Source organism: Acidovorax sp. SUPP2825 (assembly GCF_030158995.1).
In the GTDB taxonomy this organism is placed as follows: domain Bacteria; phylum Pseudomonadota; class Gammaproteobacteria; order Burkholderiales; family Burkholderiaceae_C; genus Paracidovorax.
This window is the reverse complement of the sequence record NZ_BQXK01000006.1, coordinates 108,983-163,638: the sequence shown is the minus strand read 5'-3', so window position 1 is coordinate 163,638 and position 54,656 is coordinate 108,983. Positions and strand designations below refer to the sequence as shown.

Here is a 54,656-nt window from a genome sequence, read left to right as displayed (position 1 = left end):
ACCGGGGGGTATGCAGAGATATCCAGACTGTGCGCAAACCCCCCCGGACCGGTCGCTTACTGCGGCGCGGGTGCGGGCACCGGCGGCACGGCCGGGCGTTCGCCGCGCGGGCCGCCGTGGCGTCCGTCCTTGCCGCGTTCACCATCGCGTGGGCCGCCCATGCCAGGGTGGCGGTGCATGCGGCGGCTTTCCTGGTCGAAGGTCTTTTGCTGCGCCGGGGTCAGCGTGGCGTAGAACGCCTTGGTGGCTTCATCGCGGCGGTCGGCCTCCGCGCTGTGCTGGGCGCGCATGGCCCGCATGCGGTCGATGCGCTCGGGCGTGGTCAGCTGGTCGAGGCCCTTGGGATCGAGCCGCGCGCCGCGCTCCTGCGGCTGCATCGCGGCCTTGAAGGTGTCCCAGGCGGGCTGCTGGGCCGGGGTGAGCTGCAGCTTTTGCTGCAGGGCGTTGGCGCGCTGCTCCATGTGCGCCTTGCGCTGCTCGGGGCTGGGCATGCGGTGGCGCGGGCCGTCCTGCGACGGGCCGGCGGCGGGCGGCGCGGACGGGGCGGGGGGAGGGGTCTGCGCAAAGGCGGGTGCGGCCAGGGCGGCCAGCAGGGCGGTGGCGGCGGCGGCGCCGGCGATGCGTCGTTGGAAGAAGATGGACATGGTGGTTCCTTTCTTGCCCCAGGGGGCGAGTGGGTCCGCCGCAACGACCGTTGCAGCGGTTGAGGGCCAGTGTCTTCCCCCTGTGTAACGCCGGCGTGAGGCGTTCGTGTGGCTGTGTAAAGTTGTGACAAGGGTTGGTTGCCCTGTCCGTGCAACGGGGGATGGGAATGGCCCCATGCCGTCGTATTGATTGCCTGTGCAGCTATTGAATCCATAGCAAACGGGGCGCCATGCCAGCGAAGGCCGCGACAGGCCGCGGGTCCGGCGCCGACCGCACCCCCGACAATGGCACCCCGCTGCACCGCGCCGCGCCCCCGGGCGTGCGCCCCAGGGTGTGCCAATGAACGTCAGAGCTGAAGGATTTCCGTGTTCAAGAACATGATCGTGTACCGCATCGCGCCGCAGTGGCAGGTGGACCTGCCGCAGGTGGAGGAGGCGCTGGCCAAGACGCCGTTCGTGGAGTGCGGCGCCACGCAGGAAAAATCGCTGGGCTGGGTGCCGCCGCGGGGCGACGCGCACGGCCCCATGGCCGAATCCGTGGGCGGGCAGTGGGTGCTGCGCTTCATGGTCGAGTCCAAGATGCTGCCCGGCTCGGTGCTCAACCGCAAGGTCAAGGAAAAGGCCGCGCGCATCGAGCAGGAAACCGGCCGCAAGCCCGGCAAGAAGGAAGCCAAGGAGCTCAAGGACGAGGCCAAGCTCGACCTGCTGCCCATGGCCTTCACCAAGCAGGGGTCGATGTGGGTGTGGATCGACCCGCAGGCCCACTGGCTGGTGCTGGACACCAGCAGCCAGGGCCGCGCCGACGAGGTCGTCACGCTGCTGGTCGAGGCGCTGCCCGGCCTGTCGGTGGCGCTGCTCGATACGCAGACCTCGCCCCAGGCCGCCATGTCGCACTGGCTCAGCACGCAGGAGCCGCCCGTGGGCTTCAGCGTGGACCGCGAGTGCGAGCTCAAGAGCGCCGACGAGGCCAAGGCCGTGGTGCGCTATGCCCGCCATCCGCTCGACATTGACGAGGTGCGCGAGCACATCGCCGCCGGCAAGCTGCCCACCAAGCTCGCGATGACCTGGGACGACCGCGTGTCGTTCCTGCTGAGCGAAGGCCTGCAGGTGCGCAAGATATCGTTCCTGGACACCGTGTTCGAGGGCACCAAGGCCGATGACGGCGGCTTCGACACCGACGTGGCCATCGCCACGGGCGAGCTCAGCAAGTTGATTCCCGACCTGATCGAGGCGCTGGGCGGCGAAGGCCGCACCGAACTGGGCGGCACGCCCCCGGCAGCGCCGGCGGCCGACCCTGCCGCCCCTGTGCCTTCGAGCGGCCCTGCTGCCGTGGCGGCCAACGGTGCCGAAGACGACGACGCACCGTTCTAACCCGCGGGCTTGCAGCGCGGTGCCGCGCGGGCGCGAACCCGCATCGCCGTGGGGCCATCGTTTGGCGATGCGCCCCGCTGCGTGCACGATGGCTGTCGCGGCAGGGCCGGCCTGGACCGATGGCCGACCGGCGCATTCCCCACGTCCCGTGAGAACCGTTGCCTGGAGGTATCCGATGACCGTCATCACCCGTTCCGTTGTCAGCACCGCCGTCGCCCTGGCGGCCCTGTGCGCCGGCCCCGCGCAGGCGCACCACGGCTGATCCTGGGCGGAAGAAGCCCAGTCCGAGCTGGCCGGCACCGTGCAGCGCGTGCAGATCTCGCCGCCCCATCCCACGCTGGAGGTCAAGACCGCCGAAGGCGCCGTCTGGCGCGTGGAGCTGGGCAATCCGTCGCAGACCGAGCGCTCCGGTTTCACCGCGGCCTCCGCCAAGCCGGGCGATGCCATCACCGCCATCGGCAACCGTGACCGGGACACTTCCCAGCGGCGCATGAAGGCCGTGCAGATCCAGGTCGGCGGCAAGACCTACGACCTCTACCCCGAACGCATCCAGAACCCCAAACGCTAGAAGGCCCCATGGATTTCGCCGGGCTCGCGCCCCTGCTGGACACCCTGGCCGCGTCCGGCACGGCCTACCTGGTGGTCAACGCCCTGCACATCGCCGTACTGGGCCTGGGCGTGGGCGCCGCCGTGCTGCTGGACCTGCGCCTGTGGGGCGCCGTCGGCCGGCGCATTCCCCTGGCGCTGCTGGGTCCGTTCCTGTCGCGCGCGGCGGCGGCGGGGATCGCGCTGGCCCTGGTCACCGGGCTGTGGCTGTTCGCCACCCGGCCGGCCGACTACCTGGCCAATCCGGCGTTCCTGGTGAAGGTGGCGGTCATCGGGCTGGCGCTGCTGAATGCGCTGGCGCTGCATGCCGGCGGGCACTGGGCGCGCGCCCTGCGCGAAGGGCAGGCCGGCGGCTGGGTGCGCATGCAGGCCGCGGTGTCGCTCGCGCTGTGGCTGGGGGCCGTGCTGGCGGGGCGCTGGATCGGATTTCTCTGAGAACGCCGGGCGATTGAGCGCCAACGCGATCTCCAGAAAGACATTGAACAGGTTCTCAGGGTCCATGCGGCTACCATCCCGGCCATGGCGCTCAACTGGGTCTGGATCGGGTTCTTCACCGTGGCGTTCGCCACCGCCGTCGTGCGCTGGCTGCTGGGCGCGGACGGCATCTTCCAGGCCCTGCTGGCCGCGCTGTTCGATGCGGCCCGCTCGGGCTTCGAGATCTCGCTGGGCCTGGCCGGCGTGATGGCGCTGTGGCTGGGCCTGCTGCGCGTGGGCGAGCGCGCCGGCATGATCGAACTGCTCGCCCGCGCCGCCGCGCCGCTGCTGCGCCGGCTGTTCCCCGGGGTGCCCGACGGCCACCCGGCGCAGGGCGCGATGACCATGAACCTCTCGGCCAACCTGCTGGGCCTGGACAACGCCGCCACGCCGCTCGGCCTCACGGCCATGCGCGAGTTGCAGACCCTCAACCCCGGCCCGCCCGACACCGCCAGCAACGCGCAGATCATGTTCGTGGTGATGAACACCGCCGGCCTCACGCTCATTCCCACCTCGGTCATCGCCATCCGCCAGAGCCTGGCCCTGAAGCAGGGGTTGGGCGCGGGCTTCAACGCGGCGGACATCTTTTTGCCGACGCTGCTGGTCACCTTTGCGTCGCTGCTGGCGGGTGTGCTGGCCGTGGCCGTGTGCCAGCGCCTGCCCCTGTGGCGTGAGCGCTTTCTGCTGCCCGTGCTGGCCGTGGCCGGGCTGCTGGCAGCGGCCGTCACCGCGCTGGCCCGGTTGCCGGCCGAGCAGGCTGCGCGCATCGCCGGCACCACGGGGGCCGCGGTCATCCTGGGCGTGGTCATGCTCTTCGTGCTGGCGGGCGCCGTGCGGCGCGTGAACGTCTACGACGCCTTCATCGAAGGCGCCAAGGAAGGCTTCGGCGTGGCGGTGCAGATCGTGCCCTACCTCATCGCCATCCTCGCTGCCATCGGCGTCTTCCGCGCAGCCGGCTGCATGGATGCGCTGCTGGGCGCCATCGGCGCGGGCGTGGCGGCGATGGGCTGGGACACCGCGTTCCTGCCGGCCCTGCCCGTGGGGCTGATGAAGGTGCTTTCAGGCGCCGGCGCGCGGGGCCTGATGATCGATGTCATGCAGACGCACGGCGTCGATTCCTTCGCCGGCCGCCTGGCCGCCATCGTGCAGGGATCGACGGAAACCACCTTCTACGTGCTGGCGGTGTACTTCGGCAGCGTGGGCATCCGGCACGCGCGGCATGCGCTGGCGTGCGCGTTGGTGGCGGATGCGGTGGGGCTGGCGGCGGCGATCGGGGTGGGGTACGCGATGCTGCGGTGAGGGGGTTGACCCCGGCTGGTCAGGCCCAGACGACCACGGGCACCGGCCGATCAATCACCTGCGCGATCTTGCGATCGCGAGTCAGCCGTACTGTTTTTGCTCATGCGCCTGTTGAAGCCTTTGTGCATCCCACACGCCTGCCTTTGCTGCCAGGAGGAGCATGCCCAGGGTAATGGGTCGGGTGCGCTTGCTTTTCTTGAAAGGGGAAAGCAGCCAGAGACCTTCTGCGCCGAAATAGTCGGATGGCCGGTAATCGCCTGGGGCCACATGGAACCTGGAAGCAAAATTTTCCATGAAATGAAAGGCGTCATCGCCGGTCAGGCCCAGGTCTTTGACCAGATCGGTATGGGGCGTGTAATCGATTTGCTTTCCCAGCTTCCTTAATCCCACGGAATCGATAGACGATGCCAGCTGAACCAGGTCTTTCCATAAGTCGGAAGGGGCGGCGGCTACCATAGGCGGTCTTCTTTCTTCGCGAGGGCGTTGTACTTCGTGATCGACTGGTTGATGATCTGGAAAACATCGTATGCCAGCACGGTCCAGCCGACGCCAGGAACCAGGTGCCCCACGAAGGCACCGAGGCTCCTGGTGAAAGTCAGTCTGAGCGTTCTCAAGCTGGCCCCCGTGAGGGTCGGCAAAGCAAAGGGCATTCGCTGCTGCAGCATTTTTCTCGATACCACCGAAGCGATCGATGTTCCTCTGGTCGCTCCTGCGAATTTACCGCGTGTCGGCAGGAATGGCTGCCCTGAAAGGATGGCCGCTGCAGCGGCGATATCGACCCCGCCCAGTTGATCCAGTGTCTGGTCGATGGCTATCCACAGGAATAATTCTTCCGGAGAAAGGTCGGCGAGGTCATGGTATTGATAGGTATTTGACAGGATGACTCCCTTTGTTATTGATCGTGCAGGATTGAAGCATTAACCCATCCGATTATTTCGCTCTCTATTGTTGATTTTGTTTTCAGAAGAGAAAATTGATGACCGACGCTCCGCAACGTCCCGACCTGCCCGACCACCTCTCCATCGACCCGCGCAGCCCGCACCATGTCGCCGCCGTGTTCGAGCACGACATCGGCATACGCTTCAATGGCAAGGAGCGCTTCGACGTGGAGGAGTACTGCGTGAGCGGGGGCTGGGTGAAGGTGCCCGCGGGCAAGACGGTGGACCGCAAGGGCCGGCCGCTGATGATCACGCTCAAGGGCGCGGTGGAAGCGTTCTACAAATAAAAAATCCGCCGAGAAGGCGGATTGTCTGGACCGGCGGTCCCGGCGTCACTCGCATTGAAAACGTACCTGTAGCACTGCCGGCTTGCCCGACTTGCGCGATACAACCGTACAGCGCTTCACCGCGTCATCCACGCGCTGCGCCATTCGCACCACGCCGCCAGCATAGTCGCAGGAAAGGAACTTGCCCTGTGAGTAATCTCCTTCGAAAGTCCATACGGCGGTAGAGCCGCCTTTGCCGGGCTTATCTGACTGTGGCATCAACGCGGCTTCACGAATGAGAGGACCATCGAAGACGTTGTAGCCGGTCAGCCTCAGGGGATTCGCGTCCAGCACGATTTCCGCGCCTGCGGGCAGGCTGGATGCAGAAGCCCGTGGCTCGTTGAGCTGTACTGTAGGGGGACATTCCAGCATGGTAGAAGCAGCTACAGCTGTATTTGGCATACCTGTTACCGCGAAAATGACCACGGCAAAAGCCGTGGACCAGCCGGGTGAGCGGCGTAGGAGGCAGGCTGGCGTCATAGAAATCCCATCGTTGTCGTCGTCATTCGATTACGGAATACGCCGCGGCGTTATTGCTGGCGTCAGTGAAGACTCCATTTTTGCTTTGGGGCTTGGGAGTCAAGTAGCGTTTTGACACCTTGGGCTTTTTCACATCGCTCAACCATTGATCCATGATCCAGATGCCACCAGCATCCTGGGAGATGAAGAACGCCGCATGATTGCCCGTGGGCAGGCTGCCGTAGTGGCCCTTGCTGTTGAATGTGGCGATGGCTGTGCCTTGCTTGATATTGGCATTACCAAATACCGTTTCACCTTTCTTCCAAATGCTGGTGTGGGGCACGTTCGCATAATACTGAAGTAGCGCCACGCAATGCTTGCTGCCAACCTTGTCGGTGTTCTGAAGCGACAAGACACTTTGGTAGATATAAGGCATCGTTTTTGTCATCACATAAAAGAGAGGATCTTAAAAGGGATCCTGTAGCTTTCCGCAGCTATTTCCAACGGTTGCAATCAAACCCGCTCGAAGATGGCCGCGATGCCCTGCCCGCCGCCGATGCACATCGTGACCAGCGCGTAGCGCCCGCCGGTGCGGTGCAGCTCGGCGACGGCCTTGGTCGTGATGATCGCGCCAGTGGCGCCCACGGGGTGGCCCAGGGAGATGCCCGAGCCGTTGGGGTTGACCTTGGCGGGGTCCAGGCCGAGTTCCTGGATGACGGCGCAGGCCTGGGCGGCGAAGGCCTCGTTGGCCTCGATGACGTCCATGTCCTCGATCTTCAGGCCCGTGCGCTGCAGCACCTGGCGCGTGGCGGGCACGGGGCCGATGCCCATGTAGGCCGGGTCCACGCCCGCGTGCGCGTAGCCGACCAGGCGGGCGAGCGGCCGGGCGTTCAGCGCGGCCATGCGGTCGCCGGCCACCAGCACCACGGCGGCCGCGCCGTCGTTGATGCCCGAGGCATTGCCGGCGGTGACGCTGCCGCCGTCCTTCTTGAACGCGGGCTTCATGCCGGCCAGCACGTCGAGCGTGGTGTTGCCGCGCACATGCTCGTCGGTGTCGAACAGCACGGTGCCCTTGCGCGTGGCGATCTCGACCGGAACGATCTGCGCCTTGAAGTGCCCGGCGGCGATGGCCGCGGCGGCGCGGTGCTGGCTGGCGGCGGCCAGTTCGTCCTGCATGTCGCGGCTGATGCGGTAGCGCTCGGCCACGTTCTCGGCGGTGATGCCCATGTGCATCTTCTGCCAGGGGTCGTGCAGGATGCCCAGCATGTAGTCGATGCTCTTGGCGTCGCCCATGCGCTGGCCGTAGCGCGCGGCGGTGTCGAAGTAGGGGCCGCGGCTCATGGATTCGCTGCCGCCGCCGACGGCCACGTCGCAGTCGCCCAGCACGATGGCCTGCGCAGCCGACACGATGGCCTGCAGGCCGGAGCCGCACAGGCGGTTGACGTTGAAGGCCGGCGTCTCGATGGGGCAGCCCGCATCGATGGCGGCCACGCGGGCTAGGTAGGCGTCCTTGGTGTCGGTGGGAATGACGTTGCCCATGACCACGTGGCCCACCGTGTCGGGTGCGAGGCCGCTGCGTTCGATGGCGGCGCGCGTGACCGTGGTGGCCAGCTGGCTGTTGGGCACGTCCTTGAGCGTGCCGCCGAAGGTGCCGATGGCGGTGCGGGCGGTGCCGACGATGAAGACGTCGCGGTGGTTCATGGCAGGGGTCTCCTCAAGGAATGAATGGATGGACGAACAGGTGCTGAAAATCAGGTGCCGCGCGGTGCGGATCGGACGGAATGGTAGGGCCGGGCGGCGGGCAGGGCAGGCGCGTGGGCGTCAGCCGCCGCTGCCGTGTCGTGCCCTGCCGCGCAGGTTTGCCTATCGCCCTTCGAAGCGCGGCTTTTCCTTGGCGTAGAAGGCGGCGATGCCTGCGGCCAGGTCGGCCGTGCGCGCGCAGTCGCCGAAGGCGCGGGTTTCCGCCTCCAGTTGCGCGGGCAGGTCGCGGTCGAACGAGGCGCGCATCAGCCGGCGCATGTGGCCCAGCGCGACTGTGGGGCCGGCCGCCAGGCGCTCGGCGAGTGCGTCCACCGCCGCATCGAGCTGGTCGGCGGGCACCACCCGGTTGACCAGGCCCAGGCGCTCGGCATCGGCGCTGGTGAGCGTGTCGCCGAGCAGGGCGATCTCCAGCGCGAGGCGCAGGCCCACCTGGCGCGGCAGGGCCCACGAGGCGCCCACGTCGCAGCTGGTGCCCAGGTTGATGTAGGCCAGGTTGAAGCGCGTGCCCTCGGCGGCGAGGATGAAGTCGGCCAGCAGCATCAGGCTCATGCCGGCCCCGGCGGCCACGCCGTGCACCTTGGCGATGACGGGCGCGTCGATGTTCGCGAGCAGCGTGGCGGCCTCGTTGAGCGGGCCCAGCAGGTCGGCGGCGCCCTGGACGGGGTCTTCGCGCAGGGTGGCCAGATCGCCCCCCGCCATGAAGCCCTTGCCCGCGCCGCACAGCACCACGGCCCGTATGCCCGGATCGGCCGCGATGCTGCGCGCGGCCGCGCACAGGGCCTGGGCCATGGGCACGTCGATGGCGTTGAGCGCGGCGGGGCGGTGGAACTGCAGCGTGGCAATGGCCCCCTCGCGGCGAAAGACCAGGGGCGGGCTGGCGGCGTCGGGTGCGGGTGGCTGCGGCATCGTTGTCTCCTGTGTTTTGCTATTGAAAATGAGCTGTCACCGTTTTTGATGCAGCCATTTGCAAGGATTTTTTGCCTGGAGGGCAATGAATGCTAGGGCATGCTGCTATCTTTTTTGATGCGGATGGGCGGCTTCGGCAGCGCTTTCGGGCGCTGCGGCCAGATCGTCCAGGATCGGGCAGTCCGGCCGCTCGTCCCCCTGGCAGCAGCCCACCAGCGACTGCAGCGTGCGCTGCATGGCCTGCATGGCGGCGATGCGCTGGGCCAGATCGTCGATGTGGGCTTGGGCGATCTGCTTGACGTGGGCGCTGGCGCGGCGCTTGTCCTGCCACAGGCCGAGCAGGGTGGCGATCTCCTGCATCGAGAACCCCAGGTCGCGGCTGCGGCGGATGAAGCGCAGGGTGTGCACGTCGGCCTCGGTGTACTGGCGGTAGCCGCTGCCGGTGCGCGCCACGCCGGCCAGCAGGCCCAGGGCCTCGTAGTGGCGCACCATGCGCGGCGAGACCCCTGCCCGCTCGGCCGCGGTGCCGATGGGCACCGGGCCGCCCTGCGGTGCGGCCGTGGCGCTCATGCGGCGACCGTGTAGCCCTCTTCGGTGATCGCGGCGGCCAGCGCGTCGCGCGCCCGGTCGCTCTCGACCACCACCTTGCCCTGGGCCAGATCCACCTGCACGGTGGCCTCGGGATCGACCTGGCGGACGGCGTGGACGACGGCGCGTTCGCAGTGGCCGCAGGTCATGCCGGTGACTTGGAGATGGTGTTGCATGGGGTGCTCCGTTCAGTGGGTGGAGGAAAAAGGGAGAAGGGTGCCAGCATCATGAACCCTGACATGGTGGCAGAGTCAAGCGGCCCCGTGCTTTCCGCGGGGCGCTTGACCTTGCCATCGCGTCAAGGTTTAAGGTGCCCACCATGAACCCGACCTTCACCGCCCCGCCATCCCCTTCCGATTCCGCCCCGGGCACGCTCGACCTGGGCATCGGCGGCATGACCTGCGCGAACTGCTCGGGCCGCGTGGAGCGCGCACTGCGCAAGGTGCCGGGCGTGCAGGAGGCCACGGTCAACCTGGCGACCGAGCGGGCCCATGTGGTCTATGCGGCCAGTGCTGCCGATGTGGCTGGTGTGGCCGGTGGGGGCGCGGCGATGGAGGCGCAACTGCGCCGGGCGGTGCGCAACGCGGGCTACGAGCCCCGCGCCCCGGAGGTGCAGGACGCCGAGGCGCGTGGCCAGTCGCCCTGGGCGGGCTTCGGGCCGGTGGCCCTGGGGCTGGCGCTGTCGGCGCCGCTGGTGCTGCCGATGCTGCTGGGCCTGTTCCCGGAGCGCTTCGGCGCGCTGCTCGGCCCGCACGGCATGCTGCCGGCATGGCTGCAGTGGCTGCTGGCGACGCCCGTGCAGTTCTGGCTGGGCGCGCGCTTTTACAAGGCGGGGTGGCACGCCCTCAAGGCGCGCGCCGGCAACATGGACCTGCTGGTGGCGATCGGCACCAGCGCGGGCTACGGGCTATCGCTCTGGCTGTGGCTGACCGCGCCCGCCGGCCATGCCCCGCACCTGTACTTCGAGGCCTCGGCCGTGGTGATCACGCTGGTGCTGCTGGGCAAGTGGCTGGAGGCGCGGGCCAAGCGCCAGACCACGGCGGCCATCCGGGCGCTGCACGCCCTGCGGCCCGACGTGGCGCACCTGGTGGGTGCCGATGGCGAGGTGGACGTGCCCGTGGCCGAGGTGATGGCCGGCGACCGGATCGCGGTGCGCCCGGGCGAGCGCATCCCCGTGGACGGCACGGTTCTGGAGGGACACACGCAGGTCGATGAATCCATGCTGACCGGCGAGCCGCTGCCGGTGCCGCGCACCGCGGGCGAGGCGCTCACGGGCGGCTCGATCAACGGCGACGGGCGGGTGGTGGTGCAGGTGTCGGCCGTGGGGGCCGAGACGGTGCTGGCCCGCATCATCCGGCTGGTGGAAGACGCGCAGGCCGGCAAGGCGCCGATCCAGCGGCTGGTGGACCGGGTGTCGGCGGTGTTCGTGCCGGTGGTGCTGGGCATCGCGCTGGCCACGCTGCTGGGCTGGCTCTGGGTGGGCGCCGGCGGCGAGGCGGCGGTGATCCACGCCGTGGCGGTGCTGGTGATCGCCTGCCCCTGCGCTTTGGGCCTGGCGACGCCGGCGGCCATCATGGCGGGCACGGGCGTGGCGGCCCGGCACGGCATCCTGATCCGGGACGCCGAGGCGCTGGAGCGCGCGCACCGCGTGGGCACGGTCGCCTTCGACAAGACGGGCACGCTGACGGTGGGCCAGCCCCGGCTGACCGCCTTCGAGGTGGCGCCCGGGCAGGACGGGGACGCGTTGCTCGCGGCGGTGGCCGGCGTGCAGGGCGGCAGCGAACACCCGCTGGCCCGCGCCGTGGTGCAGGAGGCCCGCCGCCGCGGCTTGCAGCCACCCGCGCCGCAGGCCGTGAGCGCCGTGCCGGGCCGGGGCACCGAGGGCACGGCGGCCGGGCGCCATTTCCGCGTGGGCAGCCTGCGCTGGATGGAGGAGCTGGGCGTGCCGCTGGGCGCCCTGGCCGGACCCGCCGCCGCGCTGCAATCGGCTGGCGCCACCGTGTCGGCGGTGGCCGAGGCACCGCCGGGCGAAGTGCAGCCGGGCCAGGGTACGGCCGGCCCGGCGTGGGTGCTGCGGGCGCTGCTGGCCTTCGGCGACGAGCCCAAGCCTGGCGCGCGCGAGGCCCTGGCGGCGCTGCGGGCGCGCGGCCTGCGCGTGGTGATGGTGTCGGGCGACCACCGGGGCGCGGCCGAGGCCATGGCGCGCCGCCTGGGGCTGGACCCGGATGCCGGCGAGGTGATGGCCGAGGTGCTGCCCGGCGACAAGGCGGCGTGCGTGGCGCGCCTGCGGTCCGAGGCCGCGGCGGGGCCGGGCGCTCACCGACCGGCAGGCCACGCGGTGGCCATGGTGGGCGACGGCGTGAACGACGCGCCGGCCCTGGCCGCCGCCGACTTGGGGCTGGCCATGGGCAACGGCACCGATGTGGCCATGCAGGCCGCGGGCATCACCCTGATGCGCGGCGACCCCCGGCTGGTGGCCGCGGCGCTGGACATTTCGCACCGCACGGTCGCCAAGATCCGGCAGAACCTGTTCTGGGCGTTTGCCTACAACGTGGCCGGCATTCCCCTGGCCGCACTGGGCTACCTGAGCCCCGTGGTGGCGGGCGCGGCCATGGCTCTCAGCTCGGTGAGTGTGATGGCGAACGCTTTGCTATTGAAGCGCTGGCGCGTTTGATAGTTACATTCGGTTAAAAGTCGGCAGGTCTGGCACACTGCAACGTTTGGTTGCATATGGTGGGCATCCTTTTGCTGGTCACCGAAGAGATTAGAGGACGACAACTATGAATTTCTTTTCGCTCATGCGGGGTTTTTCCATCCGGGTACGCATGCTGGGTGCGATCGGCGTGGTGCTGGGATTGCTGGGATTGCTGGGGGGCGCAGGCATGCTGGGCATGTTCCGCATCCACGCGATGAGCGAGGAATTCATGGCGAATTCCTTCTCCGAGGTGGGCTACATGGCCGAGCTGCGCGGCGAGATGGGGGCCATCCGCCAGTTCGAGAAGGACATGATCATCCAGTACGAGAAGCCCGAAGGCGTCAAGCAGGCGCACACGGCCTGGCTGGCCAGCCTGGACCGCGCCAAGAAGGTCGCGGCCCGTTTCCTCGAAGGCCCCGAAGACCCGGACAACGCCCTGGTGCGCGACATCGTCAAGCGGCTGGACAGCTACCGTGAGCAGTTCGCGCACGTGGCGCGGCAGCTGGAGGCCGGCGGCTACGACACGGCCACCATCGCCAACCGCATGAGCGGCAAGGCCGTGGCCGAGTTCGCCGAGGCCGACAAGCTCATGGTCCAGCTCGATACCAGCCTGCGCAACGAGGTGGCCGAGGTGGCCGCCCGGCAAAAGCAGGTGTCCGGCGAAACCCAGTGGCTGTTCGTGCTGGCGGTGCTCATCACCATCGTGGTGGTGGTGCCGCTGACCTTGCTCAACATGGTGTCCATCTGCCGTCCGCTGGCCGAGGCCCGGCGCATGGCGCAGGCCATCGCCGGCGGCGACCTCTCGCAGCGCGTGCAGGTGGAGGGCCGCGACGAAGTGGCCGACCTGCAGCGCGCGCTGGACGACATGCAGCAGGGCCTGGGGGCGCTGGTCTCGCAGGTGCGCGATGCGAGCGGCAGCATCGCCACCGCCAGCGCCGAGATCGCCACCGGCAACCAGGACCTGTCCGGCCGCACCGAGCAGACGGCCAGCAACGCCCAGGAGGCCGTGGCCTCGCTGGCGGAGCTCACCACCACGGTGCAGCAGACGGCATCGTCCTCGCAGGTGGCCAACCAGTTGGCGTCGTCCGCCTCGGGCATCGCCACGCGCGGCGGCAGCGTGGTGCAGCAGGCCGTGGCCAGCATGCACGAGATCTCCAGCTCCAGCCGCAAGATCAGCGACATCATCGGCGTGATCGACGGCATCGCCTTCCAGACCAACATCCTGGCGCTGAACGCGGCCGTGGAAGCGGCTCGGGCCGGCGAACAGGGCCGCGGCTTCGCAGTGGTGGCTGGCGAGGTGCGAAGCCTGGCCCAGCGCTCGGCCGAAGCGGCCAAGGAAATCAAGGCGCTGATCAGCTCCAGCGTGACCGCGGTGGACGGCGGCGTGCGCCATGTCGAGGACGCCGGCGCGGCCATGAAGGAAATCGTGGACAGCGTGCAGCGCGTGTCGGACATCATCGGCGAGATCAATTCCGCCTCGGCCGAGCAGACCACCGGCATCGGCCAGGTCAACGGCTCGGTGGGCGAGATCGACCGCATGACGCAGCAGAACGCCGCGCTGGTGGAGCAATCCGCCGCCGCCGCCGAATCCCTGCGCGAGCAGGCCGCGCGCCTGTCGCAGGTGGTGCAGCAGTTCCACCTGGCCGACGGGCAGGCCTACGCCTCGGTGCACGCTGGTGCGGCGCTGCAGGGCCTGCCTGCCTCCAGCGGCCTGGTGCGGCCGCAGCTCACCGGGGGTTGACCCGGCGGGAGGGCTGGTCCTCCCGGCCCCTCCTGTTCCCCAGCCTCCCCGGCCAGCGCCGTGCCGGCGCGGCCGGGGGGCTTCTCAGGTCAACGCCCTGGGGGGCTCGCCGCCGGGCGAGGGCTCACCGGCACGGCCCTTGCGCGGCCCGAACCACGCCACATACAGCGCCGGCAGCACCACCAGCGTCAGCAGCGTCGCCGTCACCAGCCCGCCGATCACCACGATGGCCAGGGGCCGCTGCGTTTCCGAGCCGATCTCGTGCGACAGGGCCATGGGCAGGAGGCCCAGCATGGCGAGCATGGCGGTCATCAGCACCGTGCGCAGGCGCTGCATGGAGCCCTGGCGCACGGCATCGACCACGGCCATGCCGCCCGACTGCAGCTGCTGGAACACCGAGAGCATCACCACGCCGTTGAGCACCGCCTGGCCCGACAGCGCGATGAAGCCGATGGCGGCCGACACCGACAGCGGGATGCCGAACACCCACAGCGCGATGAACCCGCCGATGAGCGCCAGCGGCACGTTGATGAGGATCAGCGAGGCCATCTTGAACGACTTGAAGGCGTCGAACAGCAGCACGAAGATCAGCAGCAGCGAGATGGGCACCACCACCGACAGGCGCTTCATCGCGCGCTCCTGGTTCTCGAACTCGCCCGACCAGTTGACCTGGTAGTTGGACGGGATCTTGACGTTCTTTTCCACGCGGGCCTTCATGTCGGCCACCACCGAGCCCATGTCGCGGCCCGCGATGAAGATGCCGATGGCCGTGGTGCGGCGCCCGGCCTCGCGGGCGATGTTCATGGCGCCCGTGCCCTCGCGGATGTGCACCACGTCGCCCAGCTGCACGTAGCCGCCGTCGGGCGTGGCGATGGGGGTGCGCGGCAGGTTGGAGATCACGCGCTCGTCCTTGGGCAGGCGCACGGCCACGGCGAACTTGCGCTCGCCCTCCCACAGGCTGGTGGCGGCCTTGCCGGCCAGGGCGGCCTCGATCACGTCCTGGATGTCGCCCACGTTCAGACCGTAGCGCGCGGCGCGGTCGCGGTCGATGTCCAGCAGCAGCTGCGGCACCTGGCCGTCGCGGTCGATCTCGGCACGGGCCACGCCCTGCACCTGCTTGATCTCGCGTGCGATCTCATCGGTGATGCGCTTCATCTCCACCAGGTCGTCGCCCGCGAGCTTGATGACGATCTGGCCCTTGATCTGCGAGATCGACTCCAGCACGTTGTCGCGGATGGGCTGCGAGAACGCGGGGTCGATGCCGGGGATGGCCGACAGCGCGCGGCCCATCTCCTCGGTGATCTTCTCGCGCGTCATGCCGGGGCGCCATTGGTCCTCGGGCTTCACGTCCACGAAGATCTCGGCCATGGAGATGGTCTTGGGGTCGGTGCCGTCCTCGGGCTGGCCGGCCTTGGAGACCGTGGTGCGCACCTCGGGCACGCTCAGCAGGGCCTTGCGGGCCATGCGCAGCACGCGCGCCGCCTCGTCGGTGGAGACGTTGGGCGAGAGGGTGAAGTTGACCCAGGTGGTGCCCTCGTCCAGCTCGGGCAGGAACTCCGAGCCCAGGCGCGATGCGGCCAACAGCGCCAGGCCGAACACGGCCAGCGCGATCACCACCACCGTGCGGCGGCGGGCCAGGGCCCAGTCCAGCACCGGGGCGTAGGCGCGCTTGGCGAGGGTGACCACGCGGTTGTCGCCATGCGGCAGCTTCCTGCGCAGCATCCAGTAGGCCAGCAGCGGCACCAGGGTGAGCGAGAAGATCAGCGAGCCGACGAGCGCGGCCGAGACCGACAGCGCCATGGGCTGGAAGATGCGGCCTTCGTGGCGCTGCAGCGCGAAGATGGGGATGTGCGCCGCGATGATGATGAGCATCGAAAACAGCGTGGGCCGGCCCACTTCGCCGGCGGCCTCGATGATGGTGTCGCGCCGGTCGCGGTCGTCCATGTCCTCGCCGCGCTCGGCCAGGCGGTGCATGATGTTCTCGATCACGATCACCGCGCCGTCCACGATGATGCCGAAGTCCATGGCGCCCAGGCTCAGCAGGTTGGCCGGCACGCCCATGATCTTGAGGCCCATGAAGGTCGAGAGCAGGGCCAGCGGAATGACCACCACCACGGCCAGGCTGGCGCGCAGGTTGGACAGGAAGATGTACAGCACCAGCGCCACCAGCAGCGCGCCTTCCACGAGGTTGTGGAACACGGTGGTGAGCGTCTTGTCCATGAGCCAGGTGCGGTCGTAGAACGGCACGATCTGCACGCCCGGCGGCAGGCCGCGCGCGTTCAGTTCGGCGATGCGGTCCTTCACGCCCTTGAGCACCACGCTCGGGTTCTCGCCCTTGCGCATCACGACGATGCCGGTGACCACGTCGTCGTCCAGGTCCTGGCCGACCACGCCCAGGCGCGGCACGGCGCCGATCTTGACCTGGCCGATGTCGCGGATCAGCACGGGCGTGCCGTTGCGCGAGGCCACCACGATGCGGCCGATGTCGTCGGCCGAGCGCAGCAGGCCCAGCCCGCGGATGGTGTATTGCTGCGCGCCCTGCGCGACGTAGCTGCCGCCGGCGTTGGCGTTGCCCCGGCCCAGCGCGTCCAGCAGGTTCTGGAACGTGACCTTGTACGCGCGCAGCCGGTCCATGTCGGGCTGCACCTCGTACTGCTTGATCGAGCCGCCCATGGCCACGACGTCGGCCACGCCGGGCACCTGGCGCAGCGCGCGCTCCACCGTCCAGTCCTCCACGGTGCGGATGTCGGTGGTCGACAGGCCGTCGCCCTTGAGGCGGTAGCGCATGATCTCGCCCACCGGCGTGGCGTTGGGCGCGATCTCGGCCTGCACGCCGGGCGGCAGGTCGATGCTGGACAGCCGCTCGGCCACCTGCTGGCGCACGATGTTGGTGTTGGCCGCGTCGTCGTAAGTGACCACGCTGAACGACAGGCCGAACTGCGTGTGCGAGAACACGCGGATCGAATTGGGCAGGCCGGCCAGGGCCGTCTCGATGGGCAGGGTGACCTGCTTTTCGACTTCCTCGGGCGCGCGGCCCGGGTACAGGGCGATCACCGTCACCTGCGTGTCCGTCACGTCGGGAAAGGCCTCGACGGACAGGTTCTTGAACGAGATGAATCCCGCCAGGGCGAACAGCACCGTGCCCAGCACGATGAACAGCGGCTGGTGCAGCGCGTAGTGGATGAGGCGCCTCATGGCTTGGCCGTCCCTTCCGCCTTGCCGCCCGCCTGGCTGGCGGGCGCGCCGGGTACCGGTGCGGGCGCATCTTCCTCGGCGGCCTGGAACTGGCGGGCCAGCAGCAGCACGTTCTCGGCCACCACCTTCTCGCCGGCTTCCAGCCCCCGGGAGACGACCACCTCGCGCGGGCCTTCGTAGCCCAGCACCACCTTGCGCGGCTCGAACACGCCGGGCTCGCGCTGCACGTACACGGTGTGCTGCGTGCCGTTCAGGGTCACGGCGGCGGCGGGGATGACGACCCCGCCCTCGCGGCTTTCCTGCACGTGCACGGTGGCCAGCATCTCGGCCTTCAGGCGCCGATCGGCATTGGGCACCACGCCGCGCACCTTGAGCGTGCGCGTGCCGGGGTCGATCGCGTCGGCCGCGGCGGTCACGCGGCCGGTGAAGGTGGCCTCGGGGTAGGCGGGCACCTGCAGGGTGAAGCTGTCGCCGGGGCGCAGCGAGGCCAGGTCGCCCTCGCGCGCGTCGATCTGCACCCACAGCGAGGCGGGGTCGGTCACCACGAACAGCGCCGGGTTGCCGGGGCCGGACTGGTCGGGCCGCACCTCCTGGCCGGGATTGAGGTTGCGCTCCACCACCACGCCCGCCATGCCGGCCGTGAGTGCGAGCTGCTGGTTCACGGCATTGCCGCCGCCGTAGAGGCTGGTGCGCGCGGCGGCGCGGGCCACTTCGGCCTGGGCGCGGGCGGCGTCGGCCTCGGCCTGCTCCAGGTCCTTGCGGGCCACGATGCCGGCTTCGAACAGTTCACGCTGGCGGCGCAGGCCCTGCTGGGCGAACGACTGGTCGGCGCGGGCCTTGGCCGTGTCCGCCTGGGCCTGGCCGAAGTCGGGCGAGGCCAGCAGCGCCAGCGGCGCGCCCGCCTTGACCGACTGGCCCAGGTCGGCGCGGATGGCCGTGACGCGGCCGGCGAACGCGGGGTACACGCGCTGGGTGCGCTCCTCGTTCCACACCAGGCGTGCGGGCAGGTCCACGGCGATCTCCTTGCTGGCGCGCGCGGGGGCCACGGTCAGCAGCGCCAGTTGCGGGTGGCCGGGCGGAAAGCGCAGCTGCCCCGACTGGGCGATGGGGGGTGCGGCTTCCGGCGCCGTGGCGGGTTCGGCGGCCTTGCTGCAGCCTTGCAGCAGCGCGCCACCGCCCAGGGCGAGGACGAGCAGGCCGCAGGCGGTCAGGCGCGGGAGGGAGAGGGCAGGGTGCACCATGGTGGACTTCGCGATACGAGAGGTGGAAGGGGAACGGCGGGGCATGGATTGGCGTGGCTGGACTTGGGGCGGGGGCGTTCAGGGCAGGCTGCCCAGCAGGGCTTGCGGCTGCGTGCGCAGCAGCCAGGCGCCCTGGGCCTTGGCATAGTCGGCACGGGCCGAGAGCGCCTCCAGCGCCGTGGCCCGCAGGGTGCGCTGGGCATCCAGCAGGTCGGTCAGCGGCATGGCGCCCTTGCGGTAGGCCAGCTCGGCGCTCTGCGCCACCTGGCGGGCGCGCGGCAGCACGCCTTCGTCGTAGCTGGCGGCGCGGCGCGCGGCGCTCAGCGCGGCCTGCTGCAGGTGCTGCAGGTCCAGCAGGGCCAGGCGGCGCGTGTTGTCCAGCGCGTCCTGCGCGCGGGTCAGCTCGGCCTGGGCGCGGCCGATCTCGCCCTGGAACTGGTAGCCCCATTGCAGCGGGATCTGCACCCGCACTTCCAGCAGGCGGTTCGAGGTGCCGGGGTAGTGGTCCACCGAGGCGCCCACCGTCCAGTCGGACTTGCGCAGGGCGCTGGCGTTGTCCAGCGCCGCCTGGGCGGACTGCACGCGGGCGATGGCGGCGCGCACGTCGGCCCGGGCCTCGGCCCAGGCGCCCAGATCGCCGCCGCCGTCCAGCGGGCCGCTGCCGGGGGCCGCGCCCGAGGCTGCGGCCGGGGGCAGGGCGGGCCAGTCGGTGCCGCCGGCCTGCACCGCCAGGCTGCTGGCCGTGACCTGCGCCAGCGCCAGCGCGGCCTGCTCCTGCAGTTGCGTGGCGGCTTGCGTGTCGGCGCGGGCGCGCTCGGCCTCGATGCGGGTGCGCGACGCGTCCTGCGCGGACAGGTCGCCCGCCTTCACGCGGCGGTCGGCCAGGCGGGCCAGCTCGGCCACGCTGCGCTCGATCTCGGCGGTTTCGCGCACGCGCTCCTGCGCGGCCAGCAGGTCGTAGTAGGCGGCCAGTGCGGCCTGCAACTGCTGGGTCTGCGTGTCTTCCACATCCGCCTGGGCCGCATCGGCGGCGCGCTGGGCGGCCTGCGTGCGCAGCTCGCGCTTGTTGCCGCGCTCCCAGGTCCAGTCGATGCCCACCGACTTGTCGATGCGCTTGCGCGTGAGCACGTTGCCGGGCCCCAGGCCGTGCTGCAGGTCCATGGAGGTGGCTTTGGAGCTGAACACCGGCAAGGGGGCATGGTCGGCGCTCAGCACGTCGGCGCGCGCCGCGGCCAGGGCCTGGCGGGACTGGATCACGTCGCTGTTGTCGCGGGCGGCGGCCAGGGCCTGCGCCAGCGTCCACTGCGGCGCCAGGGGGGCAGCGGCAGGGGCTGTGGCGACCGGTGCTGCGGGGCTGTCGGAGGCGCGGGTCTGGCTCCAGCCCGGCAGTGCGCAGGCCAGGGCGCAAAGGAGGATGCAGGGGTGTCGTATGCTCATGCCGCGTTTATCGGCGGGGGTGCCTGACCGCTACCTGACCTCGGGACTGCGGAAACTGCGTACCCCTTGCCCCGACGCACCGCACAGCCGCCCAACAACCCAGCCCCAACCCATGCGAATCCTGGTCGTGGAAGACGATGACGTGCTGCGCGGCGTGATGCTGCGCAGCCTGACCGATGCGGGCCACCGCGTGGATGCCGCCGCCAGCGTGGCCGAGGCGCACCACTTCTGGAGCGTGCAGCCCTTCGATGCCGTGCTGCTGGACCTGAACCTGCCGCAGGGCGGCCCGCCGGGCAGTGCCCTCACCAGTGCAACGGCCAGCGGCCTCACGGTGCTGCGCGCGGCTCGGGCCCGGGGCGACCGCACGCCGGTGCTGGTGCTCACCGCGCGCGACCGCACCGAGGAGCGCATCGCCGGCCTGGATGCCGGCGCCGACGACTACCTGGGCAAGCCCTTCGATCTGGCCGAGGTGGAGGCCCGCCTGCGCGCCCTGGCCCGGCGCACGCTGGGCGCGGACGACCGCGCCGCCGTCGGCGCCCTGGTGCTGGACCGCCGGGCGCGCCGCTTCACTTTGCACGGCGCGCCGGCCGAACTGCCCGCGCGCGAATTCGAGGTGCTGTGGGAGCTGATGACGCCGCCCGGGCGCGTGGTGAGCAAGCGCACCCTGTCGGACAAGCTCTCCGACTTCGACGAGGCCCTGGGCGACAACGCGCTGGAGGCCTTCATCTCCCGCCTGCGCAAGAAGCTGCAGGGCAGCGGCGCGGGCATCCGCACGCTGCGCGGCCTGGGCTACATGGTGGAGCCCGAGGCGGGCGGGCCCGGCGCACCATGACCGCCACCAACCCCCCCTCGCCCCCGCCGGCGCCGGCGCAGCGCGAGCCGCGCTCGCTGCAGGCGCGGCTGCTGCGCCACGTTCTGGTGCCGCTGGGCCTGACGTGGCTGGTGGGCACGGCCGGCTCGGTGCTGCTGGCCAATGCCTTCACCCAGCGCGCGTTCGATCGCTCGCTGCTCGACGATGCCTACGCGGTGGCCGCCAATGTGCGCGCCAAGGGCGACGCGCTCGATTTCGCGCTCACCTCGCGCGAGGTCAAGGCCGTGCTGTTCGACCAGGTGGAGACGGTGTACTTCGCGGTGCTGCGGCCCGATGGCTCCATGCTGGCGGGCAACGCCGGCGGCATGCCGGTGCCGCCGCCGCGCGGCGACGAGGCCTACCGGTTCTCCGACATCCAGTTCCGTGGCCGGGCGCTGCGCGCGGTGCGGCTCGATGTGCGCGAGCCCCTGCCGTTCGAGGTCGTCACCGCGCAGACCGTGCACAGCCGCAGCGCCATGCTGCGCAGCGTGCTGCTGTACTCGGGCGTGTCGCAACTGCTGCTGCTGGTGGCGCTGGCCGTGTGGCTGCGCCGCGCCATCCAGCGCGACCTGCAGCCCCTGGCCGCGTTCCAGCAGGCGCTGGACCGGCGCGACGCGCGCGACCTGGCGCCCGTGCCCGTGGAGGCCTCCACCCGCGACGTGCAGCACCTGGGCGCCGCGGTGAACGACCTGCTGGCGCGCGTGGCGCAGGGGGTGCGCGCGCAGCGCGAGTTCGCCGGCAACGTGGCGCACGAACTGCGCACCCCGCTGGCGGGCATCCGCGCCCTGGCGGGCTACGGCCTGGCCCACAGGGACCCCGCCGTGTGGCGCGAGCAACTGGCCGGCATTGCCGACAGCGAGGCCCGCGCCAGCCATCTGGTGGACCAGCTGCTCGCGCTGGCCCTGGCCGACGAGGCCCGCGGCGCCATGCCGCGCCAGCCCGTGGCCCTGGACGAGCTGGCGCGCGACGCCGTGCTGCGCTTCCTGCCCCGCGCCGATGCGGCGGGCGTGGACCTGGGCGCCACCGGCCTGGAGCAGCCCGTGGTCGTGCAGGGCCAGCCGCTGCTCATCGAAGGGGTGCTGGGCAACCTGATCGACAACGCCCTGCGCTACGGCCGCCCAGGCGCCGGCACGCGGCCCCGCGTGACCGTGGAAATCTCGCGCGAGGCCACGGCCGATGGCCGCGAAGCCACCGTGCTGGCCGTGGTCGACAACGGCCCGGGCCTGTCGGCCGCGCAGCGCACCAATCTGCTGCAGCGCTGGGCCCAGGGCCGCGAGGGCGAGCGCCTGGGGCAGGGCGCGGGCCTGGGGCTCGCCATCGTGGCGCGCTACGCCGAACTGCTGGGCGTGCGCCTGGCGCTTGAGCCTGGGCCGCAGGGCGAAGGCCTTTGCGTGCGACTGGTGTTCGCTGGGTGAGTGCAGTGCCCGCGTCGGCGGGGAACGAAAGACATCGCGTTGGAACATTTGGCGGTTTCCAACAGCATCTGGTGGAACACGAGGGCCACGCCGTCTTTCATGGTGACGCTCCAGTTCATCATGGCTTTGAGTTCCTCGCGCGATTTTGGTGAGTGCAGCGGCTGTGCCGGGATGCGCGCAGCCTCCACCCCTACAGATCAGGGAAACTTGACCACTTTCAGATGCGACATCAGTTGCCTGAACAGCGCGGGTGACAAGCGCCCGGACACCATGTAGTAGTGCTCGGGATCGGGGGTAAAGATGTACAGAAGATCCCGGCTGGGCTCTATGTCCTGGATGCGGATCGCGGTGATGGGGCCCTTGGAAAACTTCTCGTAGCGCACTGAATTCGCAACGCCCTCGACCTTGCGGGCCCGGTCGATCACGGGGTCGCCCAAATTGGCCTGCCCCAGCAATTCGTAGAACGCCAGCGGTGTCTGGATGCCATGCTTTTCCAGCACGCCGAGCTTCTGGTAAAGCTCTTGCAGTTTGGTGAACTCCTTCAGTTGAATTAGGGGGCCGTCAAGCAAGCCATTTTCAGTGGGCGCGAAAGCGATGAAAGGGTCGCCCGCCGGCGGTACGAAGAACTTGCCCACCAGATGCTGGGGAACTTTCAGTTCCAGCCACCCGTACTGCAAGGCCACGCATCCGGAGCAACGCTGGTAGGGTGGCCAATCGCGGTCTTCCAGCATGCCCTTCTCGCTGGCGAAGGCGGGGCCGGCCAGCGATGCATGCAGCAGTGCGCAGAAAAGAAGCGGCTTCAGGCGCATGGCATGAACATCAGGGCCGCGATGCCCGTGGATGCCATTTCAAAAGGGGAGCGGAAATTGCCAATGGCTTTTCTGGCACAAGCCAAGTTGAATTTGTTCTCGATGTTCCGGTAGCCCATGGCTGCCAATTGGGTGGCAAGCCATAGCACGGAAGGGGGCCCTCCTGCGGGGCGGGGAACGAAAGACATCGCGTTGGAACATTTGGCGGTTGCCAACAGCATCTGGTGGAAAACCAGGGCCACGCCGTCGTTGACGGTGCCGTCCCAGTTCAATTGGACATTAGCGAACCGGAAGAACGATTCGATCATCGCCCTGAGTTCATCCTGCGATTTTTCAGCAGCGTCGCCCTTGGGAACGGCGTTGGACATGGAAAACCTTCCTTTGAATGCGTTTGAATTCTGTCAAGCGGAACGAAATATAAATAGGTTTGGATGCACGCAGTCTTCAAAATTGCAAGATGACGTAACTAAATATCAAGCTTCGCACCCATCATTCGAAGACGGGCCGGAAGAAGCTGCGCTCGTAGCTCAGGATGCAGCGAGTTTCCTGCGCGTAGCGGAAGGCGGCGAGGCATTCCGGGTCCTGCATCGACTGCGCGCGGTAGGTCTCGTACGCCGCCAGCGAGGGAAAGGTGAACAGCGCCAGCGCAATGTTGTTCGCGCCTTCGGACGGCAGGAAATAGCCGTGGTGCTGGCCGCCGAATTTCTCCACCAGCGGGATCCAGAGCTTGCCGTAGTGCTCGAATTCGGCGAGCTGGTGGGGGTCGATGACGTAGCGCAGGTAGCAGGTAACCATGGGGAGGTGCCGTGAAAAAGGGGGGACGAAAAAAAGCCCGCCGGGCCTTCGGAGCCGTGGCGGGCCGTGCCAGCGGGCACTTTACGCTGCGGCGCGCGTCAGGCGGCCTTTTCCGCCAGCGTGGGGTAGTCGGTGTAGCCCTTCTCGCCGCCGCCGTAGAACGTGCTTTGGTCCCAGGCGTTCAGTGGTGCGTTCTGGCGCAGGCGCTCGACCAGGTCGGGGTTGGAGATGAAGGGTTTGCCGAAGGCGACGATGTCGGCATCGCCGCTGGCCACCGCCTGGGTGGCGAGGGCGCCGTCGTAGGCGTTGTTCACCATCCACGCGCCCTTGCCGCCGGCCGCGCGGTAGGCGGCCTTGAGCGCGGCGTAGTCGAAGGGGCGGCCTTCCACTTCGCGCGGGCCGCCCGTGGCGCCTTCGATCACGTGGATGTAGGCCAGGCCCAGCGGTGCGAGCTGGCGGATGACGTAGTCGAACAGGGGCTGCGGATCGGCATCGGCGATGTCGTTGGCCGGCGTCACGGGCGACAGGCGGATGCCCACCTTGCCGCCGCCGATGGCATCGACCGCGGCGCGCGTGGCCTCCAGCAGCAGGCGGGCGCGGTTTTCGATGCTGCCGCCGTAGTCGTCCGTGCGCTGGTTGGCGCCGGTCTTGAGGAACTGGTCCAGCAGGTAGCCGTTGGCCCCGTGGATCTCCACGCCGTCGAAGCCCGCCGTCTCGACCGCGTTGCGCGCGGCGGCGGCGTAGTCGTGCACGATGCCGGGTAGCTCGCCCGCATCGAGCGCGCGGGGCTCGGACGTGGGCACGAACTGGCCCTTGCCGGTTGCACGGTCCACCAGGTAGGTCTTGGACTTGGCGGTGATGGCCGATGGGGCCACGGGCTTGCCGCCGTCCGGCTGCAGGTCGTTGTGCGAGATGCGGCCCACGTGCCACAGCTGGGTCACGATCTTGCCGCCGCGTGCGTGCACGGCCTCGGTCACGCGCTTCCAGCCATCGAGCTGCTCGGTGCCGTACAGGCCCGGCACGTCGGCATAGCCCTGGCCCTGGTGGCTGATGGCGGTGGCTTCGGTGATGAGCAGTCCGGCGGTGGCGCGCTGGGCGTAGTAGGTGGCCGTGATGTCCTTCGGGATGGCCTCGGGCGAGCGGTTGCGCGTGAGCGGCGCCATGGCAATGCGGTTGGCCAGGTGCAGATCGCCGGCCTGGACCGGATCGAAGAGAGTCGTCATGACAAGGGTGCTTTCTTTGGAGGGACAGGGAAAAAACGGGGCCTGGGCTCCGGGGTGGCACGGGGCCAGACCCGTTCCAAGCCAGGGACACGAACTTACCGCCATTTCCCGAAGGCTGCAGTGCACTGGCGACCCCAAGGATTTGCCGACTGTGCTAGCGGCAGTGGCGCCCCCGCGCGCCGCAGGCGTGCTGCGGCGCGCTGATGCGTTTTCCGGATATCGATGCGCGAAACGGGCGCATGCGGCGCGGGGGCCGGTTCCTAGAATTTTGTGCAAGGGCCCATCGACGGCCCGGCCCGCGCACTCTGCGCCCTAGGGGCTGCCCGTTGCGGGCGCCCCTTTCTTTTGCTCCAAGGCACCCCCCATGCATTCCCCGTTCTCCGCCACCCGCAGGGCCACCGTGCGCGGCCTTTCCGTCCTGCTGGGCGCCACCTTGTTCTGCGCGGCGGCCGGGGCGCAGGGCAAGAAGGAGGTGGTGATCGGCTACCAGGACATGGTCGTGCCGTGGCGCTATGCGCAGGAGACCCGGGAGGTCGAAAAGCGCACGGGCTACCAGGTCACCTACCGCAAGCTGGGCAGCGGGGCCGAGGTGGTGCGCGCACTGGCCTCCGGTGCGATCCACATCGGCGAGGCGGGGTCTTCGCCGTTCGCCTCGGCGCTGTCGCAGGGCGTACCCATCGAAGTGTTCTGGATCCTGGACGACATCCATGAGGCCGAGGCCCTGGTGGCCCGCAACGGCTCGGGCGTGAAGCAGCTGGCGGACTTGAAGGGCAAGAAGATCGGCCTGCCGCTCGTCTCGACCACGCACTTCCACACGCTGGTGGCGCTGCAGGCGGCGGGCGTGGACCCCAAGGGCGTGAAGATCGTGAACCTGCGCCCGCCCGAGATCCTGGCGGCGTGGGAGCGCGGCGACATCGACGCCACGTTCGTGTGGGACCCGGTGCTGGCCAAGGCCAAGCAAAGCGGCACGGTGATCGCCACCTCGGGCCAGATCGCCGCGCAGACCGGCAAGGCCACGTTCGACGCGCTGGCCGTGTCCAAGCCGTTCGCGCGCGAGCACGACGCCTTCCTGACCCAGTTCGTGCAGGTGCTGGCCGATGCTGACCGCGCATACACGGCCCAGAAGGCCGCCTGGACGGCCGATTCGCCCCAGGTCAAGGCGGTGGCGAAGTGGACCGGCGCCGAGGCGCCCACGGTGCCTGCCAGCCTGTCGCTGTATGCCTTCGTGCCGCCGGCCGAGCAGGCCTCGCCGAAATGGCTGGGCGGCGGCGTGCAGTCGGTGGCGGCGCAGTCGCTGGCCGCCACGGCCGCCTTCCTGAAAGAGCAGGGCACCATCCAGGCCGTGCTGCCCGACTATTCGGTGGGCGTGAACCCCACCTGGGTGCAGCGTGCGAAGTAGCCTGCCGGCCGCGGGCGAAGACCCTGCGGCCTTGCCACCTGTGGCCCATGGCGCGGGCGATCTGGTCATCCGCGGCCTGAGCGTTCGCTACGCCGGGGCGCGCGGGGCCGCGCCGGTGCTGGCGCTCGCCGGCGTGGACCTGGACATCGCCGCGGGCGAATTCGTCGTCGCCCTGGGCGCATCGGGCTGCGGCAAGACCACGCTGCTCAACTGCATTGCCGGATTCACGCCGGCCTCGGCGGGACACATCGCGCTGGGCGGGCGCGTGGTGCGCGGGCCGGGGGCCGAACGCGGCGTGGTGTTCCAAAAGCATGCGCTGATGCCCTGGCTCAACGTGATCGACAACGTGGCGCTGGGCCTGCGGCTGCGCGGTGTTCCACGTGGAACGCGCCGGGCGGTGGCAGCCGAGACGCTGGCCCTGGTGGGGCTGGAGGCGTTTGCCCAGGCGCCCGTGTGGCAGCTGTCGGGCGGCATGCAGCAGCGCGTGGGCATTGCCCGCGTGCTGGCCAGCGACCCGGACGTGATGCTGATGGACGAGCCGCTGGGCGCGCTCGACGCTTTCACGCGCGAATCGCTGCAGGAACTGGTGCTTCGGCTGTGGCAGCGCACGGGCAAGACCATTTTCTTCATCACCCACGACGTGGAGGAGGCGCTGTTCCTCGCCTCGCGCCTGGTGGTGATGTCGCCCCGCCCGGGCCGCATTGTGCGCGAGCAGGCCCTGGCGTTCAACCGCGCCCACCTGGGCGGCCAGGCGGCGCGCGCGGTGAAATCCAGCCCGGACTTCATTGCCTGGCGCGAGCGGGTGCTGGACTGGGTGGGACCGCAGGCCGGGGTGCCCGGGCCGGTGGGGGCGGGGGCATGAGTGGGGTAATGGGTCAGCCGGTGGCCCCGCAGGGCGCAGCGCGGCGGCCCGCCGTCCCGGAGCCCGATCCGGCCACGGTGCGCCCCGTGTCGCCCTTCCTGCGGCCCGGTGCGGGCAGCAGCCAGGCCTTGAGCGCCCTGTGCGTCGTGGCGCTGCTGGGCCTGTGGTGGGCCGCCACGCACTGGCGCTGGGTGCCGCCGCTGTTCCTGCCTGCGCCGAGCGCCGTGGCGCGGGCGTTCTCCGATGCCTGGCACGGGCGGATCCAGGGCGGCGAGCCCCTGTGGGTGCACCTGCAGTGGAGCGCCCTGCGCGTGTTCGGCGCGTTTGCCCTGGCCGCGGTGACGGCCGTGCCGGTGGGCATCGCCATGGGGGTGAGCCGCATCGCGCGCGGGGTGTTTGACCCGCCGATCGAGTTCTACCGGCCCCTGCCGCCCCTGGCCTACCTGCCGCTCATCGTGATCTGGCTGGGCATTGACGAAGCCTCGAAGGTGCTGCTGATCTACCTGGCGTGCTTCGCGCCCATCGCCCTGGCGGCCAAGGCCGGCGTGCGCAGCGCCAGCACCGAGCAGCTCAATGCCGCGGCCTCGCTGGGTGCGAGCCGCCTGCAGGTGGTGTGGCATGTGGTGGTGCCGGCGGCGCTGCCGGAGATCCTGGTGGGCCTGCGCATCGCCCTGGGCTTCGGCTGGACGACGCTGGTGGCGGCCGAGATGGTGGCCGCCACCGTGGGCGTTGGGCAGATGGTGCTCAACGCCTCGAACTTCCTGCGCACCGACCTGGTGGTGATGGGCATTCTGGTGATCGGCCTGGTGGCCTGGTCCTTCGACCTGGCCGTGCGCTGGGCCGAGGCGCGGCTGGTGCCGTGGAAGGGGCGTGCCTGAATCCAGGCACCGAAGGCACGCCCGACCCCCGCCGTTGGTCTGGCTTACTTGAGCAGGCCTTCGGCCTTGAGGGCCGCCTGCACCGCAGGGCGGGCGCCCACGCGGGCGTGGTGGGCCGACAGGTGGGTCAGGTGGGACGTGTCCAGGCCCACCACCTTGCCCCAGCCCACGACGGTGAACAGGTAGCCGTCGGCCACCGAGAAATGCTCGCCCATGAGCCATTCCTTGCCGTCGAGCTGGCTGTCCACCCACTGCAGGCGCGACAGGAGCTTTTCGCGCACGGTGGTCTTGTATTCCTCGGGCGTGGACGAACCGAACAGGGGGCTGAAGCCCTTGTGCAGCTCGGTGCCGATGAAGGTCAGCCATTCCTGCAGGCGGTAGCGGGCCAGGGTGCCGTTGGCGGGGGCCAGGTTCTTGAGAGGGGCTTGGTCGGCGATGTATTGCACGATGGCCGGGCCTTCGCGCAGGCGGGTGCCGTCGTCCAGCTCCAGCAGGGGCACGTAGCCCAGCGGGTTGATCGTGTAGTAGTCCGTGCCGTCTTGCAGCTTGTGGCTCTTGGTGCTGGCCAGCACGGGAGTGAAGGCCAGGCCCGCTTCGTGCAGGGCGATGTGGGGGGAGAGCGAGCAGGCGCCGGGGCTGTAGTAGAGCTTCATGGATGACCCGAAGGTGTGGTGTTGGACAAGCTCTGCATGCTAGCCGGAAGCGGCCGAGGCCGCTGAAGGCGGGGGCGCCGGGCGCGTGACCGCCTCCAGCTGGCCCAGGTAGTGCAGGGCGTGGGCCCGGTCCGGCCCGCACATGGCCGGCTCGGGCTGCAGCGAGCCGCACACGGCCGGGCGCTCCGGGTGGCCGAAGATGCGGCAGCGCTGCGCATCGTCCAGCTGGATGCAACGCACGCCGGCCGGCTTGCCCTGGGGCATGCCGGGGATCGGGCTGGTGATCGAGGGGGCCGTGCAGCAGGCGCCGCAGCCGGGCCGGCAGGCCGTCACGACTGCATCTGCCATTGATTTGCTATCGAAATAATAGCTAAATGCCCTAGTGGATATTGCGGTGCGGCACCGTTCGGGCCATATCCCTGGGTGGCCTGCCTCAAGCGGGCAGGCCCGGAATGGCCAGCCGGTCGGCCGCCCACAGCACCTGGTCCACCACCGCGCGCACGCGCTGGCGGTGCGGCTCGTGCGCCAGCGTGCCCTGGTCGTCCAGGGCGCTGGCCGCCAGGCCCAGGGCGAAGGACTGCGGGGCCACCCAGCACTCCAGGTTGATGAGCAGGGGCGCCAGGTGGCTCTGCGAGCGCAGGCCGCCCAGGCCGCCGTTGGAAGCGCTCAGCATGCCCACCACCTTGCCGCGGAAGGGGCGGGTGCCATCACTCCACACCGGGTGGCCGGCCACGGGGCTGGAGGCCCAGTCGATGGTGTTCTTGAGCAGGGCGGTATAGCTGCCGTTGTACTCGGGCGAGCAGATGATCCAGCCCGGGTGGGCGTCCAGCGCGGCCTTCAGGCGCAGCACGTCGGGCGGGGTGCCGGCGGCTTCCAGGTCGGCGTTGTACATGGGGATGTCGAAGTCCGACAGTTCAAGCAGCGTCACATCGGCCCCGGCATCGCGCGCGATGTCGGCGGTGGCGCGGGCGAGACGGCGGTTGAACGATTGCTGGCGGGTACTGCCCGCGAAGACGAGGAGTTTTTGCATGGCCGCGATTGAAGCACACCGACCGGGCAGGAAACCTGCAAGAAATCCGTTGTCGCAAGGCACCTGTTCCACGTGAAACAGCACCGGTGGCAGGGGCGGGCCCGAAGTGGGAAAATCACGGGTTTTCCAGCCTGCCAGGGCCGGCCTTCGGCGCCGTTCCTGCCGGGCACGCCCCGCGCCCTGCGGCGGCGATCGAATCGATGAACGGCCCCGCGGGGCCCCGGAGCAGTCCCATGTTGTACCCCCAGGAATTTGATGTCATCGTCGTCGGTGGCGGCCATGCCGGCACCGAGGCCGCGCTGGCCGCCGCGCGCATGGGCCAGCGCACGCTGCTGCTCACGCACAACATCGAGACGCTGGGGCAGATGAGCTGCAACCCCTCCATCGGCGGCATCGGCAAGGGCCATCTGGTCAAGGAAGTGGATGCGCTGGGCGGTGCCATGGCGCTGGCCACGGACGAGGGTGGCATCCAGTTCCGCATCCTCAACAGTTCCAAGGGCCCGGCCGTGCGGGCCACGCGCGCGCAGGCCGACCGCATCCTGTACAAGGCCGCCATCCGCCGCATGCTGGAGAACCAGCCCAACCTGTGGCTGTTCCAGCAGGCGGTGGACGACCTGATGGTGGAGGGCGACCGCGTGGTGGGCGCCGTCACGCAGGTGGGCCTGCGGTTTCGCAGCCGCACGGTGGTGCTCACCGCCGGCACCTTCCTGGACGGCAAGATCCATGTGGGCCTGAACAACTACGCCGCCGGCCGGGCGGGCGACCCGCCGGCTGCCAGCCTGTCGGCCCGCTTGAAGGAACTGAAGCTGCCGCAGGGGCGCCTGAAAACCGGCACGCCGCCGCGCATCGACGGCCGCAGCATCGACTTTTCCCAATGCGAGGAGCAGCCCGGCGACGGCATGCCCGGCGGCGTGAATGAGGGCACGGTGCCGGTGTTCAGCTTCATGGCGCATGCGCACGGCGGGGCGGCGATGCACCCGCGCCAGGTGCCGTGCTGGATGACCCACACCAACGAGCGCACGCACGACATCATCCGCAGCGGCTTCGACCGCAGCCCAATGTTCACCGGCAAGATCGAGGGCGTCGGCCCGCGCTACTGCCCGAGCGTGGAAGACAAGATCAACCGGTTCGCCGACAAGGACAGCCACCAGATCTTCCTGGAGCCCGAAGGCCTGACCACGCACGAGTTCTACCCCAACGGCATCAGCACCAGCCTGCCGTTCGACATCCAGTACGACCTGGTGCGCAGCATGGCGGGGCTACAGAACGCGCACATCCTGCGCCCCGGCTACGCCATCGAGTACGACTATTTCGACCCGCGCTCGCTCAAGAGCACGTTCGAGACGCGGCAGGTGCAGGGATTGTTCTTCGCCGGTCAGATCAACGGCACCACGGGCTACGAAGAGGCCGCGGCGCAGGGGTTGTTCGCCGGCATCAATGCCGCGCTGCAGTGCCGCCAGATCAAGGGGGAGGCCAACGATTTCGGCGGCGCCTGGCTGCCGCGGCGGGACGAGGCCTACCTGGGCGTGATGGTGGACGACCTCATTACCAAGGGCGTGACCGAGCCCTACCGCATGTTCACCAGCCGGGCCGAGTTCCGCCTGCAGTTGCGCGAGGACAATGCCGACATGCGCCTGACCGAGGCCGGCCGCCAGCTGGGTCTGGTGGACGACGCGCGGTGGGATGCCTTCAGCCGCAAGCGCGATGCGGTTTCACGTGAAACAGAGCGTCTCAAGGCCACGTGGGTGAACCCCCGCAGCCTGCCGGCCGAGGAGTCGGCGCGGGTGCTGGGCAAAGCCATCGAGCACGAATACAACCTGTTCGACCTGCTTCGCCGACCGGAAGTGGACTACGCTACGCTCATGGGCATGGACGGTGGCCGGCTGGCGTCGCCGGACGTTTCACGTGAAACACTCGGTGAGCTGGCCGGCCCGGTGGTGGAGCAGGTGGAGATCGCCGCCAAATACTCCGGCTACATCGACCGACAAAAGGACGAGGTGCAGCGCGCCGCCCATTTCGAAACCCTGCGCCTGCCGGCCGAGCTGGACTACCTGCAGGTGCCGGCCCTGTCCATCGAGGTGCGCCAGAAGCTGCAGAAGCACCGTCCGGAAACCCTGGGCCAAGCTTCGCGCATCTCGGGCGTGACGCCCGCCGCGATCTCGCTGCTGCTGGTGCATTTGAAGAAGGGCGGGTTCAAGGGCTTCAGCACCGCGCCTGCGGCAGCGGAGGTGCCCGCATGAACGCGCAGGCGTTGCAGGACACGCTGGCCGAAGGCGCGCAGGCCCTGGGGCTGGGGCTCGGCAGCGCCCAGATTGGCCAGTTGATGGAGTTCCTGGCGTTGCTGCAGAAGTGGAACAAGGTCTACAACCTGACGGCCGTACGCGACCCGCAGGAGATGCTCACCCACCATCTGCTGGACAGCCTGGCGGCGGTGCCGCCGCTGCGCCGCCAGCTGGCGCAGGTGCCGGGGGACCTGGATGCCAACCCCGCGCTGCCCCCCCGGCTGCTGGACGTGGGTTCGGGTGGCGGGCTGCCCGGGGTGGTGTTCGCCATCTGTTGCCCGAGCCTGGACGTGAGCTGCGTGGACACCGTGGCCAAGAAGGCGGCGTTCATCCAGCAGGCCGCCGTGACGCTGCGCCTGCCCAACCTGCACGGCATCCACGCCCGGGTCGAGACCTTGGCCGGGCCGTACGACCTGGTGAGCTGCCGCGCCTTCGCCTCGCTGCCGGACTTCACCACCTGGTCGAGCGGCGCCATGGCAGGACACGCCGTGTGGCTGGCCATGAAGGGCAAGCGGCCCGAGGACGAGATCGCCGCGCTGCCGGCGGGCGTGCAGGTGTTTCACGTGGAACCTCTCGCCGTGCCCGGCCTGGATGCCGAGCGCTGCATCGTCTGGATGCGCCGCCCGGCGGGTGCGCCGCCGGCCGTCGCTTAAACTCGCTCCTCCAGTTTTCGGGGGGCTTTCATGTTTGGCGTAGCAGATTACGGCGCGTTCGTCGCAGCCATCGTGTTGTTCCTCGCCATTCCCGGCCCCGGCAACCTGGCGCTCATCACCTCCACCAGCAAGGGCGGCGTGCGCGCAGGCCTGGCCGCCACGCTGGGCGTGATGGCCGGCGATCAGGTGCTGATGTGGATGGCGGTAGCGGGCGTCGCCGCGCTGCTGGCCTCGTACCCGGCGGCCTTCCATGCCGTGCAGTGGCTGGGCGCGGCCTACCTGGCGTGGCTGGGCTTCAAGATGCTGACCGCCCGGCCCGGCGGCCAACCGGTACTCCACATCGAGCCCCGGCAGTACTTCCAGCAGGCGGCGTGGATCACGCTGCTCAACCCCAAGGCCATCGTGTTCTACATGGCGTTCTTCCCGCTGTTCGTGGACCCGGCCCGCCACCAGGGCCTGCTGACCTTCGGCGCCATGGCGGCCACCATCGCGGTGCTCACCTTCCTGTACGGCCTCGTCGTCGTGCTGCTGACCCACCGCTTGGCCGAGCGCATGCGCGACAACCCGAAGATTGCACGCGGGCTGGAAAAGATCGCCGGCGTCTTCCTCATCGGCTTCGGCATCAAGCTGGCCCTCTCCAAATAATTTCCGCGAAACGAAAGCAGTCATGGCCAAGATTTTTTGCATTGCCAATCAGAAGGGCGGGGTGGGCAAGACCACGACCTCCGTCAACCTGGCCGCGGGGCTGGCCAAGATCGGCCAGCGGGTGCTGATGGTCGATTTGGACCCGCAGGGCAATGCCACCATGGGCTCGGGCGTGGACAAACGCGCGCTGGAGCTGACGGTGTACGACGTGCTGCTGGAGTCGTCTTCCGTCAAGGAGGCGGCCGTGCTGTCGGAAAAGTGCGGCTACCACGTGCTGGGCGCCAACCGCGAACTGGCCGGCGCCGAGGTCGAACTGGTGGCGCTGGAGCACCGCGAGCGGCGCCTGAAGGCAGCGCTGGCCGAGGTGGACGCGGACTACGACTTCATCCTCATCGACTGCCCGCCGTCCTTGAGCATGCTGACCCTGAACGGCCTGTGCTGCGCCCACGGCGTCATCGTGCCCATGCAGTGCGAGTATTTCGCGCTGGAGGGGCTGACCGACCTGGTCAACACCATCAAGCAGGTGCACGCCAACCTGAACAAGGACCTGCAGATCATCGGCCTGCTGCGCGTGATGTTCGACCCGCGCATCACGCTGCAAAGCCAGGTGAGCGAGCAGCTCAAGGACCACTTCGGCGACAAGGTGTTCAACACGGTGATCCCGCGCAACGTGCGCCTGGCCGAGGCACCGAGCTACGGCCTGCCCGGCGTGGTGTTCGACCCGTCCGCCAAGGGCAGCCAGGCGTTCGTGGACTTCGCCCGCGAGATGGTCAAGCGCGTCAAGCGCATGTAGGCCGCAGCGGGTTTTAGCGCCAGATCGCCCCCATGCCGGCGGATTCATTGTCCTCTTTGCTATCAAAAACATAGTATGAAACCAGACAACGTGCTGCTGCTGCCCGGTTGGCAGAACTCCGGGGAAGACCACTGGCAAAGCCGCTGGGAGCGCCTGCACGGCTACCGGCGCGTGGAGCAGCACGACTGGATGCACCCGCTGCGCGGCGACTGGTCCGCCCGCCTGGAAGAGGTGGTGGTGGACGCCGACGGCCCCGTGGTGCTGGTGGCGCACAGCCTGGGCTGCATCCTCACCGCCTGGTGGGCGGCGCATTCGAAGAACGCCCACCGGGTGCACGGCGCGCTGCTGGTGGCCCCCGGCGACGTGGAGCACCCCGACATCGCGCCCCTGCTGCCCGGCTGGGCCCCCATCGCGCGCCAGCCGCTGCCGTTTCCCGCCGTGCTGGTGGGCAGCCGCAACGACCCCTATTGCAGCTTCGAGCGCGTGCAGGGGCTGGGCCGCGACTGGGGCGCGCGCTTCGTCGATGCGGGCGCGCTCGGCCACATCAATGCCGAGTCGGGCCTCGGCGACTGGGCGCAAGGCCACGGCTGGCTGGAGGCCCTGTCGCGGTGATGCGGCGACAGCCCCCGGGCGCCTCGGCCGAGGGGCCGAGGCCCGTGCCACGCCGCTTTCCTGGATCGCACGGCTCAAGGCGGGCGCGGCGTCCAGCCTGCAGGTGGCCGCGGAGTACGGCTTGGGCCTGCTGAGCCTGGCCGGGGTTCCGGTCATGGTGTTCACCGGCAAGCTGTTCGCCGCCGCCGTGCTGGCCGTGATCGCGCTCGGGGTGTTCCTGCGGTTCGCGGCGCGGCGGGGAACGCCCGGGTCGGCCGCCACACCGCCTGCACCGCTGTGGCTGTCTGCGGCGGTGGCCCTGCTCACGGCGCTCGAAGTGGCCCTGGCGGTAGAGGCCACGGGCCTGCCGGTTCGTCACGGCCAGCCAGGGTTTTCGCAGGGGAACTGGCTGTGGGTGCTGCTGGCGTTCGCAGGGCTTTTCTGGGGCCAGCGGCGCTGGCTGAACCGGCGCCTTGCCCGCCGCCGCGGGTCCGATCCGCACGGCACCCGCCACCCTTTTTGATTTGTACGAGGAACGACAACATGGTCACCAAGAAACCCAAAGGCCTCGGCCGCGGCCTGGAAGCATTGCTGGGCCCCAAGGTCGCGGAAAAGGGCGATGCCGCCCCGCCGCCGCCCGAAGGCACTCCCACCACGCTGGCCCTGGCCGACATGGTGCCCGGCATGTACCAGCCCCGCACGCGCATGGACGAGGGCGCGCTGTACGAGCTGGCCGAATCGATCAAGGCGCAGGGCATCATGCAGCCGATCCTGGTGCGCCGGCTGGCGCAGGGCGATCATGCGGGCCGCTACGAGATCATCGCCGGCGAGCGGCGCTTTCGGGCCGCGCGGCTGGCGGGCCTGGCCGAGGTGCCGGTGCTGGTGCGCGACGTGCCCGACGAATCGGCCGCTGCCATGGCCCTCATCGAGAACATCCAGCGCGAGGACCTGAACCCGCTGGAAGAGGCGCAGGGCCTGTCGCGGCTGGTCAAGGAGTTCGGCCTCACGCACGAGCAGGCCGCGCAGGCCGTGGGCCGCTCACGCAGCGCCGCCAGCAACCTGCTGCGCCTGCTGAACCTGGCCGATCCGGTGCAGACGATGCTGATGGCCGGCGACATCGACATGGGCCATGCGCGCGCGCTGCTGTCGCTGGACCGGGCGGCGCAGATCACGGCGGGCAACCAGATCGCGGCCAAGAAGCTGTCGGTGCGCGAGGCCGAGGCCCTGGTCAAGAAGATCGGCGCCGAGTTCAGCCTGGTGCCGCAAAAGCCCAAGAAGGACGCCAAGTCGCGCGACCTCAAGCGGGTGGAGGAGGAACTGTCCGACCTGCTCATGGCCGAGGTCGAGGTGCGTGTCAAAAAGCGCGTCAAGCGCGGCAGCCGCACCGAAGAGATGGGCGAGCTGGCGATCCAGTTCGGCTCGATCGAGGCGCTCAACGGCCTGATCGAGCGCCTGCGGGGCTGACCGGCCCTCCCCGCAGGGGCATCTGCGCATTGCGCAGGTCGATATGCGAAATCCGCGCTTTGCGCAGGCGCGATCCCTGTTCAGAATCGGCGCCCCGTCGGCATGGCTCCACTGGTGGCGTTGGGCCGCGCAGGGAGGCCGGCGGACAGGGAGGTGCATACCAATGAAAGTGACAGTGAACGCTGCCGAGGTGAAACACCGGCAGCCCGAATCCACCGGGGCCGATGGCGCGCCGGCCATCAACAAAAGCGCGCCCGCTGCGGCGGGGCCATCGGGCCATCCCGACCTGGCGGCCAGACAGCCCCGTTCCGCCGGCCCCGAGGCCGTGCGATCGCGCGTGCCGCTGTCGGCGCTGCCGACCGGCGCGGGCCCGTCCGTGCCGCCAAAGGCGCCGCTCGCCGTGGGCACGGCGGACACCGCCTTGCTGCACCGGCTCCTGAAGGCCGTGGCCGGTGCGCCAGCGGGCGCCTCGGATGCGGCCGGCAGCGGCAAGCCGTCGCTCGCGGCCGCATTGGCCGCCGCGGGCCATTCCCACGTGCTGGAGGGCGTGCAGTGGGCCGAGGGTGATCCGGCCCTGCGGGGGTGGGATCTCTCGGGCGTGGATTTCAAGCGCTGCCAGTTCGATGCCAGCTCCCTGGCCGACACGCACATCGAAGGCAGCCGGTTCGAAAGCTGCCGGTTCGAAAGCGTGTCATTGGCGGACGCCTCGCTGCGCAACACCGCTTTCAAGCGCTGCGAATTCGAGGAGACGATGTTCCTGCACGCGGAACTGAGCGGCGTTCGCTTCGAAGACAGCGAGCTGCACCTCTGCAGTTTCGAGGATGCGCAACTGACGGGTGATTGCGTGTTCACGGGCGTGAAGATGCCCGGCACGCACTTCCTCAGCACCTCGGTGGCCGAGGGTACGCGGATCGAAGCGTCCGCCACCCAAGGACCGTCCGTCCTGACCGACACCTTGTTCCTGGGCACGAAGGGGCGCTTCACCATCGACGCGGTGTCCGACGCGACCGTTGGCCTCACCCGGCCCACCACGGCCACGCTGGTCTCGCATGACTCGCGGGGCATCACCGTCCCGCGCGTGGTTGCCAAGCTCGAGGCTGTGGCGGGCACCTTGCCTCTGCGGGTCGAGATGCGGGCCGCCTCGCTGCAGGCGAAGGCGGTGGATGCGGAGGTCGAGGCGCACCTCGAACATCTGGCCTCGCAGCCGGGCAGCGACCAATCCTTGCCGCAGCGCCTCGTGATCGATGCCCTGGCGAACCCCGAAGCCCTGCCGAAGATCGCGCAGATCCTGGCCAAGGCCGAGATCCTGGCACGGCACGTGGACTCCGTCGTGCTGCCTGGCGGCGAAGACCTTTCGCCCCGCCTGTACAACCAGCAGGCCGAGCCGCAGACGGACTGGAAGGGCGACTACCGACGGTCCGTGCTCGAAATGGGTCTGCTGCACCAGTGCTTTCACCGCGGCGTGCCCTTGATGGCGATCTGCCGGGGCTTTCAGATGACCAATGTATTTTTCGGCGCGGCGCTGCAGCAGCATGTGGGGCACCAGGTCGGCGTCCGCACGCTCGACAACGACCAAGGCGAAAAAGCCGGGCAGGCGCGGGCCACCGAGGTTGCGGACAACAGCGTCGGCGTCTTCGGCACAGCGCTGCAAGGCATCCGCGCGGCCGTCTATCACCACCAGGCCGTGATCGACCCACCAGAGGGGCGGCCGCACCTGAGCACCTCGCTGCGCCGGACCATTCCCTCGGAAGGGGGCGAGACCGCCTGGCGGGCCATCATGGCGGTCGAATCGTCCCAGCCGCGCGCGCCGCTGATCGGCTTGCAGTTCCACCCCGAGTTCTTCGACGGATCGACGGCCCGGGGCGGCGAGGTCCGGCCGTTGTCCAACACGGAACTGGAGCAACTGGGGGCGGGCTATACGCGGCCTGGAGCGCAGACGTCGGGCTTGCAGAACCCGGCCGACCTGATCGCCAGCGGCATCCTGGACCACATGTCGCCTGGCAACGATGCGCTGTGGAAGATCCTGTCGGACGCGGCGACGGCGCACCGCCACAAGGCCGCCATCACGGCCGAGGCGCTGGCGGAGGGGCGTGCGAAGCTGCGTCCCGTGGAGCCGGCAGTAGAGCCGGCCATTGGCTGACGCGCTGCGCCAGCGCGCTCACCTGCCGGCGTCGCCCGGCGCGCGCCGGCGCTCCAGCACCCCGATGGCCACGAAGCCGCACAGCACGGCGAACCACAGCGTGGCCACGCGGATGCCCACGGCCGCCAGCGTGGCCAGGCCCAGCGGCACGGCGTGCAGTGCCAGCAGGGCGACCAGGGTGGCCTCGGTGGTGCCGATGCCGGCTGGCAGCATGGACGCGGCGCCGGCCAGCATGGCGGTGGGGTAGAGGGCCGCGGCATCGCGCCAGGGCAGGCCGATGCCCAGCCCGTGCAGCAGCCAGGCGAACGACAGCGCCACCAGGCCCCATGCGGCCAGGCCCAGGCCCAGCGAAAGCCCCCAATCCAGCGGGTGCAGCCACGCCCTGCAGCCGGCCAATCCCAGCGCCAGGGCCCGCACCGCACGCGACAGTCGCGGCCAGCCGCGGCGGCGCAGCCGGGCGGCACCGCGCAGCAGCCATGCGGGCCGTGCCGCCACCAGCACGACGGCGCCGATCATGCCCGCCACGAACGCCACCAGCACCGCGAACAGCGGCAGGGCGGGGATGGCCAGCGCCGCCAGCAGCACCACGCACAGGAGGTCGAACGCGCGCTCGTACACGAAAGCCGAGACGGTGCGCGCCGCCGGCACGCCGGCGCGCGCGAAGTAGCGCACACGCACCAGCTCGCCCACCTTGCCGGGGGTGGCGGTGAAGGCGAAGCCCGAGAGGTACGCCAGAAAGCCCGCACCCCAGGGCACGGCGTGCCCCGCGCGGGCCAGGAGCCAGCGCCAGCGCAGGTAGCGCAGCAGGTAGGAGGCGAAGGCGATCGCCGCCATCGAGGGCATCCACGCGAGCACCTGCGGCAACTGCGCGAAGACCTGGTTGCGCGCGTCGGCCCACACCAGGGCGGCCACGTAGGCCGCCGTGCAGGCCCCGGCCGCAGCGACGGCGTGGCCGGGCTTCATGCGCGGTCGGCGAAGGACCAGCGCTTGTGGCCCAGGTAGCTCGTGAACACCGGCACGGCCACGCCCACGGCATGGGCGATCTCGGGCACGAAGGCGGTCACGCCCAGGGCGGGCAGTACCTGGCGCGCCAGCAGCAGGCTCACGGCCCAGGTCTGCGCCACCGCCACGAGGTTCACCAGCACGAAGAACGCGGCGGACTTGCGCACCGACTGTTGGCTGCCCTGGAACACGAAGGCGCGCGCCAGCAGGAAGGCCGTGACCATGCCCACGCCGTAGGCCAGCACCACGGCGTAGGAAAACGGCATCCACTGGTTGAGCACGATGCGCGCGATGAAGTTGGCGAGCGCGGCCAGGCCGCCGGTCACCAGGAAGGCCACGAACTGCCGGGAGCGGAACTGCGCGAGCATGCGGGGCCTAGACCGGTGCCGCGGCCGCCTGCGCGGCCATCTGGCGCCCGAAGCCGATGCTCTCGGAGATGCCGCGGTCCTCGGGGTAGTAGTAGGACGTGTCGGCCACCCACAGGCCGCGCACCGGCAGCTGCACGGGCGGCAGGCTGTCCAGGTAGTTGGGCGGGCAGATGGGCTGGGCGTAGCGGTAGCGGCTGGCGCGCAGGGCCAGGAAGTCGCTGTCCTGCAGCTTCGGGTTGATGGCCTTCAGGTAGCGGCGCACCTTGTCGAGGAAGGCCGCGTCGGGCTCGGCGAACTTGGGGTGCTCGCCGGGCATGTAAAACGGCACATACACCACCGACTCCGCCAGCGGGCGCAGGTTGCTGTATTCGACCAGGCCGGGAATGTCCATGTCCGGATCGTTCACGTTGAGCCAGAAGTTCTCGGTCAGCGGCTGGCGCAGCTTGGCGATTACGCAGACCACGGCGATGTTCTGCAGCGCGCCGTACTGCGCCAGCAGCGCGGGCGGCAGGTCGGGCATGGTGCGCGGCACGTAGGGCAGGGGAATGGTGCTCACCACCTTGTCGAAGGCCTCGAAGCCCTGCGCGGTCTCCACGCCCTGCACGCGCGTGGCGTCCATGCGCACGCGGGTGACGGGCGTGGACAGGCGGATCTCGCCGCCGTGGCGCTGGATGTCGGCCACCATGCCGTCCAGCAGCGTGGCCGAGCCGCCGTCGAGGTGGCCGAGCTTTTCGCGCATCAGGCTGTAGCGCGAGCGGCCAATGCGGCGGATGCGGCTCCAGATCCACGCGGCCGACAGGTTGCCGGCATGGTCGTAGAACTTGTAGTCGAACAGGCGCCGCCACAGCACCTCGTAGGCCTCCTTGCCCACCCAGCGGCGGATCCAGCCCGTGGCCTCTTCGCCGTCCAGCGGCTTCCAGTCGGTGCGCTTCGTGGACAGGAACGCGTGCAGACCGTAGCGGAACTTGGCGACCAGGCCCAGACCCTGAAAGCGCAGCAGCGCCACCGGGTTGCCCCAGGGCTGCAGGCGCTTTTGGAACCAGTAGCCCATGCGCGTGGCGCGCCAGCGCATCCGGTCCGAAAGCCCCAGTTCGTCGAGCATCTGCAGGAAGGCGTGGTCGGAGGTGCAGTGGAAGTGGTAGTAGCGCTCGATGGCCAGGCCGTCGAAGTCAAACATCGCGGTCATGCCGCCCACGCGGTCGTCGGCCTCGAAGACCACGGGCCGGTGGCCTTCGCGCGCGAGCTGGTAGGCCACCGCCAGGCCCATGGGGCCGGCGCCCAGTACGGCGATGCGCTGGCCCGGCGCGGCGGCCGTGGATGCGGAAGGAGAGGGGGTGTGCGCACTCATCAGAACTCCAGCACCACGCGGCTGTATTCCGGGTGGTTGAAGGTTTCGTGGATGGCCTCGGCGAAGGGTGTGGCGCGCACGCCGAAGATGCCGGGCCAGTCGATCACCTCGAACTCGTCGTGGGCCACCAGCGCCTTGAGCTGGTCGGCGGTGAACGGCGGGTCCTTGTCGAACAGCGCCCACACCTTGAGCAGCAGGTAGAAAAGGCCGTAGGGGATCTTCACGATCCAGGCGCCCGCGCCCGTGGCGGCCTTGATCTGGCGAATGATGTCGATGTAGTCCACCTTCTCCAGCCCCGTGATGTTGAACACGCCGCCCACGCGGCGCTCCTCGATGCAGCGCACGATGATGCGGCAGAAGTCCGCCGCGTACAGCGGCTGGCGCATGTAGCGGCCGCTGCCCGGAATGGGGAACACCGGCACCTTGCGCATGAAGCGCGACAGCCAGCCCAGGTGCTTGCGGTCGAACCAGCCGAACATCAGCGTGGGCCGCAGCACCACGCAGGGAATGCCGCTGTCCAGCACCATCTTTTCCTGCGCGCGCTTGGTCTCGGTGTAGTGGTCCTGGGCGACCGACTCGACCACCGAGGAGCTGATGTGCACGGTCTGCAGGATGCGGTGGCGCTGGATCAGATCGAGGATGCGGCCGGTGGAGGTGAGGTTGTTGCGCACGAACGGGTCGGCCTGCGGCGCGCCGATCTGCGCCTGCAGCATGACCACCACGTCCGCGCCCTCGAAGTGGCGCTCCCACGCGCCGGGCTCGGCCAGGTCGGCGTCCTCGGCCACGATGTCGGGGTGCACCTGGCGCAGGATGGCGAGGTTGCTTGCGTGCTTGTCCAGCACGACGAGGTTGTGATAGCCGTGCAGCTTCAGGTGGGCCACGAGGTTCTGGCCCACGAGGCCGGCGCCTCCCGGCAGGATGATTTTGGCGTTCTTCATGGTGTTGGTTTTTCTCGGCGGGTTCGGGTCGCTCATTGCGGCGCCGGTATCTGCAGGGCCACCGAGCAGTCGGTGCCGGGTGCGGTCAGGGTCACGGCAGTGGGCAGCGCCTCGGGCGCGGCCTGCAGGTAGGCGGTGAAGGTCAGGTAGCGTGCGGGCGCATGGGGGCCACCCGGCGCACTCAGCTTGCGCCAGCGGTGGGGAACGCCCAGGCCCACCACGGTGCCATCGGGCGCGACGAGGCGCATCGATGGCGGCGGCGCATCGCCTTCGGAGGGCAGCAGTGCGCCGCTCACCGAGACGAAGCGCGGGTCGCCGGGCACGCGCTGCACCCAGTCCACGAAGGCCGTGCAGCGGGCGGGCGGCACGTCCGTGTGCGAGCCCAGGGCCGTGGCGGCGTCGGCGAGCGGCGGCTGGCCGAAGATCGAGTGGCCGTGCTGGCGGGCCTTGGCGACGATGCGCTCGCCCAGGGCCCGGTCCCAGATCAGCATGCCGATGCGCCGTTCGTCGTGCACGCCCATCGCCAGCGCCAGCGCGCCGGTCATGCGCAGGTGCGCGACATCGCTGCGTTTGGTGTCGCGCACCTGCACCGACAGCATCTGCGCCAGCACCGCCACCAGCAGCACGGCGGCACCGGCGCGCGCGAGGCCGTGCAGGGCCAGCACGCGCGGGGCGTACAGCACGCCCAGGGCGGCCCAGGCCATCATCGTGGGCGTGGTGTAGCGGCTGGCCAGCGAGCCCTCCATGCTGAACTGCAGCCGGCCGCTGGCGGTGGCGAAGGCGATGCCCGCCACGAAGGCCACGAAGGTGAGCAGCGACAGCTCCAGCGCGTGCGTGCGCGGGGCGCGCAGCGCGGGCACCAGGCGAGCCAGTGCCAGCACGGTGAACAGCACGCCGAAGGCCTGGCTGATCCACATCGTCTCCATCTTGCGCGCCAGGTGCTGGAACGGGCTGCCCAGGTATTGCAGCGTGTACTGCAGCAGGCCCAGCGGCCGGCTCTGCAGCATGGCCAGCAGGCCGGGGCGGGGCGTCGGCGCGGCGAAGTCCGCCATGTACACGCCGATGCCCGCGGCGCCCAGCAGCGCCAGCAGTGCCACGCGGCGCCAGCCCATGCGCGCCACGGCGGCGTAGAGCGCCATCATGGGCAGCGCCATGATGCCGTTGGCCATGCTGCCGATGCTCAGCACGCCCAGGGCGCAGCCGCCGGCGAACCAGCCCACGTCCTGCGGCGCCTGCGTGGCGCGGTACAGGCAGTACAGCCCGGCCAGCGGCAGCCACTGGGCCAGGAAGAACTGGCTCTGGAACGCCCAGGTGAGGTTTTCCTGCTGCACCCACGACAGCAGCCAGACGGACAGCAGCGCCAGGGCCGCCACCGACGCCGTGCGGGTCATCGGCCCCAGGCGTGCCTTCAGGAAGGCCCAGAAGGTGGCGATGCTGCCCGCCACCAGCAGGTAGTTGACCGCGATCAGGAAGGCCTGGGTGCCGCCGAACCAGCGGTATTCCATCCAGAACAAGGCCTTGGACAGCACGATGCGGTGCTCGTTGAAGAGCCGCCACCAGGCCTGCCAGCCGGCGCCATCGCGCACATCGGCATAGAACTCCAGTGCGCCCCACATGTCCCAGATCGGCACGGACGTGAAGGTGCGCCAGGCCGCCACGGCCGTCGCCAGGGCAAAGAGCGTGGCATAGCCCGCAAGGGCCACCGCCGCCCAGAGGCGGCGGCGTTCAGGGGTCCATGGCATGGGTCAGATGTCCATCTTGTGGAAGACCGCGCGCGGCAGGTTGCGGATCACGGCCATGATGAGCGCCCATTTCGCCGGGGCATAGACCACGGGCGTGCCGCGGGCCATGCCGCGCACCACCGCCTGGGCCACCTGCTCCACGCTGGCGAGCTTGGCGCCGCGCGCCTTGAGGTGCGCCGTCATCGGCGTGTCGGTGGGGCCCGGCTTGATGAGCACCACCTTCACGCCCGAGCCCGCCAGGCGGTGCTGCAGGCCTTCGGCGTAGCGCTCCACCAGGCCCTTGGCGGCGCCGTACACGTAGTTGGATTTGCGGCCGCGGTCGCCGGCCACCGAACCGATGATGCCGATCGTGCCCCGCCCCGCCACCTGCATCGCGCCGGCGAACGCCTCCGCGCACAGCGCGGGCGACAGGCCGTTGACGGCCATGGCCTGCTCGGCGCTGGCCAGGTCGCCCTGGCACCGGGCCTGGTCGGGCAGGCTGCCGTGGGCGATGAGCACGGTGTCCGGCACGCCCTGCGCCACCAGGTGCTGCACCAGCGCGGCGATGGAGGCCGCCTGCGTCACGTCGCCGGCCATCACGTCGATGCGGGCCTGGGGCTGGCGCACCTGCAGGTCGTCGGCCACGCCCTGCAGACGGGCCGCGTCGCGCCCCACGAGCACCACGCGGCCGATGCCGCCGGCCTGCAGCCATTGGCGCGCGCAGTGCTGCGCGATCAGCGAGGTGGCGCCGACGATCACGAGGGTCTGCGGTGCGTTGCTGGCGTTGTTGTTGTTCTGCATGTTGGCGGTGAGTTCGTTCTTGTCTTGGAGAAAAAGCCGCAGGTCAGTCGCCCATCAGGCGCCGCGACATCGCGGAGCGGATGTTCGGGTCGCGGTACGGAAGGAATTGGGCGAGCTTCGGGTAGCCGGCCTCGAACAGGGCGCGCGGCATGCGCGCGTCCTTGGCGGGGTACAGGCGCCCGCCGGCCTCGGCCACGACGGCATCGAGCCGGTCGAACAGCCGCAGCGTGCGCTCGCCGAGGTTGGGAAAGTCGAGCGCCAGCGTGACGCCCGGCTGCGGAAAGCTCAGCAGGCCCACCGATTCGCGGTCGCCGAAGGTCTTGAGCACGCCCAGGAAGCTGCCCTGGCCCGACGCGGTGATCTCGCGCAGCAGGGCGCCCACGGCATCGGGGCCGTGCGGGCGAGGCACCACGCACTGGTACTGGTAGAAGCCCCGGCGGCCGTAGATGCGGTTCCATTCCTGCAGGTTGTCCAGCGGGTAGGAGAACGGTTCGTAGTGCTGCAGCGCGCGGCCGGCGCGGCGGCGGTTCAGGTGGTAGTACGCCGCGTTGAAGGGGCGCAGGCTCAGGCGGTTGACCAGCGAGACGGGCGGCGCGAACGGCACGGTGCGCTGGCGGTCCTTCGGGGTGGGGCCGTGCTGGGATTCGGGCGCGGCGGCATTGGCGCGCAGGAAGATGCCGCGCGTGGCGCCGGCCCGGGCGCCCGAGAGGCAGTCGATCCACGAGACGGTGTGCTCCCAGCCGGCCTCGGAGGCATCGGCGAGGGCGAAGAACTCGCCCAGCGAGCCGTAGGGCAGGGTCTCGGTGTCCAGCCAGGGGCCGGGCACGCGCCGCAGCCGCAGCGTGGCCTGGGTGACCACGCCGGTCAGGCCCAGGCCGCCCACCGTGGCGGCGAACCAATCGGGGTGCAGCTGCGGGCCGCAGCGGATCGACAGCCCGTCGGTGCGCAGCAGCCGCAGTTCCTGCACGTGGTCGCCGAAGGAGCCATGCACATGGTGGTTCTTGCCGTGCACGTCGTTGGCGATGGCGCCGCCCACGGTGGCCAGCTGGGTGCCCGGGGTCACGGGCAGCATCCAGCCGCGCGGCACGAAGGTGCGCTGGATGTCGCGCAGCAGCATGCCGGCCTCGCAGGTCAGGTCGCCGGTGGCCCCGTCCCAGGCGATGAAGCGGTCCAGCCCGCGCAGCGACCAAAGCGCGCCGCCGGGGTTCAGGCACACGTCGCCGTAGCTGCGGCCCATGCCGAACGCCAGCCCGTGCTGACCGGGCTCGCGCGGCAGATGCGCCAGCGGCCGTTCGGCCAGGATGCGCAGATCGTGGTCGTCGGCGCTCAGGCGGCCCCAGGAGCGCACGGCTACCACGGCAGTCCCAGGGCGGCGGCGACCATCGCCAGGCTGAACAGCGCGCCCGCGGCCAGGCTGGCGCGATCCTTGAAGGCGAAGACCAGCGGGTCGTCATGCATCTGCCCGCGCACCGCGCGCAGCCACATCCAGCTCACCCAGAACACCATCACGGGCACGGCGGCCCAGATCATCTCCGGCGCGCGGTACATCAGCAGCACCGATTCGCTGTTGAGGTAAAGCGCCAGCACCACCACGGCCGTGTAGCCGGCGGCGATGCCCAGGTTCTGCACGATGGGTGCGTCCGAGGTGAGGTAGCCGCGCCCGTGCGCCTGCGTCTTGCCCGCGGCCTGCTGCACCATCAGCTCGGCATAGCGCTTGACGAAGGCCAGCGACAGGAAGAGAAAGCCCGAGAACGCCAGCAGCCAGAACGACAGCGGCTGCGTGATGGCGTAGGCGCCCGCCACGATGCGCAGCGTGTAGAGCACCGCCAGCGCGATGCAATCGACCAGCACCCAGCGCTTGAGCGCGAGCGAATACGCCCAGGTGATGGCGAAGTACCCCAGCAGCCAGCCGAAGAACCCCTGGCCCACCTGCCAGGCCAGCGCGAAGCTCGCCGCCGTGAGCACCGGCACCAGGGCCACGCCCTGCCAGGCGGCCAGCGCGCCCGAGGCGAAGGGCCGCAGGCGCTTGCGCGGGTGCCGGCGGTCGCTTTCCAGATCGAGCAGGTCGTTGGCCACGTAGACCGACGAGGCGCACAGGCTGAAGGCCAGGAAGGCCACCAGCAGCAGGCCCCAGGCCTCGCCGTCGGCCACGCGGTGGGCCGCCACCAGCGGCACGAACAGCAGCAGGTTCTTGAGCCACTGGTGCAGCCGCAGGGCCTTGCGCCAGGGCTTGAGGCCCGCGGGCTCGCGGGGAAAGCGCTCGGCCACGTTGCCGTGCGCCTCGGCCCGCCGGGTGACGGCGCCCGAAGCATTGACCACGATGGCCGAGCGCGCGGCCTGCCACACCGGCACGTCCGCCTGCGAGTTGCCGGCGTAGTCGAAGCCGCGCTCGCCAAAGGCCTGCACCAGCGCGGCGGCCTTGGCCCGCCCGGCGAGGTTGGTGGCGCCATCGCTGGCCATGACCTGGTCGAAGCACCCCAGGTGGGCGGCGATGGCCTGCGCCACCGAGCGGTCGGAGGCTGTGCACAGCACGGTGCGCCGCCCGGCCGCGTGCTGGTTGCGCAGCCACTGCACGAAAGGCACGTTGTAGGGCAGCGTGGCTACGTCCATCTGCACCCGCTGCCCGATCTCCTGCTTGAGCGCCGCCTTGCCCCGCGCCAGCCATACGGGCAGGGCCAGCGCGCGCCACAGCCCGTCCCGCAGCAGCTGCAGCGACGATTCGTGCAGCATGTCCGTCAGGATGAGCGTGCCGTCCAGGTCCACCACCAGGGGCGGTTCCGAGGACGGGCCCGGGGTGGGCAGGGACGAATCGAGGGGCGGGCGCAAAAGGAACCTTTGGTGGGATGGCGTGATGGGAAGGCGCGGCGTATTGGTAACGCTCTGTGCGCAATGGCAACAGGACATTGTAAAAGCCGCCATCCACGCCGCCGGCACCGCCGCCCCGGCGTTACACCCTGCCCGCACGGGTGTGGCGAAGATGCCGCAGCCCGCCCGCCACCCCCGCCGCGCTCAGCCCTGCAGCGTGTACGACACGTCCGGTTCGCGCTGCGTGGCGATGAAGCGCTCGAACCGGCGCGATTCCAGGTGGAAGATCCCGACCCGGTCGTTGTCCTGGCTCACGAAGGCCCAGGGCCGGGTGGGATGCAGGCTGACCGCGATGGGGCGCGCGTCCATGGGAATGTGGGCCTGCTCGGCGAGCGTCGCCGGGTCCACGATGGACAGGCTGCGGTCGCCGTAGTGGGACACCAGCAGCCGGCCGTCGCGGCAGCGGTAGATGCGCGTGGGGTCGTTGCGCGCGGGTGCGCTGCGCACGACCTTCATGGTGGCCGTATCGATGGCGCACAGCGTGTTGCTCCAGCGGCAGGTGACGTACAGCGTGCGCTCGTCGGCGCTGAGCGCGTTGCCTTCGGGCTTGTCGCCGGGCACGCAGGCCACCGGCGCGAACGCGGCGTCGTGCGGCCTGAACTGCGTCACCGAGTGCGTGAGCAGGTTCATCGCGTAGGCCGTCTGGCCGTCCCGGGTGAGCGCGAACAGATGGCTCTTGATGCCGCCCACCGGCACCGCGCGCCGCACGGCGGTGTCGGTCTCGGGCCGGTCCAGCACGGCCAGCTGCGCGCGGTCCTCGCTCAGCACGTAGAGGCGGCCCGACTGGTCCATCTGGATGCCGTGCAGGCGGTTGAACGGCGCCAGGTCGATGGTGCGCGCCAGCGTGCGCGTGGCCAGGTCGATCTGCAGCACGCTGGTGCCGCCCGGGCCCGGGTGCCCCGAGGTCTCCACGCCGTAGTGGCCTACGTAGGCGTACCGCTGCGCCGCGTCCACCACGAATTCGTGCGGGAACGGGGGCAGGGCGATGGTGTGCAGCCGCTCGCCGCTGGCGATGTCGTAGTGGCTGATGCAGTGGCTCGATTTCTCGATCAGCAGCAGCACCTCGCGCGGCGCGCGCCCCGCCGGGGCCTGGGCGAGGACCGTGGCCGGCCCCAGGGTGGATGCGGCCAGCGAAAGGCCGGCGGTCTTCAGAAGCTCCCGACGTTGCATGGTGGTGGTCTCCCTTGGTGTGGATCGAACAGCGCCCTGGCGGTCGCGCGGCGGGCGCATCGCCGCTTTTTTTTGCGCGCTTTCAGCGCCCCCAGCGCAGCACCAGCGGATCGAGCCGCCGCGCGATGCCGATGAGCTGGCGGCGCACCTCGGGGTGCATCGGTGGCCAGGGCGCGCGCGGCGCCTCGCAGGCGATCACGCCGCCTTCCTTCATCAGCGCCTTGGCGGCCAGGAAGCCCGCCTGGCGGTTCTCGTGGTTGATGAGCGGCAGCCAGCGCTGGTAGTGGGCGAAGGCCGCGTCCGCATCGCCCTGGCGGTGCGCCTGGAGGATGGGGCGGATGCCGTCGGCAAAGCCCGCGCCGGTCATGGCGCCGGTGGCGCCGGCCTCCAGGTCGGCCAGCAGGGTGATGGCTTCCTCGCCGTCCCACGGGCCTTCGATGGCCTCGCCGCCCAGGGCGATCAGCTCGCGCAGCTTCGTTGCGGCGCCGGCCGTCTCCATCTTGAAGTAGCACACCTGCTCGATCGTCGTCGCCATGTCGGCCAGGAAGGCGGGCGACAGCGGCGTGCCGGCCGCCGGTGCGTCCTGGACCATGATGGGAATGCCGATGGCGTCCGACACGCCCTGGTAGAAGGCGCGCACCGGCGCCTCGCCGAAGCGGAAGGTGGCGCCGTGGTAGGGCGGCATGACCATGACCATCGCCGCACCCATGTCCTGCGCGCGCCGGCTGCGCGCGGCGCAGACGGCGGTGCTGGTGTGCGTGGTGGTGACGATCACCGGCACGCGGCCGGCGACGTGTTCCAGCGCGGTGCGCGTCAGCACCTCGCGTTCGTCGTCCGACAGCAGGAACTGCTCGGAGAAGTTGGCCAGGATGCACAGGCCGTCCACGCCCGAGTCGATCATGAAGTCCAGGCAGCGCCTCTGGCTGGCCAGGTCCAGCGTGCCGTCTTCGTGGAACGGGGTGGGCGCGACGGGGAAGATGCCGCGGTAGCGGGGGGTGGAGAGGCCGGGCATGGCGTGTCCTTCGCGTCTATTCCACGATGTCGAACTGGTCGAGGTACTCGGTCTTGAGCGAAAGGCCCAGGCCCGGCACGTCGTCCTGGAGTTGCAGGAAGCCGTTCTCCGCGATGGGCTCGCCGTCGAAGAGGTACCAGAACAGCTCGTTGCCCACCTCCACGTCGAAGATGGGAAAGTACTCCGCCATGGGCGAGGCCAGCGTGCTCATGGTCAGGTGGTAGTTGTGCATCTGGCCTGCGTGCGGAATCACCGGCACGGAATGCGCTTCGCACAGCGCGTTGATCTTGTGCGCGGCGGTGATGCCGCCCACCCGGTTGGTGTCGTACTGCACCACGCTCACGGCCTTCCTGTCCAGCAGCTGCTTGAAGCCGTACAGGCCGAACTCGTGCTCGCCGCCCGAGATGGGGATGATGTTCATCGCGTTCAGTTCGGCATAGCCATCGATGTCGTCGGCGATCACGGGTTCCTCCAGCCAGCGCGGCTCGAACTTCGCGAGCTTGGGCAGCATGCGCTTGGCGTATTCGAGATTCCAGCCCATGTAGCACTCGAGCATCAGGTCGGTGTCGTAGCCGATCACCTCGCGCACCGCCGCGACCGACTTCAGGTTCTCCTGCACGCCGTGCTGCAGGTGCGCGGGGCCGTAGCCGAAACGCATCTTGAAGGCCTTGAAGCCCTGGTCGAGGAAGGTTTGCGCCTCGTCCTGCATCGCCTTCAGGTCGGTGCGGTAGAGCTTGCTGTAGTAGCAGGGGATCTTCTCCTTGGTGCGGCCGCCCAGCAGCTTGAACACAGGCTTGTTCACGCTCTTGCCCAGGATGTCCCAGATCGCCAGGTCCACCGCCGAGATGGCGGCCATGGCCACGCCCTTGCGGCCCCAGGCGTGCGTGCTGCGGTACATGCGCTGCCACAGGTATTCGTAGTCCCAGGGGTCCTGGCCGATGACCAGGGGCGCGAGGTACTCGTCGATGATGGCCTTGGCGATCTTCGGCGCCAGCGCCACGTTGCCGAGGCCCACGATGCCGTCGTCGGTCTCGATCTCCACCACCGTCCACGCATGGAAACGGAAGGTGCTCATGCTCTCGGATGGCGAATACAGCAGGTCCATGGCGTTGGAGCAGAAGTGGCCCTGCGGCGGCACGGTCTGGCCCTTCCACTGGAACACACGGGCGCGGACGGATTGGATTTTCATGGTGGTGTCTCTGAATGGTGGGAAGGGGGTCAGGCGGCGGCCAGCGCCTTGGCGCGCTGCGCGCTGCCCATGCGGCAGGCGATCTGGAAGGCCTGCCAGGTCGCCTCGGCGCTGGCCCGGCCCTGGCCGGCGATGTCGTAGGCGGTGCCGTGCGCGGGCGTGGTGATCGGGATCGGCAGGCCGCCCTGCACCGTGACCCCGCGCGAGAAGCCCAGCAGCTTGATCGCGATCTGGCCCTGGTCGTGGTACATGGTCACGATGGCCTGGTACTCGCCGGCCTGTGCCTTCAGGAAGATGGTGTCGGCCGGGAACGGGCCGTGGAAGGGCGTCGGCGTGGGCCATTCGCGCGCCTGCAGCGCCTGCACGGCGGGCGCGATGGTGTCGATCTCCTCGCGCCCGCACACGCCACCATCGCCGCCGTGCGGGTTGAAGGCGGCAATGGCCACCTTCGGTGCCGCGACGCCGCTGGCGAGCAGCGAGCGGTAGATCAGCTCGGCCGCCTGCTGGATGCGCTCCACGCTCAGGTAGCTCGCCACGTCCTTGAGCGGCACGTGCGAGGAGATGCGCGAGGTCCACAGGTCGCCCAGCGTGTTGAACTCGCAGAAGTAGCCTGTCACGCCCAGGTGCCGGGCGAAGTGGTGCAGCTCGTCCTCGTGCTGCATGCCGCCGATCTTCATGGCCTGCTTGTTCAGCGGTGCAAAGCAGATGGCGTCGATGTCGCCGGCCAGCGCCGCGTCCATGCAGCGGTCCAGCACCTGCAGCACCGAGCGGCCCCCGGCCGCCCCGGCGCGGCTGCGCTGCACGTCGGCCGGGGCCACCGTGTCCAGGGCCAGGAAGGCGGGCCGCGCGGTGCCCGCGCGGCCCCGCACATCGGCCAGCGCGCCCACGGCATCGGTCGCCACCTGCACGCCGGCGATGCGCTGGCCGTCCTCCCACAGCCAGGGATCGCCCACCAGCACGGTGTTGGCCCGCTGCGCGGTTTCGGGCCTGGCGAGCAGGCGGGCGATGAGTTCGGGGCCGATGCCGGCGGGGTCGCCGAGCGTGAGGGCCACCACGGGGCGGTCTTGCGTGTTCATGGGCGGCTTGTCCTGCTAGTCGATGCGGATGTTGTTCTTGCGGATGAGGTCGCCGTAGCGCTTGAACTCGGCGTTCTGGAAGGCGATGAACTCGGCCTGCGAGATCGGCTTGAGTTCGGCCCCGACGGCGCCCAGGCGGGTCTGCGTTTCGGGCATGGCCAGCACCTCGTTCACCGCGTCGTGCACCTTCTGCTGCACTGCCTTGGGCGTGGCGGCAGGCATGTAGATGCCGTACCAGGCGCTGATGTCCACCTGCGGCAGGCCGGCCTCGGCCATGGTGGGCACCTGCGGCAGCTGCGGGTTGCGCTGCGGCGTGGTCACGGCCAGGGCGCGCATCTTGGCGGACTTGATCTGGCCCAGCACCGAGGGCATGGTGTCGAAGCTCATCTGCACCTGGCCGCCCACCAGATCGACCAGCGCGGTGCCGCTGCCCTTGTACGGCACGTGCATCAGGTCGATGCCGGCCGCGTCCTTGAACATCTCGGCCGCGATGTGCTGCGTGCTGCCCGCGCCGCTGCTGGCGAAGTTGATGGTGCCGGGCGCTTTCTTCGCCAGGGCCACCAGCTCCTTGACCGACTGCGCGGGCAGGGCGTTGGTCACCACCAGCACGTTGGGCACCGCGCCCACGAAGGCCACCGGCACCAGGTCGCGGTTGTTGTCGTAGGCCAGCTTCAAGAGGTGCGGGGCGATGGCGTGCGCGGTGACCACGCCCATCACCATCGTGTGGCCGTCGATGGACTTGGCGGTGGCATCGGCCGCCAGCGTGTTGGAGGCCCCGGGGCGGTTTTCCACCACCGTGGGCTGCTTGAGCAGCGGGCCCAGCCGGTCGGCCACGGCACGGGCCATGGCGTCGGTGCCGCCGCCCGGGGCCGAGCCCACCAGGATGCGGACGGGCCGGGTCGGCCATTCCTGGGCGCTGGCGCCCAGGGGGATGAGGACGGCGGCGGCCAAGGCCAGGCCGGGCAGGGGGATGCGGCACCACATGGTTTGTCTCCTGTTGTATGCATGCCCATGGACCGGGCATTGAGGGGCATCCTAGGGCGCGGCCTGCGGGCCGTAAATTGAAATGAAATGATGGATTGATATCCATTGGTTATCGTTTCCGGTCGTGTCTTGATGCCGCCGGAATGGGGGCCTGCGGTTGAACGCCCCGCGCGCGGCTCACTAAACTCGGCGCTGCTCCCTCCCCACCGGACTCCCACCCTCCATGCACCGACTGCCCTGGCCCCTGCCCGCCCTCCTGGCCTGGGCCGCCGCATGGCTGGCGTACCTGGGCCTGCAGGGCCGGGTGGCGCCGGTGGCGGCGCTGATCGCGGCCTGCGCCGTGGGCACTGCGGCCAGCGTGCTCGGCACGGGCTGGTGGCGCCGCGGGCTGATCGCGGCGGGGTTTCCGCTGTCGCTGGCGCTGTCCGGCGCGGCCAGCGTGCCGGCCTGGGCCTGGCTGGTGCCGCTCGCGCTGCTGCTGCTGGTGTACCCGCTCAACGCCTGGCGCGATGCGCCCCTGTTTCCCACGCCGCACGATGCGCTGCTTGGCCTGCCCCGCGCGGTGGCGCTGCCGGCGGGCGCGCGGGTGCTGGACGCCGGCTGCGGCCTGGGCGACGGCCTGCTCGCCCTGCGCCGGGCCTACCCGCAGGCGCGGCTGGCGGGCGTGGAATGGAGCCGGCCGCTGCGACTGCTGTGCGCGCTGCGCTGCCCGTGGGCCGAGGTGCGTCGGGGCGACCTGTGGCGCGCCGACTGGAGCGGCTGCACGATGGTGTATTTGTTCCAGCGCCCTGAGAGCATGGCCCGCGCCGCGGCCAAGGCGCAGGCGGAAATGGCGCCGGGCTCCTGGCTGGTCAGCCTGGCGTTCGAGGTGCCGGGGGCCACGCCGCATGCCCGCCTGCAGCCGGACGGCGGGCATGCGGTGTGGATCTACCGCATGGGACCTGCGCCGGTGGCCAGCTGCCCGGCCGCGGCGCTATGATCCGTCGCCGCCCCTGGCAGGCCGGGCGTTCCGGCCGACGCCCTTGCTCGCGCCCTTTCGCCGCAAGGTGGCGTCTCCACCCTTTTCCCTGAGAGGTACCCTCCAATGTCCAAGAAGACCTTGCCACTGCTGGCCGCCGCCTGTGCCGCCGTCCTGCTGACGGGCTGCGAAACCACCAACATGAAGATGGGCAGCGCCGAGTCCAAGACGGTCGCCACCGGCGCGGCCGCCGGCGGTGCCACGGCCAACGAAAGCAGCGACCTGCAAAAGTGCGCTTCGCCCCTGGGCACCGTGTCGCTGGTGGAAAACCAGCAGGCCGGCTGGTACACCATCCTGCGCAACGAATACCGCCTGCCGCCCACGGCCAACCTGCTGCGCCTGCTGATCCAGCAATCGAACTGCTTCATCGTGGTGGAGCGCAGCGCCTCGGGCATGACGGCCATGGACCGCGAGCGCGCGCTCATGCAGTCCGGCGAAATGCGCGGCGGCAGTAACTTCGGCAAGGGCCAGATGGTCGCCTCCGACTACGGCCTGTCGCCCGAGATCGTGTTCTCCAACAGCGATGCCGGCGGCATCGGCGGCGTGCTGGGCGGCCTCATCGGCGGCGGTAGCGGCCGGGCCATCGGCGCCCTGGGCGGCGGGCTCAAGACGCGCGAGGCCAGCGCCATGCTGACCCTGGTGGACAACCGCTCGGGCGTGCAGATATCGGCCTCTGAAGGCAGCGCCTCCAAGAGCGATTTCGCCGGCTTCGGCAGCCTGTTCGGCGGCTCGGCCGGCGGCTCGCTGGGCGGCTACCAGAACACGGCGCAGGGCAAGGTGCTCACCGCCGCGTTCATGGACGCGTACAACCAGATGGTCGTGGCGCTGCGCAACTACAAGGCGCAAAGCGTGCAGGGCCAGGGCCTGGGCGGCGGCGGCCGCCTGGGCGTGGACGGCGGTGCCGCACCGTCGCAGACCCGTGCCGGCGTTCCCGCGCCCGCCGGGGCTCCGGCCGGCGCCCCTGCCATGTCGGTGCGCGAGGCGCAGGAGCGCCTGAACGC

General features: G+C 69.9%; 54 protein-coding genes (1 of these 54 cut by a window edge). 22 read left to right on the top strand and 32 right to left on the bottom strand.

Features of this window, described 5'->3' with window-relative positions; translation table 11 throughout:
• Positions 1-56 precede the first annotated feature (56 nt).
• Positions 57-644, bottom strand: a complete 588-nt coding sequence (locus tag AVAK2825_RS09925; protein ID WP_284397335.1) for a Spy/CpxP family protein refolding chaperone — start codon at positions 642-644, stop codon at positions 57-59.
• Between the two features lie 366 nt (positions 645-1,010).
• Between AVAK2825_RS09925 and AVAK2825_RS09920 the strand changes: the two genes are divergently transcribed.
• From AVAK2825_RS09920 to AVAK2825_RS09905, 4 genes are all read left to right on the top strand, one after another.
• The gene (locus AVAK2825_RS09920) at positions 1,011-2,015 is read left to right on the top strand and encodes a recombination-associated protein RdgC (RefSeq protein ID WP_284397332.1); all 1,005 of its coding nucleotides are present in this window, start codon (positions 1,011-1,013) and stop codon (positions 2,013-2,015) included.
• A gap of 289 nt (positions 2,016-2,304) precedes the next feature.
• On the top strand, positions 2,305-2,583 hold the full coding sequence (locus AVAK2825_RS09915) for a DUF6152 family protein (RefSeq protein ID WP_284397654.1): 279 nt from the start codon (positions 2,305-2,307) through the stop codon (positions 2,581-2,583).
• 8 nt (positions 2,584-2,591) lie between these two features.
• The gene (locus AVAK2825_RS09910) at positions 2,592-3,056 is read left to right on the top strand and encodes a DUF2214 domain-containing protein (protein WP_284397330.1); all 465 of its coding nucleotides are present in this window, start codon (positions 2,592-2,594) and stop codon (positions 3,054-3,056) included.
• 84 nt (positions 3,057-3,140) lie between these two features.
• The gene (locus AVAK2825_RS09905; RefSeq protein ID WP_284397328.1) at positions 3,141-4,394 is read left to right on the top strand and encodes a spore maturation protein; all 1,254 of its coding nucleotides are present in this window, start codon (positions 3,141-3,143) and stop codon (positions 4,392-4,394) included.
• Positions 4,395-4,475: 81 nt separating this feature from the next.
• Here AVAK2825_RS09905 and AVAK2825_RS09900 read toward each other — a convergent pair whose 3' ends face one another.
• Together AVAK2825_RS09900 and AVAK2825_RS24800 are read right to left on the bottom strand one after the other, a co-directional pair.
• A complete protein-coding gene (locus tag AVAK2825_RS09900; RefSeq protein WP_284397326.1) occupies positions 4,476-4,850 on the bottom strand; it encodes a DUF1493 family protein in 375 nt (124 codons plus the stop codon).
• The gene (locus AVAK2825_RS24800) at positions 4,844-5,272 is read right to left on the bottom strand and encodes an STM2901 family protein (protein WP_349817168.1); all 429 of its coding nucleotides are present in this window, start codon (positions 5,270-5,272) and stop codon (positions 4,844-4,846) included. The genes AVAK2825_RS09900 and AVAK2825_RS24800 overlap by 7 nt, the downstream gene beginning before the upstream one ends.
• A gap of 98 nt (positions 5,273-5,370) precedes the next feature.
• Here AVAK2825_RS24800 and AVAK2825_RS09890 point away from each other — a divergent pair, with 98 nt between their 5' ends.
• The gene (locus AVAK2825_RS09890) at positions 5,371-5,619 is read left to right on the top strand and encodes a DUF3297 family protein (RefSeq protein WP_284397321.1); all 249 of its coding nucleotides are present in this window, start codon (positions 5,371-5,373) and stop codon (positions 5,617-5,619) included.
• Between the two features lie 45 nt (positions 5,620-5,664).
• Here AVAK2825_RS09890 and AVAK2825_RS09885 read toward each other — a convergent pair whose 3' ends face one another.
• The 6 genes from AVAK2825_RS09885 to AVAK2825_RS09860 form a co-directional block, all read right to left on the bottom strand.
• A complete protein-coding gene (locus AVAK2825_RS09885) occupies positions 5,665-6,138 on the bottom strand; it encodes an STY0301 family protein (RefSeq protein WP_349817166.1) in 474 nt (157 codons plus the stop codon).
• 22 nt (positions 6,139-6,160) lie between these two features.
• The gene (locus tag AVAK2825_RS09880) at positions 6,161-6,553 is read right to left on the bottom strand and encodes a BPSL0067 family protein (protein WP_272566347.1); all 393 of its coding nucleotides are present in this window, start codon (positions 6,551-6,553) and stop codon (positions 6,161-6,163) included.
• 77 nt (positions 6,554-6,630) lie between these two features.
• The gene (locus AVAK2825_RS09875) at positions 6,631-7,818 is read right to left on the bottom strand and encodes an acetyl-CoA C-acyltransferase family protein (protein ID WP_284397312.1); all 1,188 of its coding nucleotides are present in this window, start codon (positions 7,816-7,818) and stop codon (positions 6,631-6,633) included.
• A 162-nt stretch (positions 7,819-7,980) separates the two neighbouring features.
• Complete coding sequence (locus AVAK2825_RS09870) at positions 7,981-8,784, bottom strand: enoyl-CoA hydratase/isomerase family protein (protein WP_284397307.1); 804 nt, start codon at positions 8,782-8,784, stop codon at positions 7,981-7,983.
• Positions 8,785-8,889: 105 nt separating this feature from the next.
• Positions 8,890-9,354 (bottom strand): Cu(I)-responsive transcriptional regulator, encoded by a 465-nt coding sequence (cueR, locus tag AVAK2825_RS09865; RefSeq protein WP_284397304.1) that lies wholly within the window; start codon positions 9,352-9,354, stop codon positions 8,890-8,892.
• Entirely contained in the window at positions 9,351-9,548 is a 198-nt protein-coding gene (locus AVAK2825_RS09860) for a heavy-metal-associated domain-containing protein (RefSeq protein ID WP_284397302.1), read from the bottom strand. The genes cueR and AVAK2825_RS09860 overlap by 4 nt, the downstream gene beginning before the upstream one ends.
• A 143-nt stretch (positions 9,549-9,691) precedes the next feature.
• Here AVAK2825_RS09860 and AVAK2825_RS09855 point away from each other — a divergent pair, with 143 nt between their 5' ends.
• Together AVAK2825_RS09855 and AVAK2825_RS09850 are read left to right on the top strand one after the other, a co-directional pair.
• Complete coding sequence (locus tag AVAK2825_RS09855; protein ID WP_284397299.1) at positions 9,692-12,046, top strand: heavy metal translocating P-type ATPase; 2,355 nt, start codon at positions 9,692-9,694, stop codon at positions 12,044-12,046.
• A 106-nt stretch (positions 12,047-12,152) separates the two neighbouring features.
• Positions 12,153-13,808: a methyl-accepting chemotaxis protein gene (locus AVAK2825_RS09850; protein WP_284397297.1), complete on the top strand. Its 1,656-nt coding sequence runs from the start codon at positions 12,153-12,155 to the stop codon at positions 13,806-13,808.
• Positions 13,809-13,892: 84 nt separating this feature from the next.
• Here the strand turns inward: AVAK2825_RS09850 and AVAK2825_RS09845 are convergent, their stop codons facing one another.
• The 3 genes from AVAK2825_RS09845 to AVAK2825_RS09835 form a co-directional block, all read right to left on the bottom strand.
• Positions 13,893-17,003, bottom strand: a complete 3,111-nt coding sequence (locus AVAK2825_RS09845) for an efflux RND transporter permease subunit (RefSeq protein ID WP_284397295.1) — start codon at positions 17,001-17,003, stop codon at positions 13,893-13,895.
• On the bottom strand, positions 17,000-18,244 hold the full coding sequence (locus AVAK2825_RS09840) for an efflux RND transporter periplasmic adaptor subunit (protein ID WP_284397293.1): 1,245 nt from the start codon (positions 18,242-18,244) through the stop codon (positions 17,000-17,002). The genes AVAK2825_RS09845 and AVAK2825_RS09840 overlap by 4 nt, the downstream gene beginning before the upstream one ends.
• A gap of 78 nt (positions 18,245-18,322) precedes the next feature.
• Positions 18,323-19,681: a TolC family protein gene (locus AVAK2825_RS09835; RefSeq protein ID WP_284397291.1), complete on the bottom strand. Its 1,359-nt coding sequence runs from the start codon at positions 19,679-19,681 to the stop codon at positions 18,323-18,325.
• Between the two features lie 112 nt (positions 19,682-19,793).
• Between AVAK2825_RS09835 and AVAK2825_RS09830 the strand changes: the two genes are divergently transcribed.
• The gene (locus AVAK2825_RS09830; protein ID WP_284397288.1) at positions 19,794-20,513 is read left to right on the top strand and encodes a response regulator transcription factor; all 720 of its coding nucleotides are present in this window, start codon (positions 19,794-19,796) and stop codon (positions 20,511-20,513) included.
• Entirely contained in the window at positions 20,510-21,946 is a 1,437-nt protein-coding gene (locus AVAK2825_RS09825; RefSeq protein ID WP_284397285.1) for a sensor histidine kinase, read from the top strand. Before AVAK2825_RS09830 ends, AVAK2825_RS09825 begins: the two co-directional genes overlap by 4 nt.
• A 197-nt stretch (positions 21,947-22,143) precedes the next feature.
• Here AVAK2825_RS09825 and AVAK2825_RS09820 read toward each other — a convergent pair whose 3' ends face one another.
• The 4 genes from AVAK2825_RS09820 to AVAK2825_RS09805 form a co-directional block, all read right to left on the bottom strand.
• A complete protein-coding gene (locus tag AVAK2825_RS09820) occupies positions 22,144-22,755 on the bottom strand; it encodes a hypothetical protein (protein WP_284397281.1) in 612 nt (203 codons plus the stop codon).
• Positions 22,746-23,123 (bottom strand): hypothetical protein, encoded by a 378-nt coding sequence (locus tag AVAK2825_RS09815; RefSeq protein WP_284397278.1) that lies wholly within the window; start codon positions 23,121-23,123, stop codon positions 22,746-22,748. The genes AVAK2825_RS09820 and AVAK2825_RS09815 overlap by 10 nt, the downstream gene beginning before the upstream one ends.
• 121 nt (positions 23,124-23,244) lie before the next feature.
• Positions 23,245-23,550: an NIPSNAP family protein gene (locus tag AVAK2825_RS09810; RefSeq protein ID WP_272566289.1), complete on the bottom strand. Its 306-nt coding sequence runs from the start codon at positions 23,548-23,550 to the stop codon at positions 23,245-23,247.
• A 98-nt stretch (positions 23,551-23,648) separates the two neighbouring features.
• Complete coding sequence (locus AVAK2825_RS09805; protein WP_284397273.1) at positions 23,649-24,773, bottom strand: alkene reductase; 1,125 nt, start codon at positions 24,771-24,773, stop codon at positions 23,649-23,651.
• Positions 24,774-25,137: 364 nt separating this feature from the next.
• Here AVAK2825_RS09805 and tauA point away from each other — a divergent pair, with 364 nt between their 5' ends.
• The 3 genes from tauA to AVAK2825_RS09790 are packed head-to-tail and all read left to right on the top strand — an operon-like array spanning position 25,138 to position 27,912.
• Entirely contained in the window at positions 25,138-26,172 is a 1,035-nt protein-coding gene (gene tauA / locus AVAK2825_RS09800; protein WP_284397271.1) for a taurine ABC transporter substrate-binding protein, read from the top strand.
• Positions 26,173-26,212: 40 nt separating this feature from the next.
• Entirely contained in the window at positions 26,213-27,034 is an 822-nt protein-coding gene (locus AVAK2825_RS09795; protein ID WP_502870523.1) for a taurine ABC transporter ATP-binding protein, read from the top strand.
• Between the two features lie 8 nt (positions 27,035-27,042).
• The gene (locus AVAK2825_RS09790) at positions 27,043-27,912 is read left to right on the top strand and encodes an ABC transporter permease subunit (RefSeq protein ID WP_284397269.1); all 870 of its coding nucleotides are present in this window, start codon (positions 27,043-27,045) and stop codon (positions 27,910-27,912) included.
• 44 nt (positions 27,913-27,956) lie between these two features.
• Here AVAK2825_RS09790 and gstA read toward each other — a convergent pair whose 3' ends face one another.
• The 3 genes from gstA to AVAK2825_RS09775 form a co-directional block, all read right to left on the bottom strand.
• Positions 27,957-28,565, bottom strand: a complete 609-nt coding sequence (gstA, locus tag AVAK2825_RS09785) for a glutathione transferase GstA (protein ID WP_284397266.1) — start codon at positions 28,563-28,565, stop codon at positions 27,957-27,959.
• 39 nt (positions 28,566-28,604) lie between these two features.
• Positions 28,605-28,913, bottom strand: coding sequence for a YkgJ family cysteine cluster protein (locus AVAK2825_RS09780; RefSeq protein ID WP_284397263.1), 309 nt, complete (start codon positions 28,911-28,913; stop codon positions 28,605-28,607).
• 85 nt (positions 28,914-28,998) lie between these two features.
• On the bottom strand, positions 28,999-29,595 hold the full coding sequence (locus AVAK2825_RS09775) for an NADPH-dependent FMN reductase (RefSeq protein WP_284397262.1): 597 nt from the start codon (positions 29,593-29,595) through the stop codon (positions 28,999-29,001).
• A 233-nt stretch (positions 29,596-29,828) separates the two neighbouring features.
• Between AVAK2825_RS09775 and mnmG the strand changes: the two genes are divergently transcribed.
• The 8 genes from mnmG (at position 29,829) to AVAK2825_RS09735 (ending at position 38,163) form a co-directional block, all read left to right on the top strand.
• A complete protein-coding gene (gene mnmG / locus AVAK2825_RS09770) occupies positions 29,829-31,835 on the top strand; it encodes a tRNA uridine-5-carboxymethylaminomethyl(34) synthesis enzyme MnmG (protein WP_284397259.1) in 2,007 nt (668 codons plus the stop codon).
• A complete protein-coding gene (gene rsmG / locus AVAK2825_RS09765; RefSeq protein ID WP_284397256.1) occupies positions 31,832-32,530 on the top strand; it encodes a 16S rRNA (guanine(527)-N(7))-methyltransferase RsmG in 699 nt (232 codons plus the stop codon). Before mnmG ends, rsmG begins: the two co-directional genes overlap by 4 nt.
• Positions 32,531-32,560: 30 nt before the next feature.
• Positions 32,561-33,175 (top strand): LysE family transporter, encoded by a 615-nt coding sequence (locus AVAK2825_RS09760; RefSeq protein WP_284397252.1) that lies wholly within the window; start codon positions 32,561-32,563, stop codon positions 33,173-33,175.
• 22 nt (positions 33,176-33,197) lie between these two features.
• A complete protein-coding gene (locus AVAK2825_RS09755) occupies positions 33,198-33,968 on the top strand; it encodes a ParA family protein (RefSeq protein WP_284397247.1) in 771 nt (256 codons plus the stop codon).
• Positions 33,969-34,043: 75 nt separating this feature from the next.
• The gene (locus AVAK2825_RS09750; RefSeq protein ID WP_284397241.1) at positions 34,044-34,580 is read left to right on the top strand and encodes an RBBP9/YdeN family alpha/beta hydrolase; all 537 of its coding nucleotides are present in this window, start codon (positions 34,044-34,046) and stop codon (positions 34,578-34,580) included.
• 121 nt (positions 34,581-34,701) lie between these two features.
• Positions 34,702-35,082 (top strand): hypothetical protein, encoded by a 381-nt coding sequence (locus AVAK2825_RS09745; RefSeq protein ID WP_284397238.1) that lies wholly within the window; start codon positions 34,702-34,704, stop codon positions 35,080-35,082.
• Between the two features lie 20 nt (positions 35,083-35,102).
• Entirely contained in the window at positions 35,103-36,023 is a 921-nt protein-coding gene (locus tag AVAK2825_RS09740; RefSeq protein ID WP_284397235.1) for a ParB/RepB/Spo0J family partition protein, read from the top strand.
• 163 nt (positions 36,024-36,186) lie between these two features.
• Positions 36,187-38,163, top strand: a complete 1,977-nt coding sequence (locus tag AVAK2825_RS09735; protein WP_284397232.1) for a gamma-glutamyl-gamma-aminobutyrate hydrolase family protein — start codon at positions 36,187-36,189, stop codon at positions 38,161-38,163.
• 18 nt (positions 38,164-38,181) lie between these two features.
• Here AVAK2825_RS09735 and AVAK2825_RS09730 read toward each other — a convergent pair whose 3' ends face one another.
• The 13 genes from AVAK2825_RS09730 to AVAK2825_RS09670 all read right to left on the bottom strand — a co-directional run bounded on the left by AVAK2825_RS09730 (position 38,182) and on the right by AVAK2825_RS09670 (position 52,637).
• Positions 38,182-39,126: a lysylphosphatidylglycerol synthase transmembrane domain-containing protein gene (locus AVAK2825_RS09730; protein WP_284397228.1), complete on the bottom strand. Its 945-nt coding sequence runs from the start codon at positions 39,124-39,126 to the stop codon at positions 38,182-38,184.
• Positions 39,123-39,533 (bottom strand): GtrA family protein, encoded by a 411-nt coding sequence (locus tag AVAK2825_RS09725; protein WP_272566270.1) that lies wholly within the window; start codon positions 39,531-39,533, stop codon positions 39,123-39,125. Before AVAK2825_RS09725 ends, AVAK2825_RS09730 begins: the two co-directional genes overlap by 4 nt.
• 7 nt (positions 39,534-39,540) lie before the next feature.
• Positions 39,541-40,881 carry an NAD(P)/FAD-dependent oxidoreductase gene (locus AVAK2825_RS09720; protein WP_284397224.1) on the bottom strand — a complete coding sequence of 447 codons (1,341 nt, stop codon included), beginning with the start codon at positions 40,879-40,881 and terminating at the stop codon, positions 39,541-39,543.
• On the bottom strand, positions 40,881-41,819 hold the full coding sequence (locus tag AVAK2825_RS09715; RefSeq protein ID WP_284397221.1) for an NAD-dependent epimerase/dehydratase family protein: 939 nt from the start codon (positions 41,817-41,819) through the stop codon (positions 40,881-40,883). The genes AVAK2825_RS09720 and AVAK2825_RS09715 overlap by 1 nt, the downstream gene beginning before the upstream one ends.
• Positions 41,820-41,851: 32 nt before the next feature.
• Complete coding sequence (locus AVAK2825_RS09710) at positions 41,852-43,561, bottom strand: hypothetical protein (protein ID WP_284397218.1); 1,710 nt, start codon at positions 43,559-43,561, stop codon at positions 41,852-41,854.
• Positions 43,562-43,564: 3 nt separating this feature from the next.
• Positions 43,565-44,341 (bottom strand): SDR family NAD(P)-dependent oxidoreductase, encoded by a 777-nt coding sequence (locus AVAK2825_RS09705; protein WP_284397216.1) that lies wholly within the window; start codon positions 44,339-44,341, stop codon positions 43,565-43,567.
• Between the two features lie 43 nt (positions 44,342-44,384).
• Entirely contained in the window at positions 44,385-45,698 is a 1,314-nt protein-coding gene (locus AVAK2825_RS09700; RefSeq protein WP_284397213.1) for an FAD-binding oxidoreductase, read from the bottom strand.
• Entirely contained in the window at positions 45,692-47,167 is a 1,476-nt protein-coding gene (locus AVAK2825_RS09695; RefSeq protein ID WP_284397210.1) for a UbiA family prenyltransferase, read from the bottom strand. The genes AVAK2825_RS09700 and AVAK2825_RS09695 overlap by 7 nt, the downstream gene beginning before the upstream one ends.
• 183 nt (positions 47,168-47,350) lie before the next feature.
• Complete coding sequence (locus AVAK2825_RS09690; RefSeq protein ID WP_284397207.1) at positions 47,351-48,376, bottom strand: YncE family protein; 1,026 nt, start codon at positions 48,374-48,376, stop codon at positions 47,351-47,353.
• A gap of 82 nt (positions 48,377-48,458) precedes the next feature.
• On the bottom strand, positions 48,459-49,388 hold the full coding sequence (locus AVAK2825_RS09685; RefSeq protein WP_284397204.1) for a dihydrodipicolinate synthase family protein: 930 nt from the start codon (positions 49,386-49,388) through the stop codon (positions 48,459-48,461).
• A gap of 16 nt (positions 49,389-49,404) precedes the next feature.
• Positions 49,405-50,577, bottom strand: a complete 1,173-nt coding sequence (locus AVAK2825_RS09680) for an L-rhamnonate dehydratase (protein ID WP_284397201.1) — start codon at positions 50,575-50,577, stop codon at positions 49,405-49,407.
• A 29-nt stretch (positions 50,578-50,606) separates the two neighbouring features.
• Positions 50,607-51,653, bottom strand: a complete 1,047-nt coding sequence (locus AVAK2825_RS09675; RefSeq protein WP_284397199.1) for a 4-hydroxythreonine-4-phosphate dehydrogenase PdxA — start codon at positions 51,651-51,653, stop codon at positions 50,607-50,609.
• Between the two features lie 15 nt (positions 51,654-51,668).
• The gene (locus AVAK2825_RS09670; RefSeq protein ID WP_284397194.1) at positions 51,669-52,637 is read right to left on the bottom strand and encodes a Bug family tripartite tricarboxylate transporter substrate binding protein; all 969 of its coding nucleotides are present in this window, start codon (positions 52,635-52,637) and stop codon (positions 51,669-51,671) included.
• 223 nt (positions 52,638-52,860) lie between these two features.
• On the opposite strand from AVAK2825_RS09670, the gene AVAK2825_RS09665 reads away from it, so the two are divergent.
• Both AVAK2825_RS09665 and AVAK2825_RS09660 read left to right on the top strand, forming a co-directional pair.
• Positions 52,861-53,616, top strand: coding sequence for a class I SAM-dependent methyltransferase (locus AVAK2825_RS09665; RefSeq protein ID WP_284397191.1), 756 nt, complete (start codon positions 52,861-52,863; stop codon positions 53,614-53,616).
• 105 nt (positions 53,617-53,721) lie between these two features.
• Positions 53,722-54,656, top strand: the 5' portion of a protein-coding gene (locus AVAK2825_RS09660; RefSeq protein WP_284397188.1) for a peptidoglycan-binding domain-containing protein. 139 nt of this gene lie beyond the right edge of the window; 935 of the gene's 1,074 nt are visible here — the first part of the coding sequence; it begins with the start codon at positions 53,722-53,724; the stop codon falls past the right edge of the window.

What these genes read in the sequence shown, in the direction of transcription:
- AVAK2825_RS09925 (WP_284397335.1), bottom strand. Translation starts at nt 644, where the DNA reads ATGTCCATCTTCTTCCAACGACGCATCGCCGGCGCCGCCGCCGCCACC.
- AVAK2825_RS09910 (WP_284397330.1), top strand. Translation starts at nt 2,592, where the DNA reads ATGGATTTCGCCGGGCTCGCGCCCCTGCTGGACACCCTGGCCGCGTCC.
- AVAK2825_RS09905 (WP_284397328.1), top strand. Translation starts at nt 3,141, where the DNA reads ATGGCGCTCAACTGGGTCTGGATCGGGTTCTTCACCGTGGCGTTCGCC.
- AVAK2825_RS09900 (WP_284397326.1), bottom strand. Translation starts at nt 4,850, where the DNA reads ATGGTAGCCGCCGCCCCTTCCGACTTATGGAAAGACCTGGTTCAGCTG.
- AVAK2825_RS09890 (WP_284397321.1), top strand. Translation starts at nt 5,371, where the DNA reads ATGACCGACGCTCCGCAACGTCCCGACCTGCCCGACCACCTCTCCATC.
- AVAK2825_RS09885 (WP_349817166.1), bottom strand. Translation starts at nt 6,138, where the DNA reads ATGACGCCAGCCTGCCTCCTACGCCGCTCACCCGGCTGGTCCACGGCT.
- AVAK2825_RS09880 (WP_272566347.1), bottom strand. Translation starts at nt 6,553, where the DNA reads ATGCCTTATATCTACCAAAGTGTCTTGTCGCTTCAGAACACCGACAAG.
- AVAK2825_RS09875 (WP_284397312.1), bottom strand. Translation starts at nt 7,818, where the DNA reads ATGAACCACCGCGACGTCTTCATCGTCGGCACCGCCCGCACCGCCATC.
- AVAK2825_RS09870 (WP_284397307.1), bottom strand. Translation starts at nt 8,784, where the DNA reads ATGCCGCAGCCACCCGCACCCGACGCCGCCAGCCCGCCCCTGGTCTTT.
- cueR (WP_284397304.1), bottom strand. Translation starts at nt 9,354, where the DNA reads ATGAGCGCCACGGCCGCACCGCAGGGCGGCCCGGTGCCCATCGGCACC.
- AVAK2825_RS09860 (WP_284397302.1), bottom strand. Translation starts at nt 9,548, where the DNA reads ATGCAACACCATCTCCAAGTCACCGGCATGACCTGCGGCCACTGCGAA.
- AVAK2825_RS09855 (WP_284397299.1), top strand. Translation starts at nt 9,692, where the DNA reads ATGAACCCGACCTTCACCGCCCCGCCATCCCCTTCCGATTCCGCCCCG.
- AVAK2825_RS09850 (WP_284397297.1), top strand. Translation starts at nt 12,153, where the DNA reads ATGAATTTCTTTTCGCTCATGCGGGGTTTTTCCATCCGGGTACGCATG.
- AVAK2825_RS09845 (WP_284397295.1), bottom strand. Translation starts at nt 17,003, where the DNA reads ATGAGGCGCCTCATCCACTACGCGCTGCACCAGCCGCTGTTCATCGTG.
- AVAK2825_RS09840 (WP_284397293.1), bottom strand. Translation starts at nt 18,244, where the DNA reads ATGGTGCACCCTGCCCTCTCCCTCCCGCGCCTGACCGCCTGCGGCCTG.
- AVAK2825_RS09835 (WP_284397291.1), bottom strand. Translation starts at nt 19,681, where the DNA reads ATGAGCATACGACACCCCTGCATCCTCCTTTGCGCCCTGGCCTGCGCA.
- AVAK2825_RS09830 (WP_284397288.1), top strand. Translation starts at nt 19,794, where the DNA reads ATGCGAATCCTGGTCGTGGAAGACGATGACGTGCTGCGCGGCGTGATG.
- AVAK2825_RS09825 (WP_284397285.1), top strand. Translation starts at nt 20,510, where the DNA reads ATGACCGCCACCAACCCCCCCTCGCCCCCGCCGGCGCCGGCGCAGCGC.
- AVAK2825_RS09820 (WP_284397281.1), bottom strand. Translation starts at nt 22,755, where the DNA reads ATGCGCCTGAAGCCGCTTCTTTTCTGCGCACTGCTGCATGCATCGCTG.
- AVAK2825_RS09815 (WP_284397278.1), bottom strand. Translation starts at nt 23,123, where the DNA reads ATGTCCAACGCCGTTCCCAAGGGCGACGCTGCTGAAAAATCGCAGGAT.
- AVAK2825_RS09810 (WP_272566289.1), bottom strand. Translation starts at nt 23,550, where the DNA reads ATGGTTACCTGCTACCTGCGCTACGTCATCGACCCCCACCAGCTCGCC.
- AVAK2825_RS09805 (WP_284397273.1), bottom strand. Translation starts at nt 24,773, where the DNA reads ATGACGACTCTCTTCGATCCGGTCCAGGCCGGCGATCTGCACCTGGCC.
- tauA (WP_284397271.1), top strand. Translation starts at nt 25,138, where the DNA reads ATGCATTCCCCGTTCTCCGCCACCCGCAGGGCCACCGTGCGCGGCCTT.
- AVAK2825_RS09790 (WP_284397269.1), top strand. Translation starts at nt 27,043, where the DNA reads ATGGGTCAGCCGGTGGCCCCGCAGGGCGCAGCGCGGCGGCCCGCCGTC.
- gstA (WP_284397266.1), bottom strand. Translation starts at nt 28,565, where the DNA reads ATGAAGCTCTACTACAGCCCCGGCGCCTGCTCGCTCTCCCCCCACATC.
- AVAK2825_RS09780 (WP_284397263.1), bottom strand. Translation starts at nt 28,913, where the DNA reads ATGGCAGATGCAGTCGTGACGGCCTGCCGGCCCGGCTGCGGCGCCTGC.
- AVAK2825_RS09775 (WP_284397262.1), bottom strand. Translation starts at nt 29,595, where the DNA reads ATGCAAAAACTCCTCGTCTTCGCGGGCAGTACCCGCCAGCAATCGTTC.
- mnmG (WP_284397259.1), top strand. Translation starts at nt 29,829, where the DNA reads ATGTTGTACCCCCAGGAATTTGATGTCATCGTCGTCGGTGGCGGCCAT.
- rsmG (WP_284397256.1), top strand. Translation starts at nt 31,832, where the DNA reads ATGAACGCGCAGGCGTTGCAGGACACGCTGGCCGAAGGCGCGCAGGCC.
- AVAK2825_RS09760 (WP_284397252.1), top strand. Translation starts at nt 32,561, where the DNA reads ATGTTTGGCGTAGCAGATTACGGCGCGTTCGTCGCAGCCATCGTGTTG.
- AVAK2825_RS09755 (WP_284397247.1), top strand. Translation starts at nt 33,198, where the DNA reads ATGGCCAAGATTTTTTGCATTGCCAATCAGAAGGGCGGGGTGGGCAAG.
- AVAK2825_RS09750 (WP_284397241.1), top strand. Translation starts at nt 34,044, where the DNA reads ATGAAACCAGACAACGTGCTGCTGCTGCCCGGTTGGCAGAACTCCGGG.
- AVAK2825_RS09740 (WP_284397235.1), top strand. Translation starts at nt 35,103, where the DNA reads ATGGTCACCAAGAAACCCAAAGGCCTCGGCCGCGGCCTGGAAGCATTG.
- AVAK2825_RS09735 (WP_284397232.1), top strand. Translation starts at nt 36,187, where the DNA reads ATGAAAGTGACAGTGAACGCTGCCGAGGTGAAACACCGGCAGCCCGAA.
- AVAK2825_RS09730 (WP_284397228.1), bottom strand. Translation starts at nt 39,126, where the DNA reads ATGAAGCCCGGCCACGCCGTCGCTGCGGCCGGGGCCTGCACGGCGGCC.
- AVAK2825_RS09725 (WP_272566270.1), bottom strand. Translation starts at nt 39,533, where the DNA reads ATGCTCGCGCAGTTCCGCTCCCGGCAGTTCGTGGCCTTCCTGGTGACC.
- AVAK2825_RS09720 (WP_284397224.1), bottom strand. Translation starts at nt 40,881, where the DNA reads ATGAGTGCGCACACCCCCTCTCCTTCCGCATCCACGGCCGCCGCGCCG.
- AVAK2825_RS09715 (WP_284397221.1), bottom strand. Translation starts at nt 41,819, where the DNA reads ATGAAGAACGCCAAAATCATCCTGCCGGGAGGCGCCGGCCTCGTGGGC.
- AVAK2825_RS09710 (WP_284397218.1), bottom strand. Translation starts at nt 43,561, where the DNA reads ATGCCATGGACCCCTGAACGCCGCCGCCTCTGGGCGGCGGTGGCCCTT.
- AVAK2825_RS09705 (WP_284397216.1), bottom strand. Translation starts at nt 44,341, where the DNA reads ATGCAGAACAACAACAACGCCAGCAACGCACCGCAGACCCTCGTGATC.
- AVAK2825_RS09690 (WP_284397207.1), bottom strand. Translation starts at nt 48,376, where the DNA reads ATGCAACGTCGGGAGCTTCTGAAGACCGCCGGCCTTTCGCTGGCCGCA.
- AVAK2825_RS09685 (WP_284397204.1), bottom strand. Translation starts at nt 49,388, where the DNA reads ATGCCCGGCCTCTCCACCCCCCGCTACCGCGGCATCTTCCCCGTCGCG.
- AVAK2825_RS09680 (WP_284397201.1), bottom strand. Translation starts at nt 50,577, where the DNA reads ATGAAAATCCAATCCGTCCGCGCCCGTGTGTTCCAGTGGAAGGGCCAG.
- AVAK2825_RS09675 (WP_284397199.1), bottom strand. Translation starts at nt 51,653, where the DNA reads ATGAACACGCAAGACCGCCCCGTGGTGGCCCTCACGCTCGGCGACCCC.
- AVAK2825_RS09670 (WP_284397194.1), bottom strand. Translation starts at nt 52,637, where the DNA reads ATGTGGTGCCGCATCCCCCTGCCCGGCCTGGCCTTGGCCGCCGCCGTC.
- AVAK2825_RS09665 (WP_284397191.1), top strand. Translation starts at nt 52,861, where the DNA reads ATGCACCGACTGCCCTGGCCCCTGCCCGCCCTCCTGGCCTGGGCCGCC.